The sequence below is a fragment of the Cellvibrio sp. genome (genome assembly GCF_039207905.1).
In the GTDB taxonomy this organism is placed as follows: domain Bacteria; phylum Pseudomonadota; class Gammaproteobacteria; order Pseudomonadales; family Cellvibrionaceae; genus Cellvibrio.
This window is the reverse complement of record NZ_JBCECX010000014.1, coordinates 1-57,671: the sequence shown is the minus strand read 5'-3', so window position 1 is coordinate 57,671 and position 57,671 is coordinate 1. Positions and strand designations below refer to the sequence as shown.

The 57,671-nt window shown below is 46.1% G+C and carries 50 protein-coding genes (1 of these 50 running past the window's edge); 31 read left to right on the top strand and 19 right to left on the bottom strand.

Annotated elements, in window-relative coordinates; translation table 11 throughout:
• Positions 1 to 745, top strand: partial view of a 4-alpha-glucanotransferase gene (gene malQ / locus AAGC78_RS10445; RefSeq protein ID WP_435784021.1) — the 3' end only. The gene continues 776 nt to the left of window position 1, outside the view; only the last 745 of its 1,521 coding nucleotides appear in the window; the start codon falls outside the window, past its left edge; the stop codon is at positions 743 to 745.
• Between the two features lie 37 nt (positions 746 to 782).
• Positions 783 to 1,145 (top strand): hypothetical protein, encoded by a 363-nt coding sequence (locus AAGC78_RS10440; protein ID WP_435784020.1) that lies wholly within the window; start codon positions 783 to 785, stop codon positions 1,143 to 1,145.
• Between the two features lie 170 nt (positions 1,146 to 1,315).
• Here the strand turns inward: AAGC78_RS10440 and AAGC78_RS10435 are convergent, their stop codons facing one another.
• Positions 1,316 to 1,708, bottom strand: coding sequence for a hypothetical protein (locus tag AAGC78_RS10435; protein WP_435784019.1), 393 nt, complete (start codon positions 1,706 to 1,708; stop codon positions 1,316 to 1,318).
• A 158-nt stretch (positions 1,709 to 1,866) separates the two neighbouring features.
• On the opposite strand from AAGC78_RS10435, the gene AAGC78_RS10430 reads away from it, so the two are divergent.
• From AAGC78_RS10430 to AAGC78_RS10345, 18 genes are all read left to right on the top strand, one after another.
• The gene (locus tag AAGC78_RS10430; RefSeq protein ID WP_435784018.1) at positions 1,867 to 2,082 is read left to right on the top strand and encodes a hypothetical protein; all 216 of its coding nucleotides are present in this window, start codon (positions 1,867 to 1,869) and stop codon (positions 2,080 to 2,082) included.
• Positions 2,079 to 2,339, top strand: coding sequence for a hypothetical protein (locus AAGC78_RS10425; protein WP_435784017.1), 261 nt, complete (start codon positions 2,079 to 2,081; stop codon positions 2,337 to 2,339). Before AAGC78_RS10430 ends, AAGC78_RS10425 begins: the two co-directional genes overlap by 4 nt.
• Positions 2,336 to 2,614, top strand: coding sequence for a hypothetical protein (locus AAGC78_RS10420; protein WP_435784016.1), 279 nt, complete (start codon positions 2,336 to 2,338; stop codon positions 2,612 to 2,614). The genes AAGC78_RS10425 and AAGC78_RS10420 overlap by 4 nt, the downstream gene beginning before the upstream one ends.
• Positions 2,615 to 2,744: 130 nt before the next feature.
• A complete protein-coding gene (locus AAGC78_RS10415) occupies positions 2,745 to 4,481 on the top strand; it encodes a replication endonuclease (protein WP_435784015.1) in 1,737 nt (578 codons plus the stop codon).
• A 44-nt stretch (positions 4,482 to 4,525) separates the two neighbouring features.
• Entirely contained in the window at positions 4,526 to 4,714 is a 189-nt protein-coding gene (locus tag AAGC78_RS10410) for a hypothetical protein (protein ID WP_435784014.1), read from the top strand.
• Positions 4,701 to 4,877 carry a hypothetical protein gene (locus AAGC78_RS10405; protein WP_435784013.1) on the top strand — a complete coding sequence of 59 codons (177 nt, stop codon included), beginning with the start codon at positions 4,701 to 4,703 and terminating at the stop codon, positions 4,875 to 4,877. Before AAGC78_RS10410 ends, AAGC78_RS10405 begins: the two co-directional genes overlap by 14 nt.
• 32 nt (positions 4,878 to 4,909) lie before the next feature.
• Positions 4,910 to 5,350 carry a hypothetical protein gene (locus AAGC78_RS10400; RefSeq protein WP_435784012.1) on the top strand — a complete coding sequence of 147 codons (441 nt, stop codon included), beginning with the start codon at positions 4,910 to 4,912 and terminating at the stop codon, positions 5,348 to 5,350.
• Positions 5,343 to 5,753 carry a hypothetical protein gene (locus tag AAGC78_RS10395; protein ID WP_435784011.1) on the top strand — a complete coding sequence of 137 codons (411 nt, stop codon included), beginning with the start codon at positions 5,343 to 5,345 and terminating at the stop codon, positions 5,751 to 5,753. Before AAGC78_RS10400 ends, AAGC78_RS10395 begins: the two co-directional genes overlap by 8 nt.
• Positions 5,719 to 6,375: a hypothetical protein gene (locus AAGC78_RS10390; protein WP_435784010.1), complete on the top strand. Its 657-nt coding sequence runs from the start codon at positions 5,719 to 5,721 to the stop codon at positions 6,373 to 6,375. The genes AAGC78_RS10395 and AAGC78_RS10390 overlap by 35 nt, the downstream gene beginning before the upstream one ends.
• Before the next feature lie 302 nt (positions 6,376 to 6,677).
• Positions 6,678 to 7,469 (top strand): major capsid protein P2, encoded by a 792-nt coding sequence (locus AAGC78_RS10385; RefSeq protein ID WP_435784009.1) that lies wholly within the window; start codon positions 6,678 to 6,680, stop codon positions 7,467 to 7,469.
• Between the two features lie 57 nt (positions 7,470 to 7,526).
• Complete coding sequence (locus tag AAGC78_RS10380; RefSeq protein ID WP_435784008.1) at positions 7,527 to 7,811, top strand: hypothetical protein; 285 nt, start codon at positions 7,527 to 7,529, stop codon at positions 7,809 to 7,811.
• A complete protein-coding gene (locus AAGC78_RS10375) occupies positions 7,811 to 7,996 on the top strand; it encodes a hypothetical protein (RefSeq protein ID WP_435784007.1) in 186 nt (61 codons plus the stop codon). The genes AAGC78_RS10380 and AAGC78_RS10375 overlap by 1 nt, the downstream gene beginning before the upstream one ends.
• Entirely contained in the window at positions 7,996 to 8,853 is an 858-nt protein-coding gene (locus AAGC78_RS10370) for a hypothetical protein (protein ID WP_435784006.1), read from the top strand. The genes AAGC78_RS10375 and AAGC78_RS10370 overlap by 1 nt, the downstream gene beginning before the upstream one ends.
• A gap of 3 nt (positions 8,854 to 8,856) precedes the next feature.
• Positions 8,857 to 9,435: a hypothetical protein gene (locus tag AAGC78_RS10365; RefSeq protein ID WP_435784005.1), complete on the top strand. Its 579-nt coding sequence runs from the start codon at positions 8,857 to 8,859 to the stop codon at positions 9,433 to 9,435.
• 261 nt (positions 9,436 to 9,696) lie between these two features.
• Entirely contained in the window at positions 9,697 to 10,086 is a 390-nt protein-coding gene (locus tag AAGC78_RS10360) for a hypothetical protein (protein ID WP_435784004.1), read from the top strand.
• The gene (locus AAGC78_RS10355; RefSeq protein WP_435784003.1) at positions 10,083 to 10,682 is read left to right on the top strand and encodes a hypothetical protein; all 600 of its coding nucleotides are present in this window, start codon (positions 10,083 to 10,085) and stop codon (positions 10,680 to 10,682) included. The genes AAGC78_RS10360 and AAGC78_RS10355 overlap by 4 nt, the downstream gene beginning before the upstream one ends.
• On the top strand, positions 10,679 to 11,110 hold the full coding sequence (locus AAGC78_RS10350) for a hypothetical protein (RefSeq protein ID WP_435784002.1): 432 nt from the start codon (positions 10,679 to 10,681) through the stop codon (positions 11,108 to 11,110). The genes AAGC78_RS10355 and AAGC78_RS10350 overlap by 4 nt, the downstream gene beginning before the upstream one ends.
• A 103-nt stretch (positions 11,111 to 11,213) precedes the next feature.
• The gene (locus AAGC78_RS10345; RefSeq protein WP_435784001.1) at positions 11,214 to 11,357 is read left to right on the top strand and encodes a hypothetical protein; all 144 of its coding nucleotides are present in this window, start codon (positions 11,214 to 11,216) and stop codon (positions 11,355 to 11,357) included.
• A gap of 175 nt (positions 11,358 to 11,532) precedes the next feature.
• Here AAGC78_RS10345 and AAGC78_RS10340 read toward each other — a convergent pair whose 3' ends face one another.
• On the bottom strand, positions 11,533 to 11,886 hold the full coding sequence (locus AAGC78_RS10340) for a hypothetical protein (RefSeq protein WP_435784000.1): 354 nt from the start codon (positions 11,884 to 11,886) through the stop codon (positions 11,533 to 11,535).
• A gap of 39 nt (positions 11,887 to 11,925) precedes the next feature.
• The gene (locus tag AAGC78_RS10335) at positions 11,926 to 12,435 is read right to left on the bottom strand and encodes a hypothetical protein (protein ID WP_435783999.1); all 510 of its coding nucleotides are present in this window, start codon (positions 12,433 to 12,435) and stop codon (positions 11,926 to 11,928) included.
• A 296-nt stretch (positions 12,436 to 12,731) separates the two neighbouring features.
• On the opposite strand from AAGC78_RS10335, the gene AAGC78_RS10330 reads away from it, so the two are divergent.
• From AAGC78_RS10330 to AAGC78_RS10315, 4 genes are all read left to right on the top strand, one after another.
• Complete coding sequence (locus tag AAGC78_RS10330) at positions 12,732 to 15,830, top strand: glycoside hydrolase family 15 protein (protein ID WP_435783998.1); 3,099 nt, start codon at positions 12,732 to 12,734, stop codon at positions 15,828 to 15,830.
• Positions 15,831 to 15,971: 141 nt separating this feature from the next.
• Complete coding sequence (locus AAGC78_RS10325; RefSeq protein WP_435783997.1) at positions 15,972 to 17,423, top strand: TrkH family potassium uptake protein; 1,452 nt, start codon at positions 15,972 to 15,974, stop codon at positions 17,421 to 17,423.
• Positions 17,423 to 18,952, top strand: a complete 1,530-nt coding sequence (locus AAGC78_RS10320) for a sensor histidine kinase (RefSeq protein ID WP_435783996.1) — start codon at positions 17,423 to 17,425, stop codon at positions 18,950 to 18,952. The genes AAGC78_RS10325 and AAGC78_RS10320 overlap by 1 nt, the downstream gene beginning before the upstream one ends.
• 70 nt (positions 18,953 to 19,022) lie before the next feature.
• On the top strand, positions 19,023 to 19,712 hold the full coding sequence (locus AAGC78_RS10315; protein WP_435783995.1) for a response regulator: 690 nt from the start codon (positions 19,023 to 19,025) through the stop codon (positions 19,710 to 19,712).
• 111 nt (positions 19,713 to 19,823) lie between these two features.
• Here AAGC78_RS10315 and AAGC78_RS10310 read toward each other — a convergent pair whose 3' ends face one another.
• The 4 genes from AAGC78_RS10310 to AAGC78_RS10295 form a co-directional block, all read right to left on the bottom strand.
• Positions 19,824 to 20,828: a right-handed parallel beta-helix repeat-containing protein gene (locus AAGC78_RS10310; RefSeq protein ID WP_435783994.1), complete on the bottom strand. Its 1,005-nt coding sequence runs from the start codon at positions 20,826 to 20,828 to the stop codon at positions 19,824 to 19,826.
• Between the two features lie 212 nt (positions 20,829 to 21,040).
• Positions 21,041 to 21,406, bottom strand: coding sequence for a hypothetical protein (locus AAGC78_RS10305; protein WP_435783993.1), 366 nt, complete (start codon positions 21,404 to 21,406; stop codon positions 21,041 to 21,043).
• 24 nt (positions 21,407 to 21,430) lie between these two features.
• Entirely contained in the window at positions 21,431 to 22,165 is a 735-nt protein-coding gene (locus AAGC78_RS10300; RefSeq protein WP_435783992.1) for a peptidylprolyl isomerase, read from the bottom strand.
• Positions 22,166 to 22,399: 234 nt separating this feature from the next.
• Positions 22,400 to 23,377: an HPP family protein gene (locus AAGC78_RS10295; RefSeq protein ID WP_435783991.1), complete on the bottom strand. Its 978-nt coding sequence runs from the start codon at positions 23,375 to 23,377 to the stop codon at positions 22,400 to 22,402.
• Positions 23,378 to 23,505: 128 nt separating this feature from the next.
• On the opposite strand from AAGC78_RS10295, the gene AAGC78_RS10290 reads away from it, so the two are divergent.
• The 4 genes from AAGC78_RS10290 (at position 23,506) to AAGC78_RS10275 (ending at position 29,156) form a co-directional block, all read left to right on the top strand.
• On the top strand, positions 23,506 to 25,773 hold the full coding sequence (locus AAGC78_RS10290) for a heavy metal translocating P-type ATPase (RefSeq protein ID WP_435783990.1): 2,268 nt from the start codon (positions 23,506 to 23,508) through the stop codon (positions 25,771 to 25,773).
• Between the two features lie 18 nt (positions 25,774 to 25,791).
• Positions 25,792 to 26,190, top strand: a complete 399-nt coding sequence (locus AAGC78_RS10285; RefSeq protein WP_435783989.1) for a hypothetical protein — start codon at positions 25,792 to 25,794, stop codon at positions 26,188 to 26,190.
• 133 nt (positions 26,191 to 26,323) lie between these two features.
• Positions 26,324 to 27,808, top strand: coding sequence for a TolC family protein (locus AAGC78_RS10280; RefSeq protein WP_435783988.1), 1,485 nt, complete (start codon positions 26,324 to 26,326; stop codon positions 27,806 to 27,808).
• Positions 27,801 to 29,156 (top strand): multicopper oxidase family protein, encoded by a 1,356-nt coding sequence (locus AAGC78_RS10275; protein ID WP_435783987.1) that lies wholly within the window; start codon positions 27,801 to 27,803, stop codon positions 29,154 to 29,156. Before AAGC78_RS10280 ends, AAGC78_RS10275 begins: the two co-directional genes overlap by 8 nt.
• A 46-nt stretch (positions 29,157 to 29,202) precedes the next feature.
• On the opposite strand, the gene AAGC78_RS10270 is transcribed toward AAGC78_RS10275, so the two are convergent.
• Positions 29,203 to 33,612: a hypothetical protein gene (locus AAGC78_RS10270; protein ID WP_435783986.1), complete on the bottom strand. Its 4,410-nt coding sequence runs from the start codon at positions 33,610 to 33,612 to the stop codon at positions 29,203 to 29,205.
• Complete coding sequence (locus AAGC78_RS10265; protein ID WP_435783985.1) at positions 33,612 to 37,154, bottom strand: hypothetical protein; 3,543 nt, start codon at positions 37,152 to 37,154, stop codon at positions 33,612 to 33,614. The genes AAGC78_RS10270 and AAGC78_RS10265 overlap by 1 nt, the downstream gene beginning before the upstream one ends.
• 270 nt (positions 37,155 to 37,424) lie before the next feature.
• Between AAGC78_RS10265 and AAGC78_RS10260 the strand changes: the two genes are divergently transcribed.
• A complete protein-coding gene (locus tag AAGC78_RS10260) occupies positions 37,425 to 40,913 on the top strand; it encodes a HEAT repeat domain-containing protein (RefSeq protein WP_435783984.1) in 3,489 nt (1,162 codons plus the stop codon).
• A gap of 78 nt (positions 40,914 to 40,991) precedes the next feature.
• On the opposite strand, the gene AAGC78_RS10255 is transcribed toward AAGC78_RS10260, so the two are convergent.
• Complete coding sequence (locus AAGC78_RS10255; protein ID WP_435783983.1) at positions 40,992 to 41,693, bottom strand: epoxyqueuosine reductase QueH; 702 nt, start codon at positions 41,691 to 41,693, stop codon at positions 40,992 to 40,994.
• Between the two features lie 7 nt (positions 41,694 to 41,700).
• A complete protein-coding gene (locus AAGC78_RS10250) occupies positions 41,701 to 42,597 on the bottom strand; it encodes a LysR substrate-binding domain-containing protein (protein ID WP_435783982.1) in 897 nt (298 codons plus the stop codon).
• A 209-nt stretch (positions 42,598 to 42,806) separates the two neighbouring features.
• Here AAGC78_RS10250 and metE point away from each other — a divergent pair, with 209 nt between their 5' ends.
• Entirely contained in the window at positions 42,807 to 45,095 is a 2,289-nt protein-coding gene (metE, locus tag AAGC78_RS10245) for a 5-methyltetrahydropteroyltriglutamate--homocysteine S-methyltransferase (RefSeq protein ID WP_435783981.1), read from the top strand.
• Between the two features lie 74 nt (positions 45,096 to 45,169).
• Here the strand turns inward: metE and AAGC78_RS10240 are convergent, their stop codons facing one another.
• From AAGC78_RS10240 to AAGC78_RS10230, 3 genes are all read right to left on the bottom strand, one after another.
• A complete protein-coding gene (locus tag AAGC78_RS10240) occupies positions 45,170 to 46,003 on the bottom strand; it encodes a 3-keto-disaccharide hydrolase (protein WP_435783980.1) in 834 nt (277 codons plus the stop codon).
• A gap of 105 nt (positions 46,004 to 46,108) precedes the next feature.
• On the bottom strand, positions 46,109 to 46,999 hold the full coding sequence (locus tag AAGC78_RS10235) for a hypothetical protein (protein WP_435783979.1): 891 nt from the start codon (positions 46,997 to 46,999) through the stop codon (positions 46,109 to 46,111).
• Positions 47,000 to 47,058: 59 nt separating this feature from the next.
• On the bottom strand, positions 47,059 to 47,514 hold the full coding sequence (locus tag AAGC78_RS10230; RefSeq protein ID WP_435783978.1) for a MarR family winged helix-turn-helix transcriptional regulator: 456 nt from the start codon (positions 47,512 to 47,514) through the stop codon (positions 47,059 to 47,061).
• Positions 47,515 to 47,745: 231 nt separating this feature from the next.
• Between AAGC78_RS10230 and AAGC78_RS10225 the strand changes: the two genes are divergently transcribed.
• Complete coding sequence (locus AAGC78_RS10225; protein WP_435783977.1) at positions 47,746 to 50,070, top strand: glycoside hydrolase family 3 C-terminal domain-containing protein; 2,325 nt, start codon at positions 47,746 to 47,748, stop codon at positions 50,068 to 50,070.
• A 63-nt stretch (positions 50,071 to 50,133) separates the two neighbouring features.
• Here AAGC78_RS10225 and AAGC78_RS10220 read toward each other — a convergent pair whose 3' ends face one another.
• The 5 genes from AAGC78_RS10220 to AAGC78_RS10200 form a co-directional block, all read right to left on the bottom strand.
• Positions 50,134 to 50,886 carry a ribonuclease H1 domain-containing protein gene (locus tag AAGC78_RS10220; RefSeq protein ID WP_435783976.1) on the bottom strand — a complete coding sequence of 251 codons (753 nt, stop codon included), beginning with the start codon at positions 50,884 to 50,886 and terminating at the stop codon, positions 50,134 to 50,136.
• A gap of 84 nt (positions 50,887 to 50,970) precedes the next feature.
• Positions 50,971 to 52,455, bottom strand: coding sequence for a KAP family P-loop NTPase fold protein (locus AAGC78_RS10215; RefSeq protein ID WP_435783975.1), 1,485 nt, complete (start codon positions 52,453 to 52,455; stop codon positions 50,971 to 50,973).
• Entirely contained in the window at positions 52,452 to 53,867 is a 1,416-nt protein-coding gene (locus AAGC78_RS10210) for a DUF3999 family protein (protein WP_435783974.1), read from the bottom strand. Before AAGC78_RS10210 ends, AAGC78_RS10215 begins: the two co-directional genes overlap by 4 nt.
• Before the next feature lie 66 nt (positions 53,868 to 53,933).
• Positions 53,934 to 56,747, bottom strand: coding sequence for a DUF2339 domain-containing protein (locus AAGC78_RS10205; RefSeq protein WP_435783973.1), 2,814 nt, complete (start codon positions 56,745 to 56,747; stop codon positions 53,934 to 53,936).
• A gap of 9 nt (positions 56,748 to 56,756) precedes the next feature.
• Positions 56,757 to 57,386 carry a DUF4230 domain-containing protein gene (locus tag AAGC78_RS10200; protein WP_435783972.1) on the bottom strand — a complete coding sequence of 210 codons (630 nt, stop codon included), beginning with the start codon at positions 57,384 to 57,386 and terminating at the stop codon, positions 56,757 to 56,759.
• Positions 57,387 to 57,671: the final 285 nt, after the last annotated feature.

Below are 57,671 nucleotides of genomic sequence, written 5' to 3'. Positions count from 1 at the left end.
GGATTATTTCTCTGAGACAGGACAGCATTGGGGCAATCCTCACTACGCGTGGGATGCGATGCAAGCCGACGGTTTTCAGTGGTGGTTAGCGCGGTTACGTACGCAATTGCAATTGTTTGATTTGATTCGAATAGATCATTTCCGTGGATTTGAAGCCTATTGGGAAATTCCGGGCAATAGCCACGATGCCCGTTTAGGTAAATGGGTCAAGGCTCCAGGTGAGGCATTTTTAAAAGCATGTTTTGATGCGTACCCAGGGCTGCCGTTAGTTGCAGAAAACCTCGGGGTGATCACTGATGAAGTGGAAGCGCTGCGCAACCAATTTGAATTGCCCGGAATGCTGGTGCTGCAATTTGCATTTGATGGCAACACCAACAATCCACATTTGCCGCACAACCACACACGCAGCGATGTGATCTATACAGGAACTCACGACAACGACACTACCGTCGGTTGGTATGACACCTTGAGTGATGCGAATCGCCAACAACTTAAGCAATATTGTTTTAACTCTACTGATGATGTGCCTTGGTTATTGATTGAAGCGGCATTGGCATCGGTAGGGCGCATGGCAATCATTCCCATGCAAGACTTTTTGGAGCTGGATGGAGGGCACAGGATGAATATGCCCGGAACAACGGATAAAAATTGGGTGTGGACGTTTTCGTGGGATCAAGTTGAACCCACACTTGCTGATCGTATTCGGCAATTGTTAAGAGCCTATCATCGCGTGGAACAGCATTGATAGAACTTTAATCACTCAACGTATTGCAGGAACCACTATGGAACATAGATGCAGCTCGCGCCACACAGCCGATATTAAAATTCTGATTTATCGTTATGACGTTCCTGTGGCAATCGGCCGCATTAAAAATGGAACGCGACACGGTCTGTTTATTCAATCAGATTTGGTAGATGTAAGGCCGCTGCAGCAATTAGGGATAGAAATTCTGGTTCATCGCGGCGCACAAAAGTTACAGCGTTACCGGTTTGACTCAATAGTTATCCATACTGCAGATCATGGATTTGGTGTCGAGCTGGATACATTAACTGAAGAAGCTGGCGACCAATTGATAGAAATGCTTCAAGCATCACCAGAGACACCACAAGAAAGCGAATTGTTTGATATGGTGGCAAATGCCTGAAGACACACAGATGTCCAGGCGCCACAACAAGGCAACTTTAATCAGGAATTGACAAACAGCCTTTGATAACCATAATTGCGCATAATGTATATTGAGACTCCTACTTAATGTAGAAAAAAGGCCGCTAGCTCAATGAGTTAGCGGCCTTTTTTAATCGACAGATTGTCACCTTACACAACATGTAAGGTTTGCAAAATTGGGTCAAATGTAGCGAGTAGCGTGCCTGTCGCGATAATGGATATCGCCGCGATTTTTCGGGGGTCAAACTTGTCAGCAACGTCCAGCAGGATTTGATATGCCGGGCTATTCATTGAGCGTTCGGCGGCAAGGCTGAGGATTATTGATTCTGCTGGGAATTCCAGTATCTGCGCGGCCTGCAAGCCTTGCGCGTCTGTCAGTGAGCCGCCTTTGTGGCGTAATTGATAGACACGCTGGGTAGGCATTTCTAGCGCCTTGGCGGTCTTATAATCACTCCCTAATTTCTCTTTTAGCAGGTCAAGAATCATCTTTGTGGTGATCATGGCGCGCTTCCCCTCATTAGAACATTTATCTATTAAAACCATAAATCCTCCAGATTGATAGTAGTGCGGCGGTTTGCATATCTTTGGAACTTGCATAATTCTATAAACGTACCCCGTTGGTGCTCGGCGGGTCGGTGCGTTTTCACACAATCCGGCTCGCCATCCAAGGGGACGTAAACCAGTCAACTAACGGGGCGACTATGAGCACTTTCACATGTACCACGGCTGAATTATTAACGCCGGAATTTTTACGCCTACTGGCGATTGCAACCACTAAAGAAAATCAGCGCTTGCAAAAACTCTCAGCGGCTCGCCGCGCATTGTCACTGTGTAATCGCCTAAGGGCGGGTGACACCAAGAAAAAAAACAACGCTCGTATTTTTCGCGCACTCAATCAACTGAGGGCGGCGGCATGAAAGGGATTCGCGTGAATGGAGTTTTTTATTCTCAAGTTGGTTTTGCTGATCACTTTTACGATATGGCGGCAATAGTTAAGACGGTTGAGTTACGCCTTGCTTTTTTGCATGCGAATAAAGTTTTGGTTGGTTTTCCTTGTGGAGGATATTACGCATTTATCGTTATTAGAAAGGGTTCGTGCCCGAAATTTTTGGCCAAAGTTCTAGCGATTAAAAAGAAGTATGCAAAGCAGGCTCATGAGCGGGGTGAGATATGAATGCAGCCCAGCAACACGCGGCGGCAATCATGGCCGCTGCAAATAATCAATTAACTCCCGAGCAATCGCGTCACTGTTTTTTGGCTGTGTCATCACTGGTGATGGCTGCGCGTGATGCAGAGCAGGCATCTTATTTAGCGATGGCTGAATTAATGGGCAATGGCAATCCACGTGATGCTAGTGAGTACGCCCAATTTATGCGTGATCATTTGCGCAAGGTACATGAGCAACTGAAATTTGTTAGCGGTGTGTTGGCTGCGGGGGCTGCTGTATGAAATGCGTTAAATGCGGAAAAAATCGTGATTTGCGTTTTGGTTGGTGCTTCCCTTGTTTTGATAAGGCGCAAAAAGCTCGTACAGCTAAGAAGCCTGCCAAAAAAGCGACTGTTAAAAAGGCCAAAAAGTAATGGCGTGGTCACGTGCAAAAACGTGGGCGGGTGACCAGAAAAACTTTGAAGGCTTGATGGCATATCGTCATCTGGATTCAGTAGGTTTTTTGGCATCCGTTCGCAACTCAGTTGCTAAGCAGGAATTTTTCCGGTCGCGACCAAAAGCCATCCAGAAGGATTTGGCCGGTCGCGTTCTTGGTCGCATATCTGCATCAGTTGAATCGCGCCAGCAAGCGGCACGGGCTGAGGCGAACAGGGCGCTACTACACGTTGATGATGTGTTGCGTGTTGGTGACCTGAATTTGTCTTGGGATGATGACTCGCTTTCAAACTGGGCTGAGGCTCGCGCTGATAAGTGTGGAAAAATTGTTTCCGATGATGATCACTCAATTCATGTGCTGCGTTGGATGGTTAATGGCTACGGATTGCAATGGCCGGCATTTGATTTATTTGGCGATGCTGCTGCGGTTGCGCGTGTGTGCAGTTCAAAGTGGTGGCGTAGAAAAGCCCGCGTTTTAAAGGTTCGCGCTATCGATCAGTTAGCGCGGCACTTTCGCATGGTGCATGCAAAGGCGCAGCCGTACGCCAGCAATGAGGCCGTTAAATTGCGCCGTTTGCAGGCTCGCCGCAATCGCATGACTCTGGAAGGTTTCGAGGCAATTAATCAGGAAGGCGATGCGTATACCTTGGCTGAGCTTTCCGATTTATCGGTGAGCAACCCTACCAACCGTCGCCATGAATTAATGGTGAGAATGCGCGGCTTTGAGCAAATCGCTGAGCAATTCGGCCACGTTGGTTTATTTGTCACGATGTCGGCACCTTCTAAATTTCATCCAATGCGCCAAGTAAAGAATGCGCGTGGGCGATTGGTGCGTGTTGAAGAAAATCCGAAATATAACGGTGCAACTCCACGCGATGCACAGGACTGGTTAAATAAAACGTGGTCGCTTGTCCGTTCCGCATTGGATCGTTTAGAGATTCGCTGTTATGGATTCCGCGTTGTTGAGCCTCACTCTGATGGCTGCCCACACTGGCACCAGCTTTTATTTTTTTCTGCGGAAAATATTGAGTCAGTAAAAACCGTCTTTAAAAATTATTCACTGCGCACTGATGCAAGCGAAAAAGGCGCGGCTGAATATCGTTTAAAAATCGTATTGATTGATCGGGAGAAGGGTAGTGCTGCCGGATACATTGCAAAATATATTTCAAAGTCGATTGATGGAAGTCATGTTGATGACGATCTTATCGGTAACTCTGGTAGTGATGCGGCTGAAAGAATATGCGCGTGGGCGAGTTCGTGGGGAATTAGACAATTCCAGCAGATCGGTGGAGCTAGCGTTACTGTTTGGCGTGAGCTACGGCGCCTTGCGGATGGGGAAGGAATTGTTGAGCAAATGCGAGAAGCGGCAGACGCTGCCAACTGGGCAGCCTACCTGTTGTTGCAAAGCGGCGGTATGCCCTTTGTTAAAAGAGATTTGCAAGCCGTTCGAGCGGCCTACTGGTTAGAACATGATGCAGATACCGGTGAAGTGATCGATGAATCTGTAAACAAATACGGGGAAGAAAGTAAGGGCAAGTTGTTCGGTGTTGTCACTGCTGCTGGCGAATATTTTCTTACTCGTTTTTATCGCTGGACTATCCAGCGAGTGGGTGAAGCCGCGAAAGCGGTTAAAAAAGCGTTACCGGTCTGCAATTTGTCAGCTGATGAATTGCTTGATCTGTTGCGCGGTGATGGTCTTGGTTCAACCGCGTAGCGGTTGCCTTGGACTTGTGTCAATAACTGTACGGAGTAAATGAAGTGAACGAAAAGTTTAAGTTGAAAAAGAAAATTCCAAACGGCTTAGCTGGTGGGAATATTCCGGTGGGCACTGAGGGCTTTATCACTCGCCACCCTGACGAAAAATTTCCTACTTTCGGTGTTCGCATTTGCGGCATTGATTTGGAAGTTGATCCGCAACACGTGGAGGTGGTCGGTGGGGCTTCTTAAAGAGGCTCGCGAACTGGAAAAAGAAGCCCGCGCCAGATTGGGTGAGATACCCATGATGGCGCGAGTGATGTATCCAGAATACGTAAAAGCCGGTGAAGTCTTTTGTGATCGCTTAACCCAATTGGTGCGTGATCTGGAAGCGGCGGAAGCCATCGCCAAATAATTTTTTGCCTGGACTTGTCGGGAGACACTCAGATGGCGAAAGCATCATACATCGGGCTAGTTACGTGCCCGATTTGTGGCAATCAAGACGCCACCGTACATAAGCAGGAAAGCGGCACTAAAAAAGGCCGTTTGTATTATCGCTGCTATGAATCTATCAATGGTTCGTCCATGCGTTGCGGCACGATTCAGTGTATCGGCAGTGCGGGGCAGGACTACATAAATTCCAACCTCCGGCCTATAGGCCAGCCAATCGAGCCGGAGCCGGTAAATGAGCCTGTTGAGCCTATAGGTCAACCGGCACCCGTCGAACCTGAGCCAATCATCCAGCAAGAGCCTATAGCTGCGGAAAATCTTCCAGCGGTTGAAGTGTTGCCTGCTGAAACTGAAAACCCACCTATAGACCCACCATCACCGGAGCAAAAAAAGCGCGGCCTGTGGGCTTATCTAACAGAGGAAAAAACCAATGGATAACGAACAGGAAAAAGATTTAAACAAGCTGGAAAGCGAGGCGGCGTCCGCTGAATTTGTGCCTACGCAAACCACTGCGCCAGTGAAGGAAAAAGAGCCAACACAGGCTGCATTGCAGATAGCCGGTTACGTGGTGATGGGCGCTAATGTCGCTTGCGGAATTCTGGCAGCTAAGCGCGGCAAGCATTGGCTGTTGAAGGATGGCGAATTGCAGGAGCTACATAAAGCTGTTGCCCGTGTTGCTGAAAAGTACATGGTTATCGATATGAATAATCCGCTCTACGCTCTTGCGGCTGTGGCGGGTGCCATTTTCATTCCGCGTATGGCTGCTGAGTTTATGAGTGCAGAAAAAACGATTAACGGGGGCGCTGATGGCGATCAATCAGAACACCAAGTGGCCGAATAGAAACACGCTTTACCTTGGGCGCTCTGGCTCGGGTAAATCGCAGGCCTGTAAACAAAATCCAGAAATACCGCGCAGTGGTGCGCGGGTTCTTTTATGGGATTTGTCGCATGACCACAAAGCTCACCATATCGATTCAAAAACCACTTACGCCAATCAGGTGAAGGAGGCGATTAAAAGCGGTAAACCGTTCCGGCTGGCGTTTTCTGGTGGTGATGGTTCTATCGAGGATTTTGAGTGGTGGTGCTCTGTTGTGTGGGTCGCGCTCGATGGCAATTGCGAAACCTTTGTTGTCGTTGAAGAACTGAGTGCGGTTTGTAGCTCTATAGGCAAGGCGTCGCCCAATGCGGCAAAGCTGTTGAATCAGGGGCGCAAGTTCGGGATGCGATTTCACGGCATCACACAAAAGCCGCAAGAGATATCGAAAACGTTTTATGACCAAACAGAGATTTTCTGGATTGGTCAGCAGCGCGGCGACAACGTGAAAAAGTGCGCAAAGCTACTGGGTTTAAAAGAGCCTGAGATAGAAAAATTGCAGTCACTGGAATTCTGGCGACTTGATCCAAAACTAAATAGCGGTGTGCCTGAGTTCGTAAAAATGACCTACGAACCAAACAATTTTTAATTACTTTTGACCTATAGGTCAGCGGCGGGTGAGGGGGCTTTTTTTATGAATTAATTCAGGCTATCTATTAATCGACCGGCAGCGATGCCACAAATAATCATTGATCTGAAAAAGGTAAAAAACATGGGCGGCTTGCTCTCTACTGATCGTATTAAAACCGTGTGTCTAACGTTGGCTGTGATTATCGCAATCAACAAGTTTGTACCGGCTACCCGTAACCCGCTGAAATAATCGCGGGTTTTTTATCGCTGGTATTTTTCTTCACTTATTTGGCTCGCCGTGATGGCGCCCAGGATTTTTAAATGCGCAATTTAGTTGAAATGCCAACTATTCAAAACGTTGTCCCTGGTGGCAAGTGTGTTTTGAATCTGCCTATTGGCATGACCTATGATGAATTAATTTTCGTCTGCACAAACGTTACCGCTGCCCAAATGCTTAATTACAAGTGGAAGGTTGGCAGTAAGACAATCATTGATGTTTCAAGCTTCCAGGTAATGGAGGATTTGAACGCTTATTACAAGCGTCCGCAACAAGCGGGGCACTTTACTCACTGGTTCTATCGTCCAGAAGTGAAGGAAGATATCCGCGCCCTAACCAGCTTTGGGACTATTGGCGTGTCGTCATCATCAATTGAGTTTGATTTGGCTGCTGGTGTTGTGAGTCCCGCAATTAAAGTGTTTGCGGTTCAGCGCAATCCTCAAGTGATGGGTCTTGTGACCAAGCTGCGTGAATATCCGCTCTCGTTTGCGACTGCGGGTAAACAACAAATTGACAACATTCCGCGTGGTGCGCGAATTAGCGCGGCTCACTTGCAAAAAGCCGATGTGTCTTTTGTTGAGTTGGAAATTAACAACGGTACGGGTCCTGCGAAAATTGTGGAGGCGTCCAAGTCGTTGCTTGAGGCCTACCAGAAACAATATGACCGTGCTCCGGTGACAGCGAAGTACACGCATATTGATTTGAACCTGACCGGTGATATTGCGGGTCCTATGCCTACGGCGCAGTTGGTTGATATGCGATTCAAGCCGACTCTTGATACCAGCGGCAACTTGACTGTTCTCGTTGAGTACATCGACGGTATCGACGGTATCTAACAAAAAAAAGCGGCGCTTAACGGCGCCGATTTTTAAAATTATTACGAGGGTTTGGCTGTGGCTCAAACAGCGGAATTACCAAAAATTTCAGGCGTTGGGGATTTTTTTAATGTCCTGGCGCAAGGCTATTTGATCGACCGGCAGAATGAGCGAGCGAATATCGCTGAGTTCAATAAATATGCCTATGACTCGCTGGCTACATCTGATCGCACAAAGTTAACTGGTTTTGGAAACCTGGGTAATGCGGCGGCGGGAAATGTTGGCAGTGTAGGTATTTCTAACGGTGTGCTGTTGCTGGGCGGTGCCGCCTTGCTAATCGGCCTTGTTATCTGGTTGAAATAATGTACCAGCAAATGGCGGGTGCATTTATGGGTAGCGGTGGGGGCGGTCAATCTGATAGCACATCGTTCCTGGGTGGCTCGACGGGTGGTATTAATTTTGGCAGCTATAAATCGACTGACGATAAAACGCTAATCATTGTTGGAATTGTCGCGCTCGCTGCTGTCATTTTGTTGAGAAAAAAATAATGTCTTTTATGGGTGGTGGTTTTTTTGGTTCGGGGGCGTCAACTAAGACGCAATCGTCCAGCGCATCGGAAATAGGCCAGCAACTTAACGAAAGTACTGGTTCTACTGCCATTGGTTTATCAAACATGAACCTGGGCAGCGGTAAAAACTCAAAGACAAATTTAACTCTGGTTTCATCCGATTACGGCGCAATTGGTGCGGCTTTATCGCTCACGGAAAAAAACCTTGCTACATCTTCCGCGTTCGCGACTGACGGTATGTCGATGGTTTCAAAGTCTCTGAACGACTCGGCCAGTTTGGCTTATGACGGTTTAAATGTTGCGGGGCGTGTGCTTGATAACACGGCAGCGCTTGCCTATGACGGTATTTCAAAAGCGTCGGGCATTGTTACCGATGTTATCAATATGGGCGCTGTCCAGAATTTGGAATTCTTGGGCAAGGTTGAGAATTTTTCCGAGTTGGCCGCTAACCATTGGTTGGAATCTGCAAAGCTTGCGGATTCACAAGCGCGCTATGCGATGGACTACACCGCAAAAGAAAATAGCGCTAATCGTGTGATGTTGAGTGACGCCAATCGAATGGTTGGCGACGCATACCAGAGTGCTAACCAAGGGTTGCTTGCATTAGCTGACGTGTCGCTTGATAAATTTGCAAACATGCAAAATGAGGCATTGAAGGTTGTTAATTTAAATGCATCGCAAGCGCAAACGGCAAGCCTTAAGGCCATGGATATGGTTTTTCAGTCTACGAAATCGGCTGATGAACGCACGGTTCAAGACACTACTAAGTGGATCATGGGTGGGTTGATTGCAGTGGTTGCCCTGGTTGTAGTTGCACCAATGTTGAAGGGTAAATAAATCGTGAATTTATTTTATGTAGATTTGGTTGCAAATGTAGTCAGTAATTTCTCGGGGATGCCTGGGCGTTACCTACGGATTCTGAGCGGCGATACTGACGTGAATTTCGAAGTGCGTTATTCAAATGGTTCGATTAGATCGACAATTATTCCTGGTATCGGGATTGATTTATCGCACCCTGAGACTGGCGAGCCTTTTAAGGACATTTCGTTTACATCATCTGTCAATCAACAGATTCGTGTGCTGATTTCCTATTTCCCGTCTACTGATTCGCGACTTGCCGGTGATGTAGATGTGAACGGTGTTTTGTCGGTGGTAAATGCGGGCGGGCTAGTTGTGGAAAATTCAAAGCTGGCTTTGGTTGCGGGTGTTCCTAAATTGGTAATGTCTGCTGACGTTGCCCGCTTGAAGGGTTCGTTGTATTTCGATGTGCCTGTATCAATTGGCAAAACAAATGCTGTGACAGTTGCTGACGGTTATCCGCTCACGGCTAACAGTGATTGGGTGCATGAAAATGTGGCTGAATTGTGGGCCGTGTCTGCGGTGAGTGGCAATGTCTGGATTATTGAGGATAAAAAATAATGCAGGTTGGTCGCGGTAAAAACACCAGGACTTTGCGCGGTACTGCAACGCTAACAAACGTTGCGCAGCTGGACGTAACTATTCCGGCAGTCGATATGAGCAGGGCGCGTGTAAATGTGCTTGGCATATCGTTTGGAGTTGCTACGGCTACTTTTGCGGAACATAGTGTGAGAGCTCATTTGCAATCGTCTACGGTTTTGCGATTCACAAGACAATCAACTAACGCGATGGCTTCGGTTGTGTCATGGGAGATTTATATTGATGAATAAATTCTATGCACAATTTGGCGCTGACGGTGTGGTGTTCTCTGTTCTTGAGTCTGGCAATAAGCCGGATTCACCAAATGTGAAGGAATGCGAGGGGCGCCATGTGTTGGGGCAGAAGTGGGACGGCGCAAAATTTGTTGTGCTACCTGCGGTTACTCAATACAAAATTTGGAGCAAGCCGCAATTTATTCTTTCAATTGGTAAAACTGCTTTCGATGCAATTATCGACGGTGCCGACAAAGATTTGCGCTTTGCCAAATACGTGCTCGATAGCGCTGATGCTGTCGATATGAATGTGCCCGATTACGTGTCGCTGGTTGATTTGCTGAGAACTAAAAACCTGATCACCGCTGCAAAACTGGCGGAAATTAAAGCGCAAGTATGAAGCGGGTAATTGTTGGCGGTGTATTGCTTGGCCTGGGAGCGCTGGCATTCTATTTGTGGCGCAAGGATAGGCGAGTAGGGCAAGTAGATATTGAAATCCCTGACCAAGAGGTCATTTATGATTCTCCTGGTGTGCAACAGCCTGTAACTACCGGTAGTAGTCTTTTTGATAATGTGGTGTCAACTGTGTCGAGTGTTTTGGAAAAGCGCGGTATTAGAAACAACAATCCTGGCAACTTGATTATTACCAACATCAAGTGGAATGGGAAAATTCCGCTGGATAAAAATACCGATGGAAAATTTGAGCAGTTTATTGATGCTCACCACGGCATACGGGCCATGTTTATGGATGTGCGCGGCGATGTTGAGAAGGATGGGAAAAACACCATCAAAAAATTGATTACCGCTTACGCGCCTCCTGGTGAAAACAATACCGCGTCGTATATTCAAGCTGTTGTTAATCGTGTCGGCATTGGCGCTGATACAAAAATTTTACCGGCACACTATTTGAATTTGTTGAAAGCAATTATTCAGCATGAAAACGGCAAGCAACCGTACAGCGATGTGTTGATATTGGGGGCAATGAAAGCAGCATGAGTAAACCGCAAGTTAATTTAAACGTTGATGGGATTATGCTGGTTGGTTTGGTGATCGGCGTTCCGCTTGTTGCGTACATTGGTTACAAGCTCTATTCATCCAAAGAGGCTGTTGTGGATGCAATCAATCCGGCGAGTGATAAGAACCTTGTTTACTCGGGGGTTAACGGAATAGGGAGCGCGTTTACTGGTGATGATAATTTCACTCTAGGCGGCTGGGCATTTGATTGGACGCATAACGCTGACGGCAGTTTTAACACTGGCTCAATTTGGGATGTGGTGAATTTCACTCCAATTGGCGACCTGAGAAAAATTAATCCGGCCAGTGATCAAAACGTTTTTTACAAAGGCGTGAATGGTATTGGCTCCGCAATTACCGGTGATAAAGATTTTACTTTGGGTGGTTGGATTTATGACATTACCCACTAATAACGGGGTGTGCTGTGACTGGTAACAAAGCGTTAATAATTGCCATTGCTGCGGGTGTAGTGAGTGGCTTGGTGTTGGAATATTTAAAACGGGCGGTGTTCAAGTGAAATTTAATTGGAAAAATAAAAAGTTGATTGCTGGTGTGTTCACGGTAGTTTTTTTATGGGTGGGCGTTGCTAATCCTGAATTGGCTGGGCAGGCCGGTGCATCGTTAACCTGCGCTGTAGTTGTGTGCGATGCAGCTTGAGCCAGCAGTCATATTCAGTACGCTGCTTGGTTGTGCAACTGGATACGCCGCGATAAAGGTAGAAATAAAATTTTTGTGGCTGGCTATTCGTGAACTGAAAAAGCAGATTGCAGAGCTGAACAAACAGATAGTTGAGTTAAATAAAAAGGCCGCTTAAACAGCGGCCTTTTTTGTTTTATAGGCATTTGTATTTGATGGTGGTTTCGTAGTAATCCTTTGCTGAGCCTTCACCGGTAACTGCGGATTTAAGAGAGCGGGCTACACCTTTGCCAAAGCTCTCCCTGGGTGCATCTGTGGTGGTTTTGGTTTCTTGGCTAATGATAGCCGGTGCAGCGCGCCAGCGCTTGCAAAATGCTTCGGCCTGTTCGGTCGCTACCTGTATTGAGCCATTGCGGTGGCTGTAATTACCAACGGCGGTAAATTCCTCTGTGGGGATAGGGGTGCTGGCCTTTTCGCCGTAGCGCATTGTGTCGACGGTTGAGCAGCCGCTAATGAGCGTGGCGGTCAAGAGTATTGCTAATTTATTCATGTGGTGACTTCCTGTGTGTTGATTATTGCGCCGATGAGTTTAGCAGCCAGATTTGCGATGTAAAACGCGGTCCTGTGTTTCGTGCTCCCGTAGTTCATAAATCTTTAATAGGTGGTCAGGTAACCTGAATTCGTGCTCGGTGAACTCGCGCAGGCGCTTGCGGTATTTATCCAGCTCGATGATCTGTGCCGTTGTCGCTGTGCGCTGAATTTCATCCAGTCGCTTATTGATCACGGGAATCATCTGTAGGACTGAGTGCCAGCATGAAAGGCTGTAGCTGTACCAGTCGAGGTGTTGCCATGCCAGCGCCGGTGAATGTGTTCCGATATCGAGCAGGCCTGAATGGTTGAAGTGCCAGTGTTCTGGCCACTTATCGGGCATGACACGTTGTCGCACGTGGATAATGAGCAATTCCTGTGCGGCGGTTGGGATTCTGGTGCGGCCACTGCGCCAGCGTTGTGCAGTTCTTACACTGACGCCGCAAATATTCGCGATTGTTTGATTAGAAAGTACGGCTTGTTCGATGTATGACGATTTAAAAAAATCCATGTCTATCCCTTTATTCGTTGAGTTGCGCGCCGGAAAAATGGCGCGAGGCGTCAAGGAGCAAAAAAAAGGCCTGACATTTTTAGACTGTTTTTTTATATGGGCACGGGATATGCCTATAATTAACCAAAACGGCAGTTTTGATGGGATTGACATATCTGATTTGATATCTATAGTTGCGCATAATGTATATTATGTTAAATTGAATTTTATATAATTATCAAAGGCTTATAGTTAATCAGTTTGATATTTCCGTTTAAAATTGCGCACCTAAGACCCTACTCGATGGCAACTGCTCTATGAAGCATAAACAACTGTTAGAGCGTTTGTACGCTGAAGTCGAAACAGTCATTTTAAGTAAACAGCATCCGGTTACCGGATTGCTCCCCGCAAGTACCGCCATCAATAATCATGGCGATTACACTGACGCTTGGGTGCGCGATAACGTCTACTCCATTGTGTGTGTGTGGACTCTCGGCATGGCTTTTAAGCATCAGGGTGAAGATCACAAAAGCGATCACTTGCAACAATCCACTATCAAGCTGATGCGCGGATTGCTGCAGTCGATGATGCGTCAGGCACACAAAGTTGAAGCCTTCAAACACTCGCTACAGAATGGCGATGCGCTCCACGCAAAATACGATACGGCTACAGGCCTTCCTGTTGTGGCGGATGACGCCTGGGGCCATTTACAGATAGATGCAACGTCCTTATTTCTCTTAATGCTGGCGCAAATGAGTGCATCTGGGCTGCGTATTATCTGTACGTCTGATGAAGTCGATTTTGTTCAGAATCTGGTTTATTACATTGCCAGTGCTTATCGGACTCCTGATTACGGAATATGGGAGCGCGGCAATAAAGTAAATAATGGTAAGACCGAAATAAATGCCAGCTCTGTTGGGATGGCCAAAGCGGCTCTGCAAGCATTGGATGCATTTAATTTATACGGTAAACACGGTGATAAAAGGGCGGTCATTCATGTGATTGCCGATGCAATTTCACTGGCGCGCACCACCCTCGCCTCATTACTCCCACGGGAATCGCTTTCAAAAGAAACTGACAGTGCGCTGCTCAGTATTATCGGGTTCCCGGCATTTGCTGTTGGCAAAGAAACTCTTGCAACCCAAACACGTGACTCCATCTTAACCAAGCTCGGCGGCAACTATGGTTGTAAACGCTTCTTGTGGGATGGACATCAAACTGTACTGGAAGAAAGTTCGCGCATTTATTACGAGCATGACGAGCTGGGTAATTTTGCGAACGTGGAATCTGAATGGCCGTTATTTTTTACCTACTTATATATCACCGCGTTATTTGATGGCAGTGAAGCCACCGCGAAACACTATAGGAAAAAACTTGAATCACTTATGGTTCATGTTGATGGTATTGGTTTATTGCCTGAGCTTTATTATTTGCCGATTGAAAATGTTGAAGGCGAAAAACAAAACCCACGTTCACAAACACGTGTTCCAAATGAAAACGTCCCTCTTGTTTGGGCGCAAAGTTTGTATTTAACCGGACTGATGTTGGATGAAGGATTGGTGAGCACCGACGACCTTGATCCATTAAAAATGCGTCGACGCTCTACCCGTTTTATTAAATCCAATATTGCATTAGTTGTTCTCGCCGAGAATGACACAATTAAACAGCATCTCGCTAAGTACGGGGTTATTGCGGAAAGCTTGCAAGATATCAAGCCTATGGGCGTTGTATCAGCATCAAGTTTGATGGAAGCCTACGCACATATTGGTGAAAACAAAGCGTTGGGATTATCTGGTCGTCCACGTCGTCGTGTTCAAAGCTTGGCAACTTCACAAACTTATGAAATAAACAATAAGGTTTATTTGAGCTTGTCCTGGCTGCAAAGTGAACGAGAAGACTATCGTCGTTATGACGCGCAATGGGTTATCGAAAACGTAACCCAGGAAATTCAATTTATCTACAAAAACTGGCTAAGTTCCGAAGTTGCAGTATTCACGTTAATGATGGATCACCGCCTCTACAAAGTTCCTAATGCTGAATTATTATTCGCAACTTTGCGTGATTATCAATTGCGCACCGAGCATGAATATGTAGGTTATGCATCGGCAAATCTGGCGTATCGCGCATCGCGCGTGAATACCTTGTCGATCCCCTACTTTCACATTCCCTCAATGAACAACCAAATACTGGCTGCAACATCGGGTGACGATGCATTGCAACCTGCACAACTGGAGCCAGTTGCAGCAGCACTGCTGGAACATTTTTATACTGAAAGTGACATTATTACTTATCGAAAATTTTCGGTGTATGTTAAGAAGCGCAAGCTTTCCGACAACATCGGCGTTAACGGTGCAGTCATAACCGTTAAAGATTTAATTCGCGACATTTTTTATCGCTCACAAAAAGTCAATTATTGGTTACTAGCTCGTTTTTGCTTCTCCCAATTGAGCTACACCTTAACTGATCTGGCTGATAGCTTGACGTTACTGGCTGCGCGTAATTTAACAATTACGGTGGGTGACAATAACCACACTGAAATTAAAGTGGATCAGTCATTCTCAAACGCGACCTATTTTGAAAGTGTTCGACAATTGTTTCCTGATTTACTTGAGAGAACCTTGGTTCAGGAATTAATTTCAGCGATTGGCTCTTTGATTCGCTCGGAACCAAAATTGTTTGATGGCTTGCATTCGGTGCAATTGCGTAACTTCATGCTGTTGTGCGGAATGGATAAAGGCGACGCTGAAGATGTGAGTATGCTGGAATGGCTTGGATTGCAATCGCCAGCAAAATTGTACAAAAAAATTCGCTCGATTTTGACATCGCGCAAGAAAGTGTTTTCGCAAGGAATTAACCACATCACTCCGTACAAAATTCATCATAATGAAAATACCGATGATGAAAATCCAGTGTTATCCGATGCGATGGATACTGACTGGTTGGAGTGGAGAACTGCGCGAGGACTAATTACGCACTTTGATGCAAACTTCCTCAAAGACATCTGGCACAGCTTGATGTTTTCGCAATCATTGGTTTTTAGTAATGCAAATGGCGCAAGCTTTAGCCTTGATTGCAAAACTATTCGCCAATCCATGACCCCCGGCGAAGAAAGTTTCGCGCATTTGATCGATCAGTTGACCCATCAGCTCTACCCCGCCTATTACAAAAGTTCGGTGGTAGAAGCGCTCTATGCCTATACTCAATTTTGTATTAATAATCCGCAAGTGCGCTTCCAAAATCCCGTGGTATTCCGCGAGGTGCTTGAACGTGCAGCGGTGCGTTATATGGGTGAGCGCAAGGCACAGATGAACAGCTTGGGGATTGAAACTGACTTAACCGTTTTTATGCAGCAATCTCCACATATCATGAATCTCTATGTAACCCTGATTTATGCGGAGATTACCCAGCCTTATTAAAACCAGCAGGTCAGATGCTAGTTAGCGCATCTGACCTGCTAGTTTTATGAAATATATACCGCTCCCCCATAGGCTCCCGCCAACGTAGCGTTTAGAATGCGGCCAAATCCATGGCACATCTTCCGGTATAAGTTGAGCATTATGAAACTATTAGGGCCTACGCTGCTGATTCTGGGCGCAATCCTGAATATTCTTGCCCTATTTATGCTGGTTCCCCTGGCTCTGTCTATCACCTATAGCAGCGATAACCAGCTGGCTTTTTTCTCTTCTGCTGCCATCACGAGCCTCGCCGGCATTATCTTTCTCCTTATCGGCAAACAATCCCGTCTGGATTTTATGCAACCGCGCCAGGTTTTTCTGATCACTACTTGTGCCTGGACGGGCGTATCGCTTTTCAGTACTTTGCCCTTTCTCCTGATGTCGAATCCACTCGGGATTGCTGATGCAGTGTTTGAATCGGTATCAGGTGTGACTGCAACCGGCGGCTCGGTGATGGCCGGGTTGGACTCTCGCCCGAAAGATATATTGCTGTGGCGCTCAATCCTGAACTGGATTGGTGGTGTGGGCATCATCGGGATGGCGATTGCCGTTCTGCCCTTTTTAAGAGTTGGCGGGATGCGCCTGTTTAAAACGGAATCATCTGATTGGTCAGACAAAGCAATGCCGCGCGCGCGCAGTTTGATGGCGATGATAATTTACTGTTATCTAGGATTGAGCTTTATCTGCTGCATGGCTTTTTGGTTGGCCGGAATGGATTTTTTTAACGCACTCAATCACGCCATGGCGACCGTATCTACCGGCGGTTTTTCTACGTCTGATCATTCGTTCGCGCAATTTGATAGCCTGTTAATTCACTGGATTGCTATTCCCTTTATGCTGGCAGGCGCATTCCCCTTCGTACTGTTCGTACGCTTTATGATTACCCGAAAGCTCATTGTGTTTAGCGATACCCAGGTCCGCGCCCTACTTTGGATTGTGGCGATAACAACGCTGATTCTAACCGCACAACTAATTGTGACTGAGCACATGCCGCCATTTCAGGCGCTGACTATGGCTTGTTTCAATCTGGTATCGGTGATCACAACCACAGGCTTCGCTTCTGGCGATTACCAACATTGGGGCCCATTAGCCGTAGTGATTTTTTTCTTCGTCACTTTTGTTGGAGGATGCTCAGGCTCAACCAGTGGTGGGATCAAAGTATTTCGCCTGCAAATATTTGCCAGCTTGGTAAAAGAGCAAATCATCGTTGCAATTCATCCCCATGCAATCATTAGTCGCCGTTATAACGGGCGACTCATCAGTTCAGAAATTATTGCATCATCAATTTCATATATGTTTTTGATGATGGTTTGTTTTGTTGTGATCGCATCGATTCTTTCATTGACTGGTCTGGATTTAATGACCAGCATTACGGGCACTGCATCATCATTGATGAATGTGGGCCCAGGGCTTGGCCCCATTATTGGACCAGCAGGAAATTTCTCCAGCTTAAGCGATACAGCAAAATGGGCGCTTTCTGCCGGCATGCTGCTTGGGCGACTGGAGTTTTTAACCATTCTGGTGCTTTTTACTCCAGCATTTTGGCGCGCGTAATGAGCATCGAACAGCACATCCGAAAATTTGCCTACCCGATAGCAATACTATTTCCCTGGTTGCTAACGCCGATTGCATTTCTGATTGCAGATTACCTACCCGACACCAATGTACAGTTGTTGTATTTGGTGATGGTGGTATTTATCTCTATCAACGTGACTGTTGAACTGGCGATCATCAATGCACTATCCAGTTTTTTTGCCTACAGTTTCTTCTTTGCCGAACCCGATGGTTCCATTCTGATTCATGGCCCCGAAGATCTATTCACCATTTTGTTGTTTGTATTCTCGTCCGTAATTGTGGGCTATATAGCGACCAAGCAAAAACGAAACGTGCAAAAAATTCGTGAACGCGAATTTATGACCGATATCGAATTAGAACTATTGGAAGAACTTCCCAAGGCACAGAACACGGAAGAAGTAATTGCCGCGATGCGCGATGCACTCAAACCCTGGCGAGAAAATTGTGTCCTCATTACCGATGCCGACAACTGGGTGACGCACCCAATGATTCGTCGCTTAACCAATTTGCGCAAAACCTATTTGGAAGAGCTGCTGAAATTGCGCCTGACCCCGGAGGTAATTGAAAAAATTCCCGCCTTGGAACGGGAGCATGATGTTTATTTTCTTTACAACTCGCAGCAAGTAATTGGTTTATTGCGCATCGCAACTGAGAACATCCAGTATTTGCCTAAAGATATTTTTCTACTGTTACTGCGCCAGGTAAATATTTCGCTTGAGCGTACCCGTCTGGCAGCTGATCTTGAAAAAGAAAAAACGGCTAAAGAAAATGAATTACTGCGCTCTGCCCTTCTCTCATCGGTTTCTCACGATTTCCGCACGCCGCTGACCACTATGATTGGTGCTACATCAACGGTGATCGAGTTTGGTGAACATTTGGATAAGCAGCAAACACGCGAACTTCTTGATACAGTTTTGGAAGAAGCGCAACGCCTGAACCGCTACACCCAAAACCTGTTAGATATGACTCGCCTCGGTTTTGGCCAGCTGCAACTGGAGTGCGATTGGGTCAGCGTGGAAGAGATTATGGGGGTAGTAAAAAAGCGTTTGCGCCCATTACTCATCCACAATTATTTAAAGGAAGATATAGATCCAGATTTGCCACCACTTTATGTGCACGCAGCTTTGCTGGAGCAGGCGATATTCAACGTGGTAGATAATGCGATCAAGTTTTCACCGGTTAACGAAAGCATCGATATACACTGCTCAAAAGAAGATGATCGCATGGTGATTACCATTTGCGATCAGGGAACCGGCATTCCCGAAGAGGAGCGGCAAAAAGTCTTTGAGCGCTTCCATACCGCGGAAAAAGGTGACCGTCGTCGCTCGGGAAGCGGTCTTGGATTAACTATTTGCCAAGGAATGATCATGGCCCACGGTGGCAGTGTTAGTATTCACGGAAACCCGAAACGCCTCTGGGATAAAACTAATCCCGGGTGTTGCGTGAGGATTGAACTTCCTGTCACTATTGCAATAGAACAACAAGATATTGGTAAATCCGAAGAATAAAAATTTAACAGGGATATGACACCCGACCTAATTATCGGTGTTTATACTTCCCCTGAAGAATGGAGTAACCATGAGCAAGATTCTAATTATTGATGACGAGCCGCAAATTCGTCGCTTCCTGCAAATCGGCCTTACCGCACAAGGCTACGTTATCCATGAAGCTGATAATGGCAGACAAGGTTTGGCGCTGGCTGCTGAAACACCTCCCGATTTGATTATTCTTGATATGGGCCTGCCCGATCTTGATGGTCAAGTTGTGCTCAAAAAACTGCGTGACTTTTTTCATGCACCCATCATTGTGCTGTCTGTGCGCAATCGTGAGTCTGAGATAGTCCAGGCCCTGGATACGGGCGCCAACGACTATGTTGTGAAACCTTTTGGCATTCAGGAATTGCTGGCACGAATCCGCGGGCTTATAAAAGCCTTTGGGCCGAGCGTTGAAACTGTCCAAAAATATCAGGACGAGCGTATTCTTATTGAGCTGCAAGATCGCAAGCTTACTGTTGATGGTGAAGTCATTAAGCTGTCACGTAAAGAATTTGAATTATTGAAGCGCTTGATCAACAACGCCGGCCGTCTGGTTACCCAGCAACAGTTACTACGTGAAATTTGGGGCGGTACCCATGTGGAAGATACGCATTACTTGCGTATTTTTATCGCTCGTCTGCGCACCAAGTTAGGGGATGATCCATCTAACCCTCGCTATATAGAAACGGAACCCGGTGTTGGTTATCGCTTCCTGCCCAGTGTTGAAAACTAACTATCTGCAATAAAAAAAAGCTCGCAACCACTAAGGCTGCGAGCTCACGTAAAAATACATCCTGGTACACACACATCTCAAAATCTTTTAGGTCACTATTTGCTGTTTAATCTAACGGCAAATTGCACCAACATTCTCTACCAATCCTGATGTCGCTTCACTGATACAACCATGCTTGTTGTTAATAAATTGCGCACCTACCATCATATTATTTACGCATGATGCATCATTGGCCAAAACTCCCATTCCACCTGAGCGTGAAATCACCACTCCGGTAAATGTATTGCCGGTGGCCGCAGTACTCGGATCAGTATTCACCTGCGCAAGAAAAATACCGTGTTGCACGTTGTCGCGGATATGCAAATTAGTAAATGAGTTATCAAGCGAATCGCGCATAAATATGCCCACAGTTTTATTGTCGGCGATAGTTACATCATAGAATTTGTTGTTATTGAATTTGATATCAGTCGAGATACCGGCCGCTTTATTTCCGTATAAATGAATGCCGGAAAATGTGCTGTCTTCAGTTTCGTAACCTGCAAGGCCATCAAATTCATTGTCATATGAGGTGTAGTCGCGAATAGTTAAACGGCGACAACCCAATTCAGTCACAAGTCCACCGGACATAGCACCATACACAGTTACCGATTGCACAACACAATCCAAGCAACGACGAATACTGATGCCATTATTACGCAATGGAAACTCTTGGCTGCACGGCCCTCCCATGCATTCCGCTGTTTGATTGACACGATTTCCATCAATTGTTAAATCAATAACCCGCACATAACGTACCGCATAACTGGGAACATTTTCAGCGGAGCCCATTACAATTACGGGCGCATTAATATGATCTGCAAGACGCAATAAAGTTGCAGGGCCTGCACCGCGTAACGTGACATTATTTTTGTCGATAATAATTGGATGGGTGCAAGTATAAATGCCAGCTTGTAGCGTTAACTCTCCACCTTCCGCCGGTAATTGATTAATTGCTTTTTGAATTGCACTACAGGTTTTTTCTTTAACAGCTTTTGCGGCGTAAGCTGGTATCGAACCGCTAACTAACAGTACTGCGAACAACGCCCAGACAATTTGCGCGCTATGATTGATTTTCATAGTGTGGCCTCTTTCGAACGCGGGATAACATACTCCGCTTATTTAAAGATTAGCTCTTAACAGCATCATCACAATGAAAAATGCGCCTTTAGCCTTAAAAGTTCTAATTTATATTAAAGACCAAATCGCGAGCCATATTAAGTGTGTATTCTAGAAACACAAAAGGGGCCAAAGGCCCCTTTTGTGTTAAGTATTTGATAGCTTTCAGCAAGTTACTCTATTTTCGGCATAAGCGGATTGCAGTTTTTAATCGTAACCCTACCCTCTAATAAACTGCCTTTTGAGTATTCACTGAAAATACAGGTGTTGGTTTTGGGGTCATAATTTTCGATCCACAAATTCTCTTCCTTCCAAGTCGCTTGCATGTGCATTTGCCCGTCAGGGACGGCAATCGACATTACACCACCCAGATTTTTAACGAAGTATTGTTCGTAGTGAAAGTAATAACTTCCCCAACCGATGGCCAGTATCACGAGGGCACCAATCAGACCGACTTTCCATTTTAAGTAGCGACCAACACCCCAAAAAACAAAAATAGCGACACTGATAACGGCAAACCAATACAAATACGTGACCACGGTATATCCCTCTGAGAATAGAAATTACTTCCTATTCAACAGGCTTTTACGTCCCAGCGCAAGTAAACCCAACATCATCAGGCTAAACAGACCAGCGCTACCGCCACCGCCACCGCCTTTGTCTTCTTTCTCGTTGATGAGGGTGTTTTTAGCAGGATTAAGATTTGCAGCAGTATCCGGATCTGCATTCAACACAACAATATTCTGGATCATCATGAAATGATCGCCAGTAACAGGGACTTTATTCGTGTTATCCGCCGCAGTGTAATTGCGCAGCGGTATGCTATCGAAAGGGCTGCCCATATTGAAACGATTCAAGGCAGCGATGGCATCAACAATTGCCATACCATTTCCAGTCACTTGTCCAAAAACAGTGAAGCCGCCGTTTTGTTTATCCAAGTTAGACACGTTGTCATTGCTAAGGTTGATGAACCATTGATTGGTTGCGCTGTTAGCATCACTACCCAGCTTAGCCATGGCAATAGTGCCGCGCACGTTGGAGTAAACAGGTTCATTTGTCACTTTGGCATTTTGTGCGATAGCAACCAAAGGTAGCTCGCCGGTGTACTTATAACCACCGCCCTGAATTACAAATCCGGGAACTGAACGGTGCACGATTGCATTGGTATAAGCATTGGCTTTTACGTAAGCGAGAAAATTCTCCACAGTTTTAGGTGTGGTTTTATCAAAGAGGTTTACTTCAAAATCACCCAGCGGGGTTTGAAATTGCACGGTCGTTGCAGAAGCGGCTTGAGTCATTAAAACGCCAGCACTTAGGCAAGCTGCTGAGATGCTAAGTTTGAGCCATTTAGCCGGGGATACAGACTGGGCGGATGATTGCATGGACGAAAAACCTCTAGTTATAAATAGACTGATGTTGTTGCTAACCAAGCCTTTAGACCCAGCTAGGATTGCCGCATCTTATCCTGAGTGATACTGACTCAACACCTTAAATTTGTTGGAATTTGTAATACTTACGCCAGCTTATTCAGGCTATTCCTCGTCGGTCACTTTCGTCCAATGGCCATTTGGTTGTTGTTTAACCTCATAGCGTGCCCATTGACGAAATTCTGCACGAAGGCAAATACCAGTAGCGTAACCACCAGCGCCAGCCACAATTTTATAAATCACCTGATCTTTACTGGCATTCTGATTATCGGCGGCGTCTACGACCTGACGGACACTCCACAAGTTCCCCAGTTTTCCGTTGCTGTAGAAGTGCCCTGCCACAACCTGCTCAGGGTGGGTGATGTTCTTCTCGGCATGCTGTTTAGCCAGCTCCAGCAGCTGGGTCAGGTTTTCAGCGGTAATATCCACGTAAGAGTTGAGCTGCTCCATAGCGGCAGAGAAATCCTCTTGCGTTAACTCAAATTGACGCTCAGCCGCAGCCGCCGGTTTGACGAGTTTACGGCGGGTAAGATGCGCCGGATAACGGCGCCAGGAGAAGAGCGCGTTAAATGCTATCGCCATGACCATGATGCTGGTGACGTTGATCAGGATGGGAGCAACTAGATAGTAATATTCAAGTCGGTAGATTTCCGGACCGCCGATCACTGCCGCCAGAGCCGTTGCGCCTCCCGGAGGGTGCATACAGCGCAGATAATGCATCACACCGACTGCTAAACCGACTGCCAGTGCCGGCGTCCAGGTTTGATCAGGAAATAGTTGTTGGACAGATACACCAACAAATGCCGATAACAAATGCCCACCGACTACCGACCAAGGCTGGGACAAAGCCCCCTGCGGAACCGCAAACAGTAATACCGCGCTCGCGCCCATAGAGGTAACCATAATCAGGGTACCTGCGGTGTGCATAAATCCGTCCGGAAAGCACCAGCGAGTGCCCCAATAGACCGCCACAATCCCCAGAAAGGCCCCCACAGCGGAAATGATTTTTTCGCTGTGACTGGTCGTGTTGCGCTCTATACCCAAATACAGGCGAGCTTCGTGAATGATGTGTTTGATTGTCATGGTAAATTCCATCGCACCAATAAAGTGCGGAATCCTAGATGTTTATCGCGCCGACTGCAAATAGCCGCTTGACCTTCCCCTTGGGGAAAGGTTTAGTCTTGGGCAATAGCATTTGAGAGGATCGAATTGTGTCCGGTAATCAGCAGGAATTAGAACTAGCCATTAGCGGGATGAACTGTGCCTCCTGCGTCGCCCATGTCGAGAAGGCGTTAGTTTCAGTAAATGGTGTCAGCTCTGCCAGCGTCAACCTCGCCACCGAGCGAGCGCATTTGGTGCTTGCACGCCCGGTTGCCGCTGAAGACCTCATCCTTAGCGTTGAGCAAGCTGGCTATAAAGCCGCCTTTGCCAACACTAATGATCGCAACGAACAAGCTGATCGGCGTAAACAGGAACGCTTGCAACTTAAACAAAGGTTCTTTGTAGCACTGATCGCAACTGCCCCCGTCTTTGTAATGGAAATGGGCGGCCATTTAGTGCCTGCCTTTCATCATTGGATAATGACGAATCTCGGGATCTGGAGTTGGATTATTCAAGCCGCGCTGACGACCCTGGTGATGTTCGGCCCCGGCCGCGCTTTTTATCAAAAAGGATTGCCTGCGCTGCTGCGCTTGCAACCGGATATGAACTCCCTGGTCGCCCTCGGTAGTCTTGCTGCCTGGGGTTATTCATTAGTGGCAACCTTTGCCCCGATTCTGTTGCCTACCGGAACAGTAAACATCTACTTTGAAGCAGCGGCTGTCATAGTCACGCTGATTTTGCTCGGGCGATTGATGGAAGCAAATGCGCGGGGTCGCACCAGCGATGCAATTGCCCGCCTGGTAAAGCTCCAACCCCATGTGGCAACGAGAGTGAAAGGTGAGCAACATGAGACTGTGGATATCGCCCAGATCCATGTAGATGACCTATTACTGGTTCGTCCCGGTGAGCGAATCGCATTGGATGGAGAGATTATTCAGGGAGCTTCTTATATTGATGAGTCGATGATGACCGGCGAGCCCATACCGGTAAGTAAAAGCACAGGAGCGCAAGTGATTGGCGGTACGCTCAATACCAACGGATCGTTTACCTACAAGGTCACTAAAATTGGCAAAGAAACATTGCTTGCCCAAATTATTGATCTGGTTGAGTCCGCGCAAGGTTCCAAACTTCCCATTCAGGCGTTGGTAGACAAAATCACCCAATGGTTTGTGCCAGTAGTAATGCTAATTGCCGCGCTCACTTTTATGGTGTGGCTTATTGTTGGCCCTGAACCAGCGCTTGGTTTTGCGTTAGTCAATGCTGTCGCTGTGCTTATCATCGCCTGCCCCTGCGCCATGGGCTTGGCAACACCAACATCGATTATGGTTGGCACCGGCCGCGCTGCGAATCTTGGTTTGCTGTTTCGTCGCGGCAGTGCATTACAGACATTAGCCGAAGTAAAAACAATTGCATTTGATAAAACCGGCACTCTGACTATTGGCCAACCTACCCTCACAGATTTTATTGTCGCGCCCGGATTTGAGAAAAGTTTTGTGCTTGCCCTTGCCGCAACCGCTGAACAACATTCCGAGCACCCGATTGCCAGCGCACTGGTAAAAGCAGCAGAAGCTGAAAACATTTCTCTCGGCAATGTGGAAGCCTTCGAAGCAATTACAGGTTCCGGACTAAAAGCAACTGTATCAGGACGAACAATTCATATTGGTGCTGATCGCTTGTTCACTCCACTCGGTATTGCGCTGGATTCATTTCTTGAAAGTGCACAACAATTGGCAAGCGAAGGAAAAACGCCAATTTATATTGCGATCGATAACCAGATCGCTGCGGTGATGGCACTGGCAGATACGGTAAAATCCGGCACCACCGAAGCCTTAAAAGCCCTGCATGATCTAGGTTTTAAAATTGCGATGATCACTGGCGACAACCAACGCACTGCAGATGTGATTGCACGCCAATTAGGTATTGATCTGGTAGTCGCCGAAGTATTACCCAAGCAAAAAGTGTCAGCCGTTAAAAAGCTGCGCAAGCAACACGGCGCGATTGCATTTGTAGGCGATGGAATTAACGATGCACCAGCGCTTGCCGAAGCCGATCTTGGTTTGGCGATTGGAACAGGTACTGATATTGCGATAGAAAGCGCGGACCTTGTCTTGGTAAGCGGAGGTATCGATGGTGTACCCAAAAGTATTTCACTTGCGCGAGCAACCATGCGCAATATCAAACAGAATTTATTTTGGGCATTTGCCTATAACGCCGCATTAATTCCGCTTGCTGCAGGTGTGGCTTATCCGATATTTGGTGTACTCTTATCACCTATGCTTGCTGCCGGCGCAATGGCACTATCCAGCGTGTTTGTAGTTACCAATGCATTGCGACTAAAAACCTGGCGTTATGAATACACAACCGAAAAACTAAACTGACCGCAAACGATTAACAACATGATTGCACGCAAACGCTTACACATGATTGTGATTGCCCTCTGCCTGTGGCTTCCGCTGCAGGCGATTGCCGGGCAATGGCTGCACTGCGCGCAAATTGAATCCAGTCTGGCGCAATTGGATTCAGCAGCGGAACCTAAACCTCATCCTTCCTGCCATGACTCTGTGCCTGATGCGCAGTTTGATAGCTCGACAACTAGCAATCACCATCCAATATCCACCGACACCAAATCTTGCAATCATTGCCAATTTTCTTGCAGTTGGCACTCCGCTTTAGTGGTACACGAATTAACACCCATGGGTATTTATTCGGAAAGCACTTACATCCAATTTAAAGTTTCCTCTCCCGCACAGCCCGCATTGGAAACCCCTCAACGGCCACCGCAATTCTGCGCGTAGTTTTTATTTGCAAGCGCGTTAGATCGCTGCTGCAAGCTAAACCAGCGTGTCGATTTCTCATATCGATTTGATGCAACCATTAACCTAAATCGTTGTGCAAAAGCAGGCGATCAACAGTTAAGGATTTCAAAAAATGAACACCACCAACCTGCTCACTCGTAGCAGCTTTCTACTATGCGCCACTTTATTGTTGAGCGCATGTGCCACTACGCCGCCAGATACCGCCAAGGCACTGATAGAGCAACAACTCAGCGCGCGCTACCCCACTGCGAAACTATCAGCTACAGCGCCCGTGCTCGCCAACAAAACACTTGGGCTGGACGATGCAGTTCAAACACTGCTTGGCAAGTCACCACAAGTTCGCATTGAACTGGCGCAATTAGGTATTGCCAATGCGCAACAACTACAGGCTGAGTTAATCAGCAATCCGCATATTTCTCTCGGTGCATTAAGGCCAGAAGATGGCGGGCGCTGGCAATTGGATGCGGGCTTGAGCCTGCCTTTATTGGAGCTGTTCACTCGCCCATTGCGGCGCGAGATGGCGCAAGAGAATCTGCTGAGCACGCAGCTACACCTGCAGGACAAACTGCAGAAACTGATTGCAAAAACGAGCACTGCTTATTATAGCGCGATAGCGGCACAACAACATTTACAAGTAGCTCGAACCATGTTCGATGCAACGCGTGCGCGCCAGCAATTAGCCGATAGCATGTATCGCGCTGGCAACCTATCAGAAAATAACTTCCTATTTTATGACAATGAATTGCGTCGTGTTCAGCAGCAAGTAAAGCAACGCGAACTTAAAGCGCAGAAATCCTATCTGAAGCTACTGAATGTTATTGGTTTGGATTCAACTCAAGTAGTAATACTGCCTACACAATTGCCGCTCCTGCCCTCGGATGATTTCAGTCACGCCACACTGTTCGCACAGGCTCAAAGTGACCGGTTAGATTTACAGATTGTGCAACAACAATCACGCCTGCTTGAACAACGTAGCAATCTGTTGCGCAAAGAAAATGGGTGGAGGGATATGACCATCGGTGTAAACGCCGAGCGAGAATTTGATGGTGCAAAAAATATCGGCCCGGAAATTGAATTAGCCTTGCCATTATTTAATCGCAACCAAGGAAAGCTGGCCACGGTAACGGCGCAGCTGGAAAAAAATAAAGCGCAACTGGATCAGTTGCGACTCAATACAGATAGCGAAATTGCGCAAGCGCTTAATCAAATGCAGTCGAGTCGCAGCCAATTGGAGTTAATTACATCCAGTCTGCAAGTCGCGGGGAAACGAGTACTGCTATCCAATCGCGAAGTTAATTTTATGCTCAGCAGTCCGCTCGAATTGCTCGACATTAAACGCCAGGAAATTCAACTAGCCCACGATTACACCAACGAGCTAGCAGCCTACTGGCAAGCGCGCACACAGCTGGAACTGGCAATTGGACGCGCGCTACCAACATCTGAATCGATAAAACACAACGGCATGGATCATAGCAAAATGGATCATGGCGATACTCATCACGACCATATGAACCATAAAGAAATGGATCACAGCAATATGAATCATGCCGACCACACCAATGCCGCCAGTGAACATGAGGAGCATCACCATGATTAATCGTCGTACGCTTTTACTCGGCAGTGCAGCTGGTCTGGTTGCTGCAAGCCTACCTTTACAAGCGCAGCAGAATCATGCTGCCCATCAACATGGCACTGCGGCGGCGAGTGATCATAGTCGCCACACAAATGTCAAAAAAGGCGCAGCAAAAACAACATCAAAAATACCCACAGTTTCCACCAAAAAGCCGCAGCCAACCGATCAAGGTTACACACCGGTAATTACCCCCAATGCTCGCACTCTCCCCTATCGGATGAGTGATGGGGTAAAAGAATTTCATTTAATTGCCGAGGAAGTTGAGCACGAATTTGCACCGGGCACAAAAATAAAGGCCTGGGGTTACAACGGAGCAACGCCCGGCCCGACATTAGAAGCCGTTGAAGGTGATCGCGTGCGAATTTACGTCACCAATAAATTACCCGAACACACCAGCATGCACTGGCACGGCATTTTATTGCCTTGGGGAATGGATGGTGTGAGTGGATTAACACAGCCTGCGATTAAACCCGGCGAAACATTTGTGTACGAATTCACGCTGGAACAACACGGCACACATATGTATCACCCGCACGCCGATGAAATGGTGCAAATGGCGATGGGTATGATGGGTATGTTTATTATCCATCCGAAAGAGCCGGTTACTCCGAAGGTTGATCGCGATTACGTTGTGCTCTTGCACAACTGGGCCGTGCATCCCGGCACTTATCGCCCCGATCCAAGCGTAATGAGTGAGTTCGATTTGTGGACAATGAACAGCAAAGTATTTCCCGCGATTGAATCTATGGTCGCACAAACCGGCGAGCGCATTCGAATTCGCGTGGGTAATTTATCTATGTGGAATCATCCGATCCATTTGCACGGCGTGCAATTTGAATTGACGGGTTCCGATGGCGGACGTTGGCCAGAATCGCAGTGGCGCAAAGAAGTCACCGAGATTGTTGGTGTAGGGCAAACACGCGACTTGGAATTTATTGCAGTTCCAGGCGATTGGGCTTTTCATTGCCACATGAGCCACCACACCATGAATGCAATGGGGCACGGCGTACCCAATATGCTCGGAGTGAAACAACCCGAGTCAGTAAGCAAAGTATTGCCGGGATACATGCCAATGGGTGAAAACGGCATGGCTGAACATCAAGTGCATGTAGACATGGGCCACATGCCTGGCCCGGAAAATACTTTGCCAATGATGATGGGCGAAGGTCGCTACGGAAAACTCGAGATGGGCGGAATGTTTTCAATGATTCGCGTGCGCGATCAATTGGGTGAGGATGCCGGTTTTTATTCACCCCCTGAGGGAACCCAGGCGAAAAAAGTCGCGCGTGTGCCAGATGGAATTCCTACGTAAATAATACTTCCTCTGGCTCGATATAAATCGAGCCAGAGGAAAACAGTTAACGCAATTCTATATGCTCAACGAATACTAACCTACGCCCTTTCGATAAGGGCACTCCCGTATAAGGTGTGTTGTCATCCGTTGGATATTCCTCGTATTCCGCAATCACAATGCGATAACCTTCACTAGTGATATCGCGGGGACTTTCAACAAATCCCTCCCACAAAGGCTTAGGTTTTATCCAACGCTCAATTAGATTGGAATCAATACGATTCGTTCTGATTAGTGAGCCAGATATTGAATTGCGTAGCCCGCTAAATTGTAAGCGCTCAAAAGTGCTGAACCGGTTTATTGTAATCGTTTCAGAGGAGTGTTCTTCTCGTTCAACATTAGTTTGTTTGCGATTTCCCTCTGCAACTCTGCGCCAACCAAAGTCAGTTCCAAGCGAAGGATCAAGACGCTCAAGCCATACTTCAACCACACTAGTGGCCGCGGGACTGCGTTGTTGGAAACGTGGCAGACGAGCCAGCACTTCACGCGCTCCCGCAGAGTTACTGTAAGTAGAGCCATGAAGGCTTACGTCAAAACCGTTGGTGAGTGAGTTGTGGCGTATCGTCGCCCAGCGATCCATGGTGAGCTGCATAAAATCGGCAAGCACAATTTCAGAAAGATGTGCACCACCAACAGAAGTTGGCTGATAGCGTGCTAATGCAAGGCGCACAAATGGCCAGTAGCTATCGCCATGGTCTATTTCGATATCGCAATACCAAAGCTTCCGCTCCTCATCGAAATATACGTCGTGTGGTGCGATATCCACCGTTGAATCACCAACAGATAATCGTGTTTGAAACTCTCCCGGCATTTGCTTCGCTTCACTCGCTGGCGCGCCCGGCGGCAGCCATCGACCAGTCGCATCAGGTTGTAAACGTGCACGCGGGAAATTACTGATGCGGGGCGCCAAACCTGCAACTGCAGGAGAGTTCCAAATTGGATCGCTCCCCCACTGTGTAATGAAACTTTTGCTGGGGCGAGAAAGTGGATCTTTTTCAGGGTCTTTGGTGTACCCAGACTCAGGCAGCACTACCGCCAACATTTCACCATAACCACTGCTGTTCCAAGGGCGATCAAGATAGACACGCAGTCCGCCACCACGTCGCCATATATGCTGCGCACCATCTTCTGTACGTGCACGGGACCAACCAAAGGTAGGCACAACATAAAGCACCTCAGGTGCAGGTGGAGGAGCTGAGTTAGGTATCCAGGTAACTGCGCTCGCGCCATAGAGATGAATATGTTCCTCAGTTTGTGCTGGCTCCCCGGTCGCATCGAAGCCGGGTCTGAATAACAATTCCGGTGGCAAATATTCGCGATAGCGTGTTGTTGCATTAAGTCTGTATTCGATCCGACGATAACGAGTATCGCCAAACTCATGGCGTTTTTCGGATTCAAAATCCGTTCGCGGTTTGTTGATGCCAATAACATCTGGGCCATGTTCTTCAGAAGGTAAACTGTGATCACGCAATGCGTGCTGATCGGCGAGAAAATCTTTTATATCAGTAATCTTTACTTGAAAAGCCATATCCTCTCGTTTCACGTCACCCACATCCGACCCATTCATTGGCTCATGCCAGGTCGCTTGCAGATCAAGGCGATCGGTACTTTTCAGGCTGCAATTTGCAAATAAACGAGGAATTGCAAATGTGGAACCGATATTACGATCTATATATATCGAACGAATATCTGGCTGAATCAATGGACGTTGCACTGCGTGCACCAAATCAATTTCCTGCCATGGTGTAAACAACCACGAGCGACCATCCAACGTAGCCTTTGCAATTTTTTGTTGTGCGGCTTCATCTAGCCATTGCCAAAGCCCCATGCGTTCAACAAGATCACGCTTTAGAATACGCATCGATAAACGCAGTTTTACTCTCTCACCTTTTGCCAAGGGAACCCGGAGGACATGTGATTGCTCCTCGTAAAATGTTTTAGCGAGCGGATCCACATCTTCGTACAAATCAATTCGGAATGGCTCAGCCTCGGGCCAGGTTGCATCGTTTCGATACAACGGAATTCGAATAGTTTCCTGTGGAGAAATTGCAGGATGATCAACAAACCAGGCAGATACCACTTGCGCCATTGGATCTGCTAAATAACTCATACGAGCGCCTGCATTCCACACTGCATAGTGCGTATCTACCTCAGTACCTTCTCTATCAAGTGGCCCTTTCATGGGAAATATTGTTTGCCATAAAGATGCATTCGCATCATTTATAGGAAAATCCTTTTCCTTAGCTAGCATTTCGTAAGCAGCTGAATTGAGTGTACCAGCGTGATCGAGCACGCCATGCAATTCAGCCTCATGAATTGTTGATTGTGGCGGTACAGCGAAACGCTCGCATTGTTGAGTGGATAAACTGGAATCATCAAAACTGTCATTGAAACTTCGAATCACCAATCGATACATCGACTCACCAAAATCAGGCTGCTTAACCCCATGGTCACGAGATATGCCTGGTAAGGCGAGAATCGGAGCGGCAATGGGTTCAAACCGCAAAAATGCCTGCGCTTCTTTTTCCGGATTTTCCGGTCCGATATTTTGTTCCGTAGGCTGTAACGAATTACCGGCGATATCGACAGCGCGAGCGCGCAAAGCATAGCGACGACCGTAACGCAGGCGTGGCAGCGATCCGGGAACCGCTTTGAATTGCGACTTGAAATCCAATCCTTCCAAAGCCTCTGCCCCCTCAGTGAACTGTGGTCTTCCGTCAGATCCTTTGTCAGCTTTGGTATCTTTGCCAATTGCCCTACCCGGTTGCGGTGCAGCTAAACTCCAACCGCCCCATGACACCATCGATTCATGCAAATACAAAATATCCTGGTTATAGGTTGGATCAGGCGAGCGGGTGGCCGCCATCTGTACTGTTGCTTCCTCTTCACCGGCTAAAGGATTTACCAACAAACGCTCGGCAGCAAACATATAGTCAGCTGTGCGCCGACAGAGTGAGCGCCACACTTTTACTTTTGTATCCCACACATCAATACGATAACCACGAACAAGATCCTCCGCCCAAAATTGAATTCCCTGTTGGGTTTGTGCATCGCTTAAATGTTGTTTATTCACAGCGAAACGCTGCTTAAGCAAATCACCACGATCTTTGCGAACGAGAGAGATTCCGGCCGTACGCAAACTCGGCGCCCCCGCCCGTTTTTCATGCCGACTAACATCATCCAATAAAATTGCCGGATCTACTTTTGCTTGAGCATCGTAAGTACCGAGTGAGCGAGCAAAATTCATTAGCTTTAGAGCAGCACTATCAATATCCGCTTGCACAACTGCATAACTGTCAGAATGACTGTAAATATCCAACAGTCCTTGATGAATTCGTATTGCCTGCTCTGGATTTAAACCAGGATTTGGTGTGCTTAAAAATTGCTGTTGATCATGGGTAACATAGGTTATTGGTGCAGAATCAATATTAATATTCAACGGGGTTGCAAGCCCTTCAGAAAACTCAACCATCACTTCCAGAGCGATATTATCGCCTTTGGGAAATTGGTCGCGACTCAATGAAAAATCGACAACCAACCCCAAACGACGCAGTAAAGTGGGATAATTATTCATGGCCGCAATTGCACGATGAAAATGCATGGTCTTCACAAGATCTTCTTTCGAAGGCTCAGGTGGACGCTCAAATTCTTCAACAGTTTCAGAAATCCTTTTATCGTCGGTACGCGCAACCTGTTTGATAGCTTTTGGCCGTAATGGTGGAGTATGAAACAATTCAAAACGTGCGAGGTGATGTATTTTTCGCTGTAGATCACTGCCCTTCTCGATCGTATCTCCAGCTTTTAATAAGGCATCAAGTGTTGCAAAACGACGACCTATTTTAGACTCTGCGGTATTGTTCTCTGGCAAAAAATCTTTGCCGTGCCTTTTATTTCCCCAGCGATCAACCTGTTGCACACTTTCAACCAGATCGCGCCACAAATTATTATCGAGCAAGTCTGCGCCAATGCGCGGCAGATTTTCGTTAGTGCGCACAGCCAAATCTGCATACATCTCTTTAACTAAACGCTGCACTTCAACCGTGCTATAAGACAATACATTGCTATCTAACAGATCAGTTACATCTCGTTGCACATCGTAGCTTTCGACATAAAAATTCGCTTTAAATAACGCACACCACACATCCGAATCAGGCGAACCTATAGTAGTGTCATGACGGCTGGCACCTTCAATATCTCCTAAGGATGATTTGGCGATAACCTGACCATTCGCAACAAATGAAAATCTGGCACTGGCCAAGGTCGCAGGCCAATCCAACCATTCTGGGAAACTGGAAAGCTCCTGGGCATTGGCCTCCGCATCCAATTTTGGTGCAACCATAACGGATATACGTACTTCTTTTTCGTCAGCAGAAATACCATTTGGTAGACAAGTCCATATCAATGTTTGCTTGGCCATTACACTTCCTCCGGCGCGAACGCAGCGCAATATTCAGTCCATGATTCTTTATTCATTAGATCGTTAAATTTTGGGTCAGCAGCACCACCACTAAATTCTTTTCGGCATCGTACGGGAATGGAGAAGCTAACGAGCACTACCTCAAACTCCACAATCAATTCCGCTTCGCCATAAACAATTGACTCACCACTGCTGTTCTCATAGGCGAGCTGCAAGTTAAACGTAAGTGATGCTGAAAATATTGCGATGATCGTCAGCTCGCCATGAATACGCACGTAACCCGCTAGCACGACACGCTTGCCTTCGGCATCGTCTTTCCAGTTAAAATAAACCCCGGCTTTGATCTCAACCATGCCGGATGCGACTACGAGATTTAATGAAACCGCCGCGCCGAATTCCAATGCTGCTTCAATTTCCTGAACCCCTTTAGCACCAACCGTAGCTGCGAAAAAACCTCCTCCACCGAGTAACGATACGGTCAAACTAAACGGGCGTTGTCGCTCAGCAAAATTAAACCGAACAGAAGCTGGGCGATTATCAAAAGGCAAATTAAATGCGGCACCCAGAGTGACATTGGATAAAGAAAAAATGCCTACCTCAATCGTTGGCAAATTGAGTGAGTAACTCGCGGAAATACCGCTTGGCGTTACACTTAAGGATGGAGGATCAGAAAAACCATTACTGGGGATAAAATCGCGCAGGCTATTTACAAACTCCAACGGGCCACCAAATCTCACCGCATCGTCATGATTAAGCTGTACGGAAACATCAGGCTTTTGGCCTGGGCTAGCGGTAAATGCCAGTTTATCGAAATGCAGAATAATGCAACCGTAGAGATTGAGTTTGAATTTTTCTAAGGCTGCATTAGCGGACTTTTGTGCTGTCTGGGGATTATTGATTGGTACAAATGTTCTACCGCTCATTGTGAGTTTAGAACCCTGTAACTCATCAGGGATCAATAAATTTTTCTCGTCCGATTTTGATATTGTTGTTATCCAATCAAAACGGGTTTCAATATGGCTTGTGGTTTCTGTGGATATAAATTTAGGGGCATTAGCATGATTAAGTGCAATGGCACCAACACCTTTAAAAAGATCAACTAAGGTAATTCCACCAATCAACGTTGCATCAGGTGAAAAATAGTCGAACAGTTCAATTTGGTTGTTAACTGAATTTTTTATTGCATTTTCAGGCGATTGCCCTTTTTTACTTGCTATTGGCCCAGACAATTTTGATAGCCCATAAATTGCCATCTGCGGTGCAGCCAAACCACCTAAACTATCAGTTTGCTGCCCCCCCTGCCCTCCTTCAAACTTTAATTCCGCCGGACCATTTGGTCCAACCACTAAAAAAACCTGCCCTTCATTTTTGCCTGCATGTTTAACAACATCAGGATATTGCATCACAATTAGATCATTCCGCCCGATCAGTTTTTGCAGAACCGGAACACCTAATTCAGCAAACTCCATTTGCGGATGAAAGTTAGGGTTTGTCGTTTTTGTCTTGCCATTATCCCCAACATTGAAACTCAACAAATGTGTTGCAAGTGTGGAATCACCTTCTTCTTTATCGAAGCGAATACTTGCCCCGTTCATATTGGTTTCACGGCAAGTTGCTTTGTCACTCGCGTTGTAGGCATCGCGCATTATTGAATTGTGATCGCGATTAACCAATTCACTGACAAACAACATGGGCAAGGAAAAACTCACACTGCGGTTATCACGATCAATTGCTGACACTTCAAAATTGAATAATTTTTGATTAGCTTGGTTTAATGGCACTTTGGGCCAAAACGCCATGCGGTCAGTAATTCCAGGATGCTCATGTCCAAACGCTTTTTTCGGAGAGGTAAGATCCGGCGTAATTCGTGTAAGCAATTCCACTTGTGTAAAAGGAAAATTACGTCCGCCGAATTCATGCTCGCTTCCGTCATAACGGCGTACGCGTTCACGCACAACGATAAAAAAACGCTGCCGTAACACGGCTCTACGACTATTAGTATCGCCTTCAAATTTTCGCTCTGTCACCTTTACCAAGGACGCAGCATGACCAAAGGGCAAGAGAAAACCGCTGTAGACAACACGCACATAATGATCTCGCCCGAGCGTTGCAAGATGTCGCCATTGCTCCAGATCTACCCCTTTGGGTCTAATTGCCCAATCACCTTCCGAATCCAGCAATCCACCGAGAGCGGATAGCTGTAGACGTTTGGCAGTACTCGCGCGCGGAATATAGTTGTGACGCGTAACATCGCCACGCCGCTGACGATAATTACCCATCAGATTAACCAGCATTTTGCGGTCTTGCGTATCAAGGCTCATGCGAAATGGTCGGTTCACATTTTCTGCAACCTGTTCGTCATCAAGTAGATAATCAGGTGACCAGATTGCTCGCACTTTTGCTGCTGTTTCAGCATCCCCACGCTCTGTAATTAAACGCGTATGCCATAGCTCAGTTACACCTTGCGCCACATGTGGGAAAATACGGTGACGCCAACGTGCATCTTCAATAGGAGAAAGGATTAAACGGTAAGGTAATTCGAGCGCGGTTACGTGCTCCGCAGGTTCATGAGGTAAACCTGTCAAAAAAGAAATGTAAGGCAGCTTTTCAAATAGTTGGTGCTGATCAAAATTAACATTCAATTGTATGGCTGTATCGGATAAAAGACCTGCTGATTCCAGTGCGAGCGTGGCGAGCGTAGCAAAATGCAAATCCCCTTCACGTAACTCAGGATTCTGACTGAATAAAAATTCAGACTTTCGCAAAACGCCGGCCCACATGACACCACCAATTTGCGATCTGCCGGCGTCAGTAAACCCACCAGCCGATTCACGGGTAATTCGTTGCACTGCGTAATTCAGTGCTGTTTCAAACTCTACAGCAGCCCGGTTGCTAATTTGCCTGACAACCGCGTTGCGCAATTCCTTAATAACTACCCTATCCAGAAAAAAATCGAACTGTGTATCAGGGGTGTCTGCTTTGGCATTACTATCAAGGCTCATTTTCCAATCGCGCATCGCATCAAGAACTGCATCAAGCGTAAAAGGAATTTCTTCAATCGCAGCATCCATTACGAATGCGACACGGCTGGCGCCGGCCATGCGAATACGAACTAAATCGACGCCTTCAGCAGCAGAGGAAGCAACGCTTTGCAATTCATTATCGACGAGTTTTGTCTCGGTGATTTTGTTGAAGGTTGGACTTTCCTTTTTTACACCCTGCACATCTGCAGGAAGTGTTTTGAGCGGTGAAGGTTCGCCGACGAATGCTTCTTCGCCAAATGCTTGTGGAGGAAACTCAACAATCAGGATGCCGTGTTTTTCAGGGTTTGAGCGGCGCAAAACTGGCTTGCCCTCCGCGCCACCCTCAACTTGCAGGTTTTCAAACAGAAGGTCAAACACCAGCAAGTCGTCGGGTCGTCGTACATGAAAGCGAACTTGCTCTCCAGTACCTATGCGCAAACGTCGCAACAACTGTGCAACACTCGGAATCAATGTCGATTGAAACCTTGTCTCAAAACCCTCAACGACCCTGCTAGCCATAATTCATCTCCTGTTGAATATTCGTTCAGAAGCTAACACGGCTGATCGCGTTAATTCACGGCAATATTACCGTTCGATCAAATAATGGCGGCGAAATTTTGATCGGAGCTGACCTGAAGCTGTCCCACGTGAGGAAAGCCTCCCGTCGAAGTGTTAAATATTGTTCACGTTCGTCAATTCCCGCGCCGCTTGATCCCAAGCGCCCTATAATTCCGGCTGACTATAAGACCGTCCAAAGTGACTAAAACCATAATTAGCTGTGAGCCTCCCATGAAAAAACGCCCGCTCGGTATTCCGCTATCCCGTTTCCTGATTGTTCCTGTTGTTGGATCGCTCATCTTATTTGGCGGCTGCTCGGAAAAAACAACCAACACGCCCGAAGTGCAGCAGTCGCAGGCTAGCGCTGCATCAAGTAGTCCAGCACTGGAAATTATCCGCATCACCCCGGAAGAAGCGAAGAAAGAGGCGGAAGCCATAGAGCCGCAAGTGCCCTTGACCTTGGCGGAGGGGATTACCGGTGAACTCTGGGCATCAGAAAAATTATTGGGCGATACGGTCGCGATCCACGTAGATGACAAAGGTCGCATTTGGGCGGGCATCACCCAGCGCAGCAATAACTCAGAATTTGATATTCGCGCTTACCCGGACTGGGAACATCCATCGGTAGCATTTTCATCTGTGGAAGATCGCCGCCAGTTCCTGCACACCGAACTAGCACCGGAAAAAAGTGCGCAAAATGAAAAAATTCCTGACCGCAATAATGATGGCAGCCACGACTGGCGCGATCTTGCAGTTGTGAAAGAAAAAGTAGTTCGCCTTGAGGATACCCAAGGCAGCGGCAAAGCCGATTTTGCGCAAACCGTTGTGGAGGATTTTAATAGCGAAGTCACTGACGTTATTGGCGGTATGTTTTATAACGACATGACGGATACTTTATTTGTAAACGTTGCACCGGATTTTTGGAGTTTAAAGGACACCAACAATGACGGCGTGATGGATAGCAAAGTATCGCTTGCTAATGGTTATGCGGTTCACATTGGTTTTAGTGGCCACGGCCTTTCCGGTGCGACTCTGGGGCCAGATGGAAAAATGTATTACAGCATGGGCGATATCGGCACCAGTATTACCGATAGCACCGGAAAAAAATGGCACTACCCTAATCAAGGTGTTGTTGTGCGCAGCGAAGTGGACGGCAGCGACTTTGAAGTTTTTGCGGCAGGCACACGCAATGTGTATGAATTTTCCTTTGATAAATACGGCAACTTTATCAGCGTCGATAACGACGGTGATCACGTCGGTGAATACGAGCGCGTAGTGCATTTGATTGAGGGCTCGGATACTGGCTGGCGAATCAATTGGCAGCTGGGAAAATATATAGATCCCAAAAACAATAAATACAAAGTCTGGATGGATGAGGATTATTACAAGCCGCAATTCAAGGGCCAGGCTGCACACGTATTGCCACCGGTTGCACCTTATCACGCAGGCCCTGCCGGTATGACTTACAACCCGGGCACTGCATTTAATGACCAATGGAAAGATCACTTCTTTGTGGTGGAATTTGTTGGCTCTGCAACACGCGCAGGCGTAAATGCATTTACGCTAAAACCGAAAGGTGCGAGTTTTGAATTGGCGAGCGACAAAAATGTATTCCGTGGCGTGCTCGCAACCGGTTTGGATTTCGGCCCTGATGGTGCGCTCTACTTGAGCGACTGGATTGAAGGTTGGGGCTTGAAACAAAAAGGTCGCGTGTGGAAATTGGATACCCCCGATACTGCGGGCAATCCAATCCGCAAAGAAACCCAAGCACTGCTCGGGAGTGATTTGCGTAAAGAATCAGCCGAGAAACTTGTCTCTCTTTTGAGTCACGCCGATATGCGCGTGCGCCAAAAAGCCCAATTTGCACTGGTAGAAAATCAGCAAACAAAAGCGCTGCAAAATTCTGCCATTTCATCGGGCAACCAATTTGCGCGCATTCATGCCATTTGGGGTCTAGGGCAAATCCTACGCAAAAATCCAGCTGAACACGCCGTACTAATTAATCTTCTGCAAGATGCAGATCCTGAAATTCGTGCACAAGCGGCAAAGGTATTGGGCGATGCACGCACTAAAGAAGCCACCACTAAATTAATACCTTTGCTTGCCGATAAAAATCCGCGGGTAAAACTTTATAGTGCACAGGCCTTAGGCCGCATTGGCGCGCAGGAGGCTATAGCTCCAATCATCGATATGGTTGAAGCAAACAACGAGCAAGACGTTTACTTACGTCATGCTGGCGCAATTGCTTTAGCGCGTATCGGTAATCAAGATGCGCTGGGCAAGTTATCTACTCATCCTTCAGAAGCTGTTCGTATTGCGGCAGTAGTGGCATTGAAACAACTGGAAAGCCCTGCCCTCGCCTCATTCTTAAACGATAAAAGTGAGTTTGTTGTTACCAATGCTGCGCGTGCGATTAATGATGATGCCTTGGTCACTGATGCATTACCTGCGCTGGCACAATTACTCGACGCACCCAAATTCACTAACGAACCGTTTTTACGCCGCGTAATAAATGCGAATGTTTACGCGGGTGGCAACACAGCCGATAACGCCAGTCGTTTGATTCAATTTGCCCAGCAAAAAAATATCGCTGGTTCTTTGCGTGCAGAGGCAATCAACGCTGTTGCCGTCTGGGGCGATTCATCAAAGTATGACCGTGTAACCGGTATGTATCGCGGTCCGCTAACACATCCGCAAACAGAAGCAGTTACGGCAATTACCGCAGGCTATCCAAAATTGTTGGCCGATAAAGAACCAATCGTGCGCGAAGCCACTGTGCAAGCTTTGGGTGAGTTGAATATCCAAAGTGCAAACAAACAATTAGTTAGTATGCTGTCGCAAGACTCGGCACCATCTGTGCGTATTGCCGCACTGTATACCCTCAAAAAATTCAAGCCGAACAATATGGGCGATCTGGTATTTTCTGCATTAAAAGATAAAAACCAGTCAGTGCGCATGGAGGCTTTGGCGATGGTGCCTGAATTAAACCTTCCCGTTCAACAAGTGGTTGATATGCACGCGCTCTTGTTAAAGTCCGGTACTACCGGCGAACAACAAGCGGCAATGCTTTCCCTCGCTAATGTTAAAGCACCGGAAGCAGAGGCAGTATTCGGCCAACAAATGGCATTGTTGCTAGAAGGAAAAATCGCGCCTGAAGTCCAACTGGAATTAATCACCGCGGCTGAAAAAATTGGCAGCCCCTCACTTAAAGAACAGCTTGCCACTTACGAAAGTAAAAAAGATCAAAACAATCCGCTCGATGTGTATCGCGAAACTATTTATGGTGGTGATGCAGAAAAAGGAGTTTCCCTGTTTCGCTACAGCAACTCAACGCAATGTGTTCGTTGCCATATGGTGGGTTCGCGCGGTAATCGTGTTGGACCAGACTTAACTACAATTGCTACACGCATCACTCGTGAACAAATGCTTGAAGCATTGGTAGCTCCTGCTGCACGTATCGCTCCCGGATTCGGCAGAATTACCGCCGTGTTGAATACGGGTGAACGCATTGAAGGTTCTTTCGATGCAGAAACCAAAACCACGATGACGATTACTGCGGCCGACAAAAAACACGAAATCAAACGTGCAGATGTTGCGAGCATTGAAACAGGCGGCATTTCGCCCATGCCGCCAATGGGGTTAGCATTAACTAAAGAAGAACTGCGCGATCTTGTGGCTTACCTCGCAACACTTAAAGAAGAAGTGCATGAAGGTCACTAAGCGCTAATGCGCTAACCGCAAATTAGTAACCATAAATAAAAGTCCCCGCAGATGCGGGGATTTTTATTTTTCAGTGGCTTAACCATTACTGTCGGAATCAACAGCAATAATATTGGATGCATCTTCGGCACCGTAATAAAGCACACCTAATTTGATACGATCTCGCCCACTGGCAACTCGATGTTTATTCGTATCGCGCAGCGAGTAAACACAACCGCAATACTCTTGTTGATAAAAATTTTCGCGCTTGCTGATTTCAATCATCCGCGCGGAACCGCCACCTTTTCGCCAGTTAAAATCCCAATATTTCAGATCCGGGTATTTTTCTGCTGCACGCTGACCACAATCATTAATTTGCTGCATATTTTTCCAGCGTGAAATTCCCAGTGAACTGGTGATTACCGGAAAGCCGTGTTCGTGGGCATAAAGTGCTGTACGTTCAAAACGCACATCAAAACACATGGTGCAGCGAATACCACGTTCAGGTTCATCCTCCATTCCGCGGGCGCGCTCAAACCAGTTATCACGGTCATAATCTGCATCGATAAAAGGCACACCAAACTTTTCTGCAAAACGAATATTTTCATCCTTGCGCAATTCATATTCCTTGCGCGGATGAATGTTGGGATTGTAGAAAAATATCGTGTAGTCGATACCGGAAGCGAGCATTGCTTCCATCACTTCGCCGCTGCAGGGAGCGCAGCAAGAGTGTAACAATACTTTGCTGTGTCCATCGGGCAATGGAATCGGTTTGCGTTCAAATTCATTATTGTCAGTCACAGTGGAATCACTCTGTAGATGCACGGAATTGACGAGCCAGTTCAACAAACGCACGCAGGTAATCAATATTCATATCAGCCTCACGAATGCCGAGGTAAATATTTTTGTGTATACCTTGCTCACCTAATCGCACGGGTATCACATCCAACTTACTCGCATATTCCTCTACCAGCCAACGTGGTAGCGCAGTTACACCGCGTCCGCTGGCAACCATCTGCATCATAATGTCAGTGGTTTCAATCGGTTTATGCCGCGTTGGGCTAACACCGGCGGGCGATAAAAATTGGTTGTAAATATCCAACCGCTCAAGCGTTACCGGATAGGTAATCAATACCTCACTGCTCAAATCCGTGGGTTCAATATATTTTTTACTTGCGAGCTGATGAGCGCGGTTTACGACCAGTACTTGTTCATAATCAAACACGGGTTCGTAATGCAGTCCTGGTTTGTATAACGGATCCGGCGTCACCAGCAAATCAATTTCATAACCGAACAGCGCACCCAAACCACCGAACTGGAATTTCTGTTTTACATCGACTTCAACATCCGGCCATGCCGATAAAAAAGGCGATACTAATTTCAATAACCATTGATAACACGGATGACATTCCATCCCGATTCGCAATGCACCGCGCTCGCCTTCAGCGTATTGGCGAATGCGCTCTTCGGCGTGATCCAGTTGCGGCAACACACGATTCGCCACCGCGAGCAAATACTGCCCGGCCTGCGTGAGCTTTAAGCTGCGCCCTTCACGAACCCAAATATCTGTACCCAGATTTTGCTCCAGTTTTTTCACTGTATGGCTCAGCGCCGATTGGGTGAGGAACAATTTTTCGGCCGCAGCGGTAAGCGACCCCTGACGGTCAACTTCGCGCACCACAGCAAGATGGATTCGTTCGAGCATAGGAAAATCCAGTATTTACATGAATAAAACTAAACATAAAGTCAACTAATATCATTTTTACTCATAATAAACGTAAATTGCAAATCGCATATACACAACCAAACACATGAAAATAAATAATCGATTACTGAAAAAATACCATTTTTAATCATAAATAAATCAGCCTAGCATTTGCCCATCGTTTGAATAAACCGCAGAGAGGCATTGTCATGGCAAAGATTCATAACCTCGGGTTTCCCCGTATTGGCGCCAAGCGCGAATTGAAATTTGCACAAGAATCCTACTGGAAAGGCCAGTCATCACGTGATGAATTGAAAGCATTGGGCGCCGAATTGCGCAAGCGTCACTGGGCCAATCAAGCGGATTTGGATTTGGTGCCCGTAGGTGATTTCTCTTTCTATGACCAAGTGCTGGACACCAGTTTTACTCTAGGCAACTTGCCTGAACGTGTTCAAGGCTTTCATGGCGATACACTCGACAACTATTTCCGTGTTGCACGCGGCCGCTCTGCGCAAAACGAAGAGCACGCACATTGCTGTGGCGGTGTTGCCGCCGGTGAAATGACCAAATGGTTCGATACCAACTACCACTACATAGTCCCAGAATTTACCGCCGGCACAGAATTCAAATTAGACCCAAGCCGCTTGCTTGAGCAACTGGCAGAAGCAAAGGCGCAAGGCGTAAAGGCCAAGCCGGTTATCCTTGGCCCTATTACGTATTTGGCAATCGGTAAAGCAAAAGACGATTCAGATAAATTAGCGCTGCTCGCTGGTTTATTGCCCGTTTATGTTGAATTGCTAAACACTCTGGCGGCTCAAAATGTTGAGTGGGTGCAGATTGATGAGCCGATTCTGGTTACAGAGTTAGAGCACAATTGGAAAGACGCTTTCAAAACTGCTTACGCCACATTACATACCGCAAACATTAAATTATTACTCGCCACTTATTTTGGTCAGCTGCAAGAGAATCTTGAATTGGTGGCAAGCTTGCCAGTACAAGGTGTTCATTTAGATGCAATCAATGCACGCAACGAAGTGGAATCCTTGATTACAAAATTATCGGCAAACAGTGTCGTTTCTCTTGGGGTCATCAATGGCCGTAATATTTGGAAAACCGATTTAAATTCATTGCTGGATTGGCTGGAACCTATAGCTACAAACTTGGGCGATCGTTTGTGGGTTGCGCCATCTTGTTCCTTGCTGCACGTACCGGTTGATTTGGCGAGTGAGCAAAAGCTCGACGCCGATATCAAATCCTGGTTGGCTTATGCATTGCAAAAACTCGATGAACTGAAAATATTATCGATTGCCCTGAAACAAGGTCGCGATGCAGTTAAAACCGAATTGGCAGAAAATAAAGCGGCAATCGAAGCGCGCCGTAATTCTCCACGCGTTAACAATCCAACCGTTAAGGCAGCGATTGCACAATTGACCACACAGCTAGGTCAGCGCAAAAGTGCTTATGCAATTCGTGCTGCAAAACAAGCGGCATTATTGAAACTGCCAACTTACCCTACGACTACCATTGGCTCTTTCCCGCAAACGGCAGAAATTCGTCAAGCGCGCAGCCAATTTAAAGCGGGCGAGATTAACGAAGCCGCTTACAAAGATGCAATGCGTGCAGAAATTGCGCGTAGCGTAAAAGAGCAAACCGAATTGGAGCTGGATGTATTGGTGCACGGCGAAGCCGAACGCAATGACATGGTGGAATATTTCGGCGAACAACTCGATGGTTATGCGTTCAGTCAATTTGGTTGGGTACAATCTTACGGTTCACGCTGCGTGAAGCCGCCCATTTTATTCGGTGATATCAGTCGCCCGAAAGCGATGACAGTTGAATGGACGCAGTACGCGCAATCTCTTACCGACAAACCAATGAAAGGTATGTTGACTGGGCCTGTGACTATTTTGAATTGGTCATTCGTGCGCGACGATCAACCGCGTTCAGTATCTTGTTACCAACTGGCGTTAGCGATTCGTGCAGAAGTATTGGATTTGGAAAAAGCCGGTGTAAAAGTCATTCAGATCGACGAGGCGGCGTTGCGAGAAGGATTGCCGCTGCGTAAAGCACAGTGGCAAGAATATCTGGATTGGGCGGTCGAATCTTTCCGTATCACCGCAAACGGCGTGCAAGATGAAACACAAATTCACACGCACATGTGTTATTCCGAATTCAACGACATTATCAAATCTATTGCAGATATGGATGCAGACGTTATTACTATCGAAACCTCGCGTTCCGATATGGAATTACTCGATGCGTTTGATAACTTTAATTATCCAAACGAAATTGGCCCGGGGGTTTACGATATCCATTCACCCAATATTCCAACAGAAGAGCACATGGTGCAGTTGATGCTGAAAGCAGCTGAGCGTATTCCAGCTGAACGCTTATGGGTAAATCCGGATTGCGGTTTGAAAACACGTCAATGGAATGAAGTGATCCCTGCACTCACTAACATGGTATCGGCAGCGAAAAAACTACGCAAAGCGGCTTAATTGATTCAATAAAAAGCCGCTACCAATATCATCAATGTGGATTGGTAGCGGTTTTGCGTTGTGAATAGGCTGAATTAATATTTACAAACTTGAGGATTGTCTTTTACAAAATAGGTTTTGTAATTCTTCGCTTTTTTATCCATACAACCTTCCAGGTTTAATAGCCGGACTTTACGAAAATCGGTTGGATGGCTCTCCGCCTGTAATGCAATAAAACCTTTGCCGTTGGGTGTACGGTCATCCCATTGCAAGCCCGTATACTCCAGCACTTTTTTACCATTAATAAAGTGCTCGGCTTTTTCACTGCCATGCACTACCAACTCTGCAGTCACCCACTGATCGCCGTGGTAAGTATCGCTGGTCGAGTTAATAATGTGATCTTCAGTAAATTTGCCATTAAATACCACGTGAGTCCCAGGCGTGCAAAGGTTGCCGGTGGTACGCGGATCTTTTCCATTACCACCTAACAATTGGTACTCCATGCTTCCTGGAAAGTCCTGCTCCACAGTCATGGTTTTGGGATCTTGCGTGTGATACATGATGCCATTGTTGCGAAAGGCCCAGGCCGGACCACCTTTCACTTGATCGCCCACAAAGCGATACTCCACTTGAATTTTGTAGTGAGAAAAAGCGCCAGCATTGGAAAAAATATGGCCAAAGCGAGCGTCAAACTGGGGATATTGGTCGTAGCGCGCTTCCAAAATGCCATTTTCCACTCGGAACGTATTAAAAGCATTTTCACCCAGCGGATAACCGCGAATTTTAACCGTCCAGTTACTCAGGTCTTTGCCATTAAACAAATCGACCCACTCTTCTTTGTCAGGATTATTGGCAGCAAATAGAGGTTGGCAAGCAGCAGTAAATGCCAGGGCGGTAAATAGAGCGTTGGGAAGGAAACGTGAATTCATGTTGAATCATCCTGGTTATTAGTATTTTCCGTGAATTTAACTGAATTATCCGATAAATGGCAGAGCCTTTACAAAAACATACCTGTACGTTTGCTCAAAAGCGACTCAAACACCAGACCAGCTATCACCATAAAGAGCCTCATAGCTAGGCTCCTTAATGATCTCGCAACCGACACTCTTTAAAAAGATTGTTTGTCCTAATGACAGCTCTCGTCCAGCATGAACGTAAAAGGCTTTTCGCGCTCGCTCGGGAAAGGCTTTGAAATACTTGGCTCGTTCGATCAATAGCCAACGCAGGAAAATTTCTGAGGTATCCAGGCCGAGCCCAACAAACAACAAATCCTTATTAAAAATGATATGTAACCAAGTATTGCAACCATTCCATTCGCTGTGCTTCTTATCAGAAAATAATCGCTGAGCGCCGCCCTTATGAATGAGTGCCCTCGCCCGCTCAACCGAACCCATGTAATGGCTCAAGCCTAATCGAATACTACGTGAGTAACGTTTGATTCCATTGATATGCCAAATCGCAAACTCTTTCTCGGGATGCTCTATTTCACCTTCTGCAAAATAACTCGCCCAAGGATAAAAGTCGGTAAACCGAACTGCATCACTATGATGCAACTTTAAACCCGCACAATCAGATAAGGTTTCATCGAAATTGGTTGTTAATAATGGAGCGTTATGGCGCCTTGCCCATTGGACTATGGCTTGATGATGAGACTTCGCATTCCAACCCACCAAAAAATCGCAGAATTCTTTTTGCAGATTTTTGGTTTTGGATTTACTGCTTAAATCAAGCGCATCATAAAATTCAGTAAGCGATATTCCGAGCGGGATATCTTTGGGATCATCATCCGTGTGTTTGATCCATAAATCCAACAGCATTGCATCCCATGAATTGATATTACCATCACTGTTATAGCGATTGATGCCGTTGCCTATAACAAGGGCGAGATTGTGACTCGGGTTTTGCAGGATATCGTTTAGATTCATTATTAGTATAAGAGTTAGTTGTACTCAGAGAGTACAGGCCGATGATTTGCTAACTATAGTTAACGCTCATGCTCACTTTCAATCACTGCTGATATTTTTTGCATAATGCGTAGGGCGTTCTCCAAATCCTCCAGTGGAATCTGCGATGCTTGACGATTCACCAACGGCGTTTGCACTTCCATTAAATTACTAAATACCGTGAGCCCCTTTTGAGTCAGCTCCAAGAAATTCGCGCGCTTATGTTGCGGGTTTTCAGTAAAGATCAATAACTCTTCGGCTTCCATCAAATTTGCCAAGCGCTGCACCGCCTGACGCGACTGCCCAAGTTTGCGTGCGATCTGCGGCACCGTGAGCTGACTTTTGTCATCAGCTATACAGCCAAGTATTTTCCAGCGGGCGTTGGTAACACCTTGGAGCTTACAAATGGCATCGCCATCAATTGTTAGCAATTCATTGATTTTAAAGGCTTCTATAACCAATCGGGTAAAAGTCTCGCCTTGCGGTGTGTGTTTCATATCGCCTTCTCTCGCGGTTACTCGTCGCAATAATAGCAAAACAGAATATGACAACATGTTGTCAACATATTTATTGACTGCCACACTAGCAGTCATTGTCCGTGATTAAAAGCAGGCAATTGAAAATCGCATTATCAAAAACTAATGCGTAGAAAAACGTAAAAACAAAAAATTTTACTGCAGTCATAACTCAACTCTCGTTTCGCAATAATTAATAATTGGAGAACGCCTATGAATTACCTGACTCGGGTAAAGGCAAATACAACGCGCCTGGCTACAACAATCTGTATTACCGCAAGCCTGACCACACCTAACGCTATCGCCAACAACGCACCTCAACTCGGAAAAAGTCCGTTAAATGACGTTATTAGTGCACTCACGTTACAAGAGAAAGTGCTTATAGTTACCGGGTCGGGTATGGATTTCCCAGGTTTGCCGCCCAGCATGCAAGGTCCTGTTGTAGGAATTGTGTCTGATGGCGTTGCCGGCGCCGCAGGCACAACTCACGCTGTACCACGCTTAGGTATTCCCTCCATTGTTCTTGCCGATGGCCCCGCTGGTTTAAGAATCCAACCGATGCGCGAAGGCGATAAAAAAACCTACTACGCAACAGCATTTCCGATAGCAACCCTGCTTGCATCATCCTGGGATACCGAACTGGTTTCCAGCGTCGGTGCTGCCATGGGCAATGAAGTAAAAGAATACGGCGTGGATGTATTGCTAGCACCGGCATTGAATATCCAACGCTATGCCTTGGGCGGTCGTAACTTTGAATATTACTCGGAAGACCCGTTGGTGTCGGGCAAAATGGCCGCAGCAATGACACGCGGAATTCAATCGCAAGGTGTAGGTACATCGATAAAACATTTCGCTGCAAATAATCACGAATGGAATCGCAACGTTATTGACGTAAAAGTTGACGAACGTGCACTGCGTGAAATTTATTTAAAGGGTTTCGAAATTACGGTTAAAGAAAGTGCCCCATGGACTGTTATGTCGTCCTACAACAAAATTAATGGCACTTACACATCAGAAAGCCACCGATTGTTAACTGATATATTGCGCACCCAATGGGGCTTTAATGGCTTGGTAATGACGGATTGGTTTGGCGGTAAAAATGCCGTTGCACAAATGCAATCCGGTAATGACTTGTTGATGCCAGGTACACAAATACAATTACAAACACTCATGGATGCAGTGAAAAATGGCGCACTCGATGAAAAAATTCTGGATCGAAATGTCGCGGCGATTTTAAATATAGTGGTTCAAACCCCTACCTTTAAAAAATATAACAATAGCGATAAACCCGATTTGGTCGCGCACGCGAAAGTCGCTCGTACTGCAGCTGCTGAAGGAATGGTGTTATTACGAAACCAGAAAGCATCCTTGCCTCTTATCGCTAAATCAAGCGTCGCATTGTTCGGTAACAGCGCTTACAACATGGTTACTGGCGGCACAGGCAGTGGCGATGTTAACGAAGCCTACTCCGTTTCATTACTAACCGGCTTGACCGATGCAGGCTTTGTTATTGATAAAAAACTGCAGTCCAATTACGAAAACTATTTAACAGCACAACGCAAGTCTCAACCACCAGCAATGCCGTTTATGCTGCCACCTCCTATTCCTGAGAACACGCTTTCGCTGGACGTTATTAATGCGGCAGCAACAAATACAGACAGCGCACTCATTACTATCGGTAGAAACTCGGGCGAATTTGTAGATCGCAAGCAAGACGATGATTTTTATCTGAGTAAAGCTGAACAACAATTAATTGAAAATGTCACCAAGGCTTTCCATCAACAAAAGAAAAAAGTGGTGGTGGTTTTGAATATTGGTGGTGTGATCGAAACAGCAAGCTGGAGAGATAAGGTCGATGGTATTTTACTGGCATGGCAACCGGGTCAAGAGGCCGGTCATGCAGTGGCAGATGTGTTATCAGGCAAAGTAAATCCTTCAGGAAAAATTACTGCAACCTTCCCGCTTAAGCTGAATGATTATCCAGCAGCCGAAAACTTCCCCGGCGTTGTGCTCGAAGCTGCTGACCCTGGCACCTATAATCCAATGCTCGGCGATAAAGCGGCAAGTGTGGAATACAAAGACAGCATCTGGGTTGGTTACCGTCACTTCAATACCAAAGGAGTCAAAACCGCATATTCATTTGGTTATGGTTTGTCATATACCGAATTCAAATACAGCGCTTTAAAACTCAGCAAGCCATCAGTTGATGGTGAGTTAACTGTAACAGTGACTATCAAAAATAGTGGCAAAGTAGCAGGCAAGGAGGTTGCGCAATTATATGTAAGCGCTCCTGAAGGCAAGCTTGAAAAACCGTCGGCCGAATTGCGTGCATTCGCGAAAACCAAACTGCTGCAACCGGGAGAATCACAGACTCTGACGTTTGTTATAGCTGAAAAGGATTTAACCTCATTTGACGTTAGCCAAAACAATTGGCTAGTAGATGCAGGAAAATACACTGTAAAAATCGGTGCATCTTCTACTGATATCAAGCTAACTAAAACATTTAAGAAAAAGAATGAAAGCAGAATAGCGCTTTAGTTTAATTATCCAGCAAGGCTACCAGGATGTAGTCTTGCTGGATGCTGACAAGATTGAAGATAATTAACCCGATCTAGTTGCCAAAATGGCATTTATATCAAGCGGCTCGCGATAAAGAGCAAAGTCAGTTTCGCGGGATTGAATTGCCAAGATGGACATACGGTCTGCCAGTTCATTGCCCTGCAAACCAACGTGGCCATTTACATGCAGCACCTGTACCTTGTCTTTCAAGGTTTGATGCAAGGAGTAAATCTCTTTAATCAGTTCGAGATTTTTAATCTCCCCCCCCTTCTTTTTCCAACCTGCCGTCTCCCAACCAACTGCCCATTGCACAACGCATTGAATTGAATATTGGGAGTCAGAAAAAACCGCGGCAGTTTTCCCTTTCGCGATTTCATCTCTGGCGAGCAGCAACCCTTGATGCAATGCATTTAGCTCTGCGGTATTGTTTGTTCCCATTGAGTTATACAAACCGTACCAAAGCTCGCTCAATTTATTATCCTGATATACCGCCAACCCGGAACCAGCCTCACCTGGGTTTGGCTCACAACCTCCATCAGTGAATATTTTCACTTGTTCAGATAATGCATTTACTTCAGCGGCATTGTAAGTTTTAATTTTTGCACCGCTCGCTGCGGCACGACCAGTACCCGCTGTCGGCTTGGCGCTGCCAAACGCTGCTTCAGCTTCTTCGCGAGTTAAAAACGATTTATAACGCGCACCCACAAAACCATCTACATGCCTCTTGCACGTAGGCCAATCCGTAAAAATCCCGGTCTCACGACCAGCCCATACCACATAAAATTTTGAAGCCATTGGGAACTCATTTTAATTTATAAATCATAGATTGGTGCTGAGGTTTGAGGTACGAAATAACCTTTAGTCAGAACCCTAAAAAACTTAAACAATAATTCGACCAGCCTGATTTAGAAGAAGGAAGTAAGAATTCAAATTATGTTTAGTCGTCCGCACTCCCGGTGGTATCACATGGGTAGACTCTAAAAGTTTATTTGCGATCTCTTCCTGATAAAGGTAATAACTGCCATTATAGTTAACTCTTATGCCTTCTATATCCACTCGCAAAATGGAAATGTAGTGCCTAAAAACCGCAAAAATAGAAAGAGATTTATCAAGCTTTCCGTGCCCACCACCATACAAATAGTTCTCCATTTTTACATCAGTGAAATATCCTTCATCTATACCCTTATGAATATATTTGTCATAAACATTATTTTGAGGATTGGCTACTAAAGCACCATAAAAATCCTCATGCTTCAGTTTTAGACAAACTAAAAACATAATAAAAGTTGCATGCAATTCAGGTGTATCTGTAACCAAAACACAATTTTTTAGGACAGAAAAAGCCTGCTCTTGCTCTCTTACTGTGAGCTGAAAAAACTCAGCAACTTTGGAAAATAATCCTGGCGCGCCGTCGAGAGATGAGTTAAAAGAGCTTGGTAAAAATAATTTACTACCATAGTTAAAGCCTAGAAAAAGATGTTCCGCCATATTTTTATATTCCGGAACATTTAGCATGTATTCAGAATAAAAAAATCTTTTCAAGTAGGCGGTTGCATTAAAATTTTGCCCATATACAACTTTGATTGAATGCGACAGCTGTTTGGTATCAGAAGCAATAACGAAGAAAATCCCGGGAATATTAAACAGATGTTTAATTGACTCCAAAAGCTCAATCGCATATGTTGGCCTACAGCGATCAAGTTCATCAACAAAGATGCACATTGGTAGATAACTTGCTGATTTTTCATTTTTTAAATACTCAATCAAAGCTCCCAATGTCTTTCTGAAATTCTCAATACTTCCTTTTTCTTCATGGAACGACTCAATTGCAGCTGACGCCGCAATTGATGTAAAAGATGATGCAACATCTTGAATTGACGATACGCTTTCCGGATTCCATTCGCACTCAATAGCAGAGGCCTCATCCTCTTGGATAACGTTAAGGCCGACATAATGCTTAACAAGAGCTGATAACAAAACGGGAAGGGAAGGCTTTATAAACTTGTATGCTGTTTCTTTCAATTTCGAGACCGAACTCTTAATATTTAGTTCTTGCTCAAATTGCCTTTCAATATCATTGCAAACAGTCGACACAAAAGACATCAGTGCATCTTTAGTGAAGTCATTTGCCCATGCATCAAAATATATAACAGGATGATTCTTCTTTAGCTCTTTTGAAAATCGCTCAAGAAACCAAGTTTTCCCACTTCCCCACTCGGAATTAATATTTAACACTAGGGATGTTTCATGGGCTTTATCCATGCTAAATGCATTTTCAATGTAACGCTGCAGATATATGGCTTCGTCTTTTCTGCCAAGCAAATCACCTTTCCAAATATCTACGTCTTCATTTTCGTCAATCATTGTGGTGACTCTGTATGATTTTTCATCTGCCCAACCAATCTCACTGCAACAAACACCAATGCACCAACTGCGGCAAGTAATACAACCCAGAAGAGAATTGTTTTCCAGCTGAACACGGTTGCATGGCGAGCGAAGGAGCTAATTGATGGATTCAGTTCTTCGTATTTTACTTGTGTCCATTTAGCTTCTTTATTACTCAGCAGCTGAGAAAATATTTGGAGATTATTTTGCTGGTTATCAGGAGCGGCTTGGTCATCTATCGAGATATTGTATGGTGCTGCGTTATTGGCAATAAATTGTAAGTGTTGTGGTTGGCGATGAAATACCAATGAAGGCTTCAACGTTTTACGAACTTGTTCGTTGAACTCAATGCGCCAATGAGCCTCACTGGCAGCTTGAAGGCTGATTGGATTGCTATGCTGCCATTCACTACCGACTTGGGCGTTAAACCAAACACCTTGATGGACTAACTGCCAGGATTTTTTCTCGCTGGAACGTGAAAACACTTTTATGCTATCACCATAAGCGGTGGTACCAAGATCCAAACTTACTGCATTAAGCGGTGAAATATCTTCACGGGTAAATTCCCATGCAGCTACGGAAGTACTTTTGAGATCGGCTGAGCGCAACGCTGAGTCTTGCTCATCTGCAAGCTCACCATTTACATTCCAGATATCCGCTGGCGGAATATTGGGAATTCTATCGGTGTTTTCGACATGCACGTCGGTCAATTCCAGCTTTTCGCCACCACGGGTAAATTTCAAACGAAGATAGGCATATTGTTTTTCAGCGATATTAAGTGTGAGTTTATTACTGGTAAGGCGTTCGCCATCTTTCTGAAGTTGCGCCAATGTACCTTGGGCAAGAGGCGCCCAATTAGTGAGATCATTAGTGCCACTCACCTGCACTTCCAGATACTGATTGGTTTCATTTACTTGCCAATTCACAATCAGTTTATCGGCACGCTCTCTTAATTCGCTGAGGTCTACTACATAAAAATCGATGGGTGCAGTTTGCTCTTGTAACTCGGTGTTGGTGGTTTTTTCGGCGCTTACGGAGATTCCGTTGTCATCCAAGCGAATAGATGCACTGCTCAAAGCCAAAATGATTTCTGGTGGTACGCCAACCGCAACCGGGAAGAAACGTACACTTTTCTGGTGAGATTGCTCACTTGATTGCGTACTCGGAGGGGTAATCCGGTAGGGTAATTTGTTACCTTCTTTATCAGTAACGACCACATCATTTAATTGAATGCTGGATGAATAACGATAAATATCATGGGTGATGGTCGTTTGTAGATAGGTTTCTGCTGTGTCTTTGATTTGATAGACCGGAATTACATCAGCATTCGCCCATGCACCCAAGCCCAATAACAAGCCACCAACAGAAAGATATTTATTTACGCATTTCATTCAATATTTACCTCGTAACATTCTTAAACACTCGCGGACATTTCTTGCCGACTGGAGAAGCGACGCCTATTGGACTCCCTCTTCTTCTGCCAGTTTCGCTTTGGCCGGAATTGGTGATAAATAGCCGATCAACAGCATCAATCCACCCACTGCCATAAACGACGCAATACGCGCGAGCGTGCTTGTGCCCATAAGGTCTTTGGTGAATAGTTTTACCAATACCAACCCGAGAAGCGCAGCGCCCAACATCCATAAACTACGGTTTTGTAATCGACGCGAAAGATTCATCACAATAAGTGCACAAATCGCCCAAAGAATAGACAGCACCATTTGCACAACAACAGAATCCCACATGATATGAGGAACGTAAGCCACTCCGGTGTAATGGTGGATAGCACGCAGCAACACGATATTAATCCACACAAAACCCAACGCACCTATCACACCATAACGCAACTCTACTGGCATTTTATCGGAACCGATAAAACCGCGTTTAATGACATAAGCAAAAATCAGTAGCACTGCCGCTTGTGCGAGATCCAACGGATTCAAAATCGGCAGATAGAATTGGTCAGTAATACCTGAATAACGGCAGGCATAAATAAACCAGAGCAGCAAAAAGAAAATCAAGGGTGCGGGGATTAGATTTTTGTAATCAGCCTGATATTGCGCGAACGGCCAAATCGATTTATTGACCAGATTTAACAATGCAACCAATGGAACTACCAGACATGCAAACCATAAAACTGCTGCGCTAGTGCCATACCATTCCAGTTCAGCCTGCCAATAGCTTGCTTCCCAATAAACAAGACTAAATAAGAACCAGGCCGTTAGTATGTGAAACACACTCAATAAACTACAGGAACTGATGGCACGCTGACGCCAGAGAAATCGGTACTGCACAAACACAAACGCGAGTAACGCTAACAAACCCCAGCCCTGTGACGGATACACATCGTACCCAATAAAAAGTGATTCACCGAAATTGCGCATCGCCACTAATGAAGTCAGTGGTAGCAACCAAAATCCTAAACGAGCCAATTGCGGCCATTGGGTTTTTAAACTCAGTAATAGAACGGCAACAATAGACAATGCAAAAAACAGTATTAACGACGTGAAATGCTGCTCGCCGGAAATGTGTCCTTGAATTTCGTTATACGCTGCGGCCAACCACCATAACCAACCAATGATTAGCGTGAATTGCTGTAATGGTTTTTCAAAGCGACTGATGTTGTCGAGATAACGAGTTAACAGGTAAGAAATACACAAGGCAGTCATCGCCAACATGAGCAGGCCAATAAAGTCACCACTTATGATTGGTGTTGCCCCCGCATCAACGCCCTTGATCAATAAAGAAAAGGCAGCACCAATATGTAATAAATATCCTGCCAATCTCGGTAGCATGCGTTGCTGACGCAGACCAACCCAAATTAATCCCGTTGCCTCCAGCGCCCATGTTGCTGAGGTCCATTGCGCATCTAACGCGAGTGGGATTGTGAGAGTGGCAAAGGTAACGCCAAGTGCAATAAAAGATTCAATCAACACGCGATGTGTGTGTTGATATTTCGCCCAGAGCACGCGCGCCAGTGCAATATAAATGAGCGCAAGAATTAACGCGCTGATCGCCAAACCGTATTCAGTATGCTTCAGCAATGCAGTTTGCAAACCGAATCCGACGATAGGCAGCCCGAACACCAAACTTCCATCAACCAACCCTTTTAGATTAGGTGGTTGCTTCAGTGAAAATAGAACCGACACAGTTAAATAGAGCGCAAAAAAGGCGAGCAAAAATGGCTGGCTGCTGGCATACAATTGTGGCTCGTATTTAAGTACGCCCCAGGTGGATGTAATTACAAAGGTAAAAACAAAACCGACCCAGTTAAGTAACCGCCAGGTTTTAAACCAGGCAATTGCAAGAATGCCGATATTAAGCAGCAGGTAAAAACTGAATAAACCAACGTGATTTCCTGATCCATCCGATGTGAGGATCGGGGCGAGAAAACCACCAGCAGTAGCCATTAACGCCAGCACTTGTGCATTCTGCAGAATCGCCAAGGCCGCGCCGAGCATTACAATCACAAACATCAAACCAAATGCAGCGCCGGTCGGCATAAGCGAATACATTTTTGCTGCCGCAAATACCGTGAGATACAAAGCAGCAATACCACCGCCTTGCAGCACCAAACCATAACCACCTTCTTTGTTTCGGGTTTTCCAACCCAAACCGATTAACGCTATTGCTACAGCTGCAACGGCAGCCATACGCAACTCGATTGGTAACATACCCTGACTTGATGCGTACTTAACTAAAAAGCTTAAACCGAAAAACATCACCACCATGCCGATGCGCACAATGGGATTGCCTTCGGTAAAAAAGCGATTGATATAAGCAATGCCCTTTTCTATCGGGCTGGGTTGTACGGGCTCTTTAGGAATACTTATTTGCGGCTTGGATTGAGCAGCCGGACGTTGCTGCGCTTGCGCTAATGCTGGTGGTGCAGATTCCACCGCGAGCGATTCAAGTTCAGCATCGCTAATCGGTAAATCTGCAGGTGTTTTCTGTGGGCCTATTGGTGCAGTTTCTGGAGGTAATTCAATTCCGTGCGCTTTTAAACGCTCAGCTAAAGGAATCTGTATCTCTGTTGGATCAACAGCTTTAACGGGAGCAGTTGTCGATTCCTGTGCATGGTTTTTAAGTCGCTGCGCTACTTCTTGTTGCAATACCGTCAGATCGCGCTCAAGCTTTTTGATGGTGTTGGTCATCTGGAAAATTTTGGTGATCAAAAAACCCAACGCACCGCCGATAATCCAGCCGTTATTATAAAAAACAGCTTCACCGAACCCCATACCAATCAGGGTAAAAATAATAACCAACACCATATGAAATCCTTATTTATTATGTTCGCCAGTAATGACCTGAACTGTCTTGAGCGGCTCCAATACTTTCTCGTGCTCTAATTGCCATCCTACTGATGCACAGAGCTGCTGCATCATAAATTGCACTTGTTTTTGTGCGATCCCTGGTAACTCGCTTGCTTGCGCTTTTTCTTGCATTAACTTTTTAGCTTCGGCAAGAATTGCCGTGTAATCATCGTTATCAAATTTATTGAGAATACCTTGATTGATATCGTAAAACTTGTAGTCGGTGTCGATGGAAATAATTTCCGGATCGGCAAAATGTTCGATGATTAATGTGCGGCTGGCATGATCGCGACGAAAGCGCATTTTGGAGAAATCGAGACCAACTGATACTTTTGCTTTGGCAACTACCAAGGCTTTGCTATGGGTTTTGAACAAGCCGAAAAAATCCCGTTTTTCATTGTGATCATAAATTTCGGTGAAATAACCTTCGGCCAACACGATCTTGAACACCTTCTCGATACGCTCCAGCAAGATATGCGATTCGACCGCCGTATCATGCTTCGGCCCCTGTAATTTTTTGCTGTGATACCACTTGAATATCTGCCAGGTAGCAACGCCGCCCAGGATCATCGCAAGTATAAAAACGAGAGCATCCATTGGAGAATCCTTAACCAAATCGGGTTAAAACAAACGTCGGCCAGCTTAAACGGGCTTGGCATCAAAGTCTATTTGCCGCAGGCCATACTTGATGAGGTAGAATACAGCCCCCGTAAAGGCGCTGCCCAACGAGATTCCATGCCTGACTTTACTGCTGACAAGCCCCGCATTATCCCCCTTGTTTATCAGCCAGATTCCAGCAACTGGTTTGTCGCTGTACGTCACTTACCCAACGCAATCTGGCTGGACTCAGGCCATCCCGGTAGCAGCTATGGTCGCTTCGAT

Coding starts and splice junctions, on each gene's coding strand:
- AAGC78_RS10295 (WP_435783991.1), bottom strand. CDS start 23,377: ATGACAATCAAACACATCATTCACGAAGCTCGCCTGTATTTGGGTATA.
- AAGC78_RS10225 (WP_435783977.1), top strand. CDS start 47,746: ATGAATTACCTGACTCGGGTAAAGGCAAATACAACGCGCCTGGCTACA.
- AAGC78_RS10335 (WP_435783999.1), bottom strand. CDS start 12,435: ATGGATTTTTTTAAATCGTCATACATCGAACAAGCCGTACTTTCTAAT.
- AAGC78_RS10270 (WP_435783986.1), bottom strand. CDS start 33,612: ATGGCCAAGCAAACATTGATATGGACTTGTCTACCAAATGGTATTTCT.
- AAGC78_RS10350 (WP_435784002.1), top strand. CDS start 10,679: ATGAGTAAACCGCAAGTTAATTTAAACGTTGATGGGATTATGCTGGTT.
- AAGC78_RS10330 (WP_435783998.1), top strand. CDS start 12,732: ATGAAGCATAAACAACTGTTAGAGCGTTTGTACGCTGAAGTCGAAACA.
- AAGC78_RS10360 (WP_435784004.1), top strand. CDS start 9,697: ATGAATAAATTCTATGCACAATTTGGCGCTGACGGTGTGGTGTTCTCT.
- AAGC78_RS10265 (WP_435783985.1), bottom strand. CDS start 37,154: ATGGCTAGCAGGGTCGTTGAGGGTTTTGAGACAAGGTTTCAATCGACA.
- AAGC78_RS10400 (WP_435784012.1), top strand. CDS start 4,910: ATGGCGAAAGCATCATACATCGGGCTAGTTACGTGCCCGATTTGTGGC.
- AAGC78_RS10210 (WP_435783974.1), bottom strand. CDS start 53,867: ATGAAATGCGTAAATAAATATCTTTCTGTTGGTGGCTTGTTATTGGGC.
- AAGC78_RS10340 (WP_435784000.1), bottom strand. CDS start 11,886: ATGAATAAATTAGCAATACTCTTGACCGCCACGCTCATTAGCGGCTGC.
- AAGC78_RS10215 (WP_435783975.1), bottom strand. CDS start 52,455: ATGATTGACGAAAATGAAGACGTAGATATTTGGAAAGGTGATTTGCTT.
- AAGC78_RS10395 (WP_435784011.1), top strand. CDS start 5,343: ATGGATAACGAACAGGAAAAAGATTTAAACAAGCTGGAAAGCGAGGCG.
- AAGC78_RS10280 (WP_435783988.1), top strand. CDS start 26,324: ATGAACACCACCAACCTGCTCACTCGTAGCAGCTTTCTACTATGCGCC.
- AAGC78_RS10325 (WP_435783997.1), top strand. CDS start 15,972: ATGAAACTATTAGGGCCTACGCTGCTGATTCTGGGCGCAATCCTGAAT.
- AAGC78_RS10435 (WP_435784019.1), bottom strand. CDS start 1,708: ATGGTTTTAATAGATAAATGTTCTAATGAGGGGAAGCGCGCCATGATC.
- AAGC78_RS10385 (WP_435784009.1), top strand. CDS start 6,678: ATGCGCAATTTAGTTGAAATGCCAACTATTCAAAACGTTGTCCCTGGT.
- AAGC78_RS10425 (WP_435784017.1), top strand. CDS start 2,079: ATGAAAGGGATTCGCGTGAATGGAGTTTTTTATTCTCAAGTTGGTTTT.
- AAGC78_RS10370 (WP_435784006.1), top strand. CDS start 7,996: ATGTCTTTTATGGGTGGTGGTTTTTTTGGTTCGGGGGCGTCAACTAAG.
- AAGC78_RS10250 (WP_435783982.1), bottom strand. CDS start 42,597: ATGCTCGAACGAATCCATCTTGCTGTGGTGCGCGAAGTTGACCGTCAG.
- AAGC78_RS10310 (WP_435783994.1), bottom strand. CDS start 20,828: ATGAAAATCAATCATAGCGCGCAAATTGTCTGGGCGTTGTTCGCAGTA.
- AAGC78_RS10355 (WP_435784003.1), top strand. CDS start 10,083: ATGAAGCGGGTAATTGTTGGCGGTGTATTGCTTGGCCTGGGAGCGCTG.
- AAGC78_RS10240 (WP_435783980.1), bottom strand. CDS start 46,003: ATGAATTCACGTTTCCTTCCCAACGCTCTATTTACCGCCCTGGCATTT.
- AAGC78_RS10430 (WP_435784018.1), top strand. CDS start 1,867: ATGAGCACTTTCACATGTACCACGGCTGAATTATTAACGCCGGAATTT.
- AAGC78_RS10205 (WP_435783973.1), bottom strand. CDS start 56,747: ATGGTGTTGGTTATTATTTTTACCCTGATTGGTATGGGGTTCGGTGAA.
- AAGC78_RS10320 (WP_435783996.1), top strand. CDS start 17,423: ATGAGCATCGAACAGCACATCCGAAAATTTGCCTACCCGATAGCAATA.
- AAGC78_RS10220 (WP_435783976.1), bottom strand. CDS start 50,886: ATGGCTTCAAAATTTTATGTGGTATGGGCTGGTCGTGAGACCGGGATT.
- AAGC78_RS10275 (WP_435783987.1), top strand. CDS start 27,801: ATGATTAATCGTCGTACGCTTTTACTCGGCAGTGCAGCTGGTCTGGTT.
- AAGC78_RS10415 (WP_435784015.1), top strand. CDS start 2,745: ATGGCGTGGTCACGTGCAAAAACGTGGGCGGGTGACCAGAAAAACTTT.
- AAGC78_RS10230 (WP_435783978.1), bottom strand. CDS start 47,514: ATGAAACACACACCGCAAGGCGAGACTTTTACCCGATTGGTTATAGAA.
- AAGC78_RS10260 (WP_435783984.1), top strand. CDS start 37,425: ATGAAAAAACGCCCGCTCGGTATTCCGCTATCCCGTTTCCTGATTGTT.
- AAGC78_RS10200 (WP_435783972.1), bottom strand. CDS start 57,386: ATGGATGCTCTCGTTTTTATACTTGCGATGATCCTGGGCGGCGTTGCT.
- AAGC78_RS10300 (WP_435783992.1), bottom strand. CDS start 22,165: ATGACTCAAGCCGCTTCTGCAACGACCGTGCAATTTCAAACCCCGCTG.
- metE (WP_435783981.1), top strand. CDS start 42,807: ATGGCAAAGATTCATAACCTCGGGTTTCCCCGTATTGGCGCCAAGCGC.
- AAGC78_RS10315 (WP_435783995.1), top strand. CDS start 19,023: ATGAGCAAGATTCTAATTATTGATGACGAGCCGCAAATTCGTCGCTTC.
- AAGC78_RS10285 (WP_435783989.1), top strand. CDS start 25,792: ATGATTGCACGCAAACGCTTACACATGATTGTGATTGCCCTCTGCCTG.
- AAGC78_RS10420 (WP_435784016.1), top strand. CDS start 2,336: ATGAATGCAGCCCAGCAACACGCGGCGGCAATCATGGCCGCTGCAAAT.
- AAGC78_RS10390 (WP_435784010.1), top strand. CDS start 5,719: ATGGCGATCAATCAGAACACCAAGTGGCCGAATAGAAACACGCTTTAC.
- AAGC78_RS10440 (WP_435784020.1), top strand. CDS start 783: ATGGAACATAGATGCAGCTCGCGCCACACAGCCGATATTAAAATTCTG.
- AAGC78_RS10375 (WP_435784007.1), top strand. CDS start 7,811: ATGTACCAGCAAATGGCGGGTGCATTTATGGGTAGCGGTGGGGGCGGT.
- AAGC78_RS10235 (WP_435783979.1), bottom strand. CDS start 46,999: ATGAATCTAAACGATATCCTGCAAAACCCGAGTCACAATCTCGCCCTT.